Annotated in this window: 52 protein-coding genes and 3 tRNA genes (1 of these 55 running past the window's edge); 23 read left to right on the plus strand and 32 right to left on the minus strand. The window is 34.0% G+C overall.

All coding sequences use genetic code 11. From position 1 onward, the window contains the following. A partial coding sequence (locus IPZ78_RS10050) for a transposase (RefSeq protein ID WP_225553275.1) occupies positions 1-280 on the plus strand: 280 nt, incomplete at its 5' end. A 97-nt stretch (positions 281-377) separates the two neighbouring features. On the opposite strand, the gene IPZ78_RS10055 is transcribed toward IPZ78_RS10050, so the two are convergent. From IPZ78_RS10055 to ychF, 12 genes are all read right to left on the minus strand, one after another. Then, positions 378-1,970: a hypothetical protein gene (locus tag IPZ78_RS10055; protein WP_225553278.1), complete on the minus strand. Its 1,593-nt coding sequence runs from the start codon at positions 1,968-1,970 to the stop codon at positions 378-380. 527 nt (positions 1,971-2,497) lie between these two features. Further along, entirely contained in the window at positions 2,498-2,998 is a 501-nt protein-coding gene (locus IPZ78_RS10060) for a MepB family protein (RefSeq protein ID WP_225553280.1), read from the minus strand. 142 nt (positions 2,999-3,140) lie between these two features. Next, entirely contained in the window at positions 3,141-4,067 is a 927-nt protein-coding gene (locus IPZ78_RS10065) for a hypothetical protein (protein WP_225553283.1), read from the minus strand. A gap of 344 nt (positions 4,068-4,411) precedes the next feature. Beyond that, positions 4,412-5,155 carry a 3-deoxy-manno-octulosonate cytidylyltransferase gene (gene kdsB, locus IPZ78_RS10070; protein ID WP_225553285.1) on the minus strand — a complete coding sequence of 248 codons (744 nt, stop codon included), beginning with the start codon at positions 5,153-5,155 and terminating at the stop codon, positions 4,412-4,414. Between the two features lie 88 nt (positions 5,156-5,243). Continuing rightward, the gene (locus IPZ78_RS10075) at positions 5,244-7,433 is read right to left on the minus strand and encodes a glutamine synthetase III family protein (RefSeq protein ID WP_225553287.1); all 2,190 of its coding nucleotides are present in this window, start codon (positions 7,431-7,433) and stop codon (positions 5,244-5,246) included. A gap of 498 nt (positions 7,434-7,931) precedes the next feature. Continuing rightward, a complete protein-coding gene (locus IPZ78_RS10080) occupies positions 7,932-8,309 on the minus strand; it encodes a hypothetical protein (protein WP_225553289.1) in 378 nt (125 codons plus the stop codon). A 126-nt stretch (positions 8,310-8,435) separates the two neighbouring features. Next, entirely contained in the window at positions 8,436-9,497 is a 1,062-nt protein-coding gene (locus IPZ78_RS10085; protein WP_225553290.1) for a PA0069 family radical SAM protein, read from the minus strand. 38 nt (positions 9,498-9,535) lie between these two features. Then, positions 9,536-11,593 carry a polyphosphate kinase 1 gene (ppk1, locus tag IPZ78_RS10090; RefSeq protein WP_225553292.1) on the minus strand — a complete coding sequence of 686 codons (2,058 nt, stop codon included), beginning with the start codon at positions 11,591-11,593 and terminating at the stop codon, positions 9,536-9,538. 62 nt (positions 11,594-11,655) lie between these two features. After that, positions 11,656-12,033, minus strand: a complete 378-nt coding sequence (locus IPZ78_RS10095) for a hypothetical protein (protein ID WP_225553294.1) — start codon at positions 12,031-12,033, stop codon at positions 11,656-11,658. A gap of 8 nt (positions 12,034-12,041) precedes the next feature. Beyond that, entirely contained in the window at positions 12,042-12,620 is a 579-nt protein-coding gene (locus IPZ78_RS10100; protein ID WP_225553296.1) for a DJ-1/PfpI family protein, read from the minus strand. A gap of 42 nt (positions 12,621-12,662) precedes the next feature. Then, positions 12,663-13,238 carry an NADPH-dependent FMN reductase gene (locus IPZ78_RS10105; RefSeq protein WP_225553297.1) on the minus strand — a complete coding sequence of 192 codons (576 nt, stop codon included), beginning with the start codon at positions 13,236-13,238 and terminating at the stop codon, positions 12,663-12,665. 125 nt (positions 13,239-13,363) lie between these two features. Beyond that, on the minus strand, positions 13,364-14,464 hold the full coding sequence (gene ychF / locus IPZ78_RS10110) for a redox-regulated ATPase YchF (protein ID WP_225553299.1): 1,101 nt from the start codon (positions 14,462-14,464) through the stop codon (positions 13,364-13,366). 197 nt (positions 14,465-14,661) lie between these two features. Between ychF and IPZ78_RS10115 the strand changes: the two genes are divergently transcribed. From IPZ78_RS10115 to IPZ78_RS10125, 3 genes are all read left to right on the plus strand, one after another. Continuing rightward, positions 14,662-15,150 (plus strand): hypothetical protein, encoded by a 489-nt coding sequence (locus IPZ78_RS10115; RefSeq protein ID WP_225553300.1) that lies wholly within the window; start codon positions 14,662-14,664, stop codon positions 15,148-15,150. 179 nt (positions 15,151-15,329) lie between these two features. Beyond that, positions 15,330-16,277 (plus strand): polysaccharide deacetylase family protein, encoded by a 948-nt coding sequence (locus IPZ78_RS10120; RefSeq protein ID WP_225553302.1) that lies wholly within the window; start codon positions 15,330-15,332, stop codon positions 16,275-16,277. Positions 16,278-16,351: 74 nt separating this feature from the next. Next, a complete protein-coding gene (locus tag IPZ78_RS10125) occupies positions 16,352-16,840 on the plus strand; it encodes a hypothetical protein (RefSeq protein WP_225553304.1) in 489 nt (162 codons plus the stop codon). A gap of 221 nt (positions 16,841-17,061) precedes the next feature. Here IPZ78_RS10125 and IPZ78_RS10130 read toward each other — a convergent pair. From IPZ78_RS10130 to IPZ78_RS10140, 3 genes are all read right to left on the minus strand, one after another. Next, positions 17,062-17,143 (minus strand) — tRNA-Leu (locus tag IPZ78_RS10130). 358 nt (positions 17,144-17,501) lie between these two features. Further along, positions 17,502-17,586: transfer RNA gene (locus IPZ78_RS10135), tRNA-Leu, on the minus strand. 5 nt (positions 17,587-17,591) lie between these two features. Beyond that, positions 17,592-17,667, minus strand: a tRNA-Gly gene (locus IPZ78_RS10140). Between the two features lie 494 nt (positions 17,668-18,161). Between IPZ78_RS10140 and IPZ78_RS10145 the strand changes: the two genes are divergently transcribed. After that, entirely contained in the window at positions 18,162-19,193 is a 1,032-nt protein-coding gene (locus tag IPZ78_RS10145) for a porin (protein ID WP_225553306.1), read from the plus strand. A gap of 76 nt (positions 19,194-19,269) precedes the next feature. Here the strand turns inward: IPZ78_RS10145 and IPZ78_RS10150 are convergent, their stop codons facing one another. From IPZ78_RS10150 to IPZ78_RS10160, 3 genes are all read right to left on the minus strand, one after another. Further along, the gene (locus IPZ78_RS10150; RefSeq protein ID WP_225553308.1) at positions 19,270-19,686 is read right to left on the minus strand and encodes a tail fiber domain-containing protein; all 417 of its coding nucleotides are present in this window, start codon (positions 19,684-19,686) and stop codon (positions 19,270-19,272) included. Positions 19,687-19,749: 63 nt separating this feature from the next. Beyond that, positions 19,750-20,049 (minus strand): hypothetical protein, encoded by a 300-nt coding sequence (locus IPZ78_RS10155; RefSeq protein WP_225553310.1) that lies wholly within the window; start codon positions 20,047-20,049, stop codon positions 19,750-19,752. 112 nt (positions 20,050-20,161) lie between these two features. Continuing rightward, positions 20,162-20,638 carry a regulatory protein RecX gene (locus IPZ78_RS10160; protein WP_225553312.1) on the minus strand — a complete coding sequence of 159 codons (477 nt, stop codon included), beginning with the start codon at positions 20,636-20,638 and terminating at the stop codon, positions 20,162-20,164. Positions 20,639-20,656: 18 nt separating this feature from the next. Here IPZ78_RS10160 and IPZ78_RS10165 point away from each other — a divergent pair, with 18 nt between their 5' ends. From IPZ78_RS10165 to IPZ78_RS10190, 6 genes are all read left to right on the plus strand, one after another. Continuing rightward, on the plus strand, positions 20,657-23,140 hold the full coding sequence (locus tag IPZ78_RS10165) for a bifunctional UDP-N-acetylmuramoyl-tripeptide:D-alanyl-D-alanine ligase/alanine racemase (RefSeq protein WP_225553314.1): 2,484 nt from the start codon (positions 20,657-20,659) through the stop codon (positions 23,138-23,140). Positions 23,141-23,154: 14 nt separating this feature from the next. Continuing rightward, the gene (locus tag IPZ78_RS10170) at positions 23,155-23,751 is read left to right on the plus strand and encodes a DUF502 domain-containing protein (protein WP_225553315.1); all 597 of its coding nucleotides are present in this window, start codon (positions 23,155-23,157) and stop codon (positions 23,749-23,751) included. 1 nt (position 23,752) lies between these two features. Beyond that, the gene (locus tag IPZ78_RS10175; RefSeq protein ID WP_225553318.1) at positions 23,753-24,343 is read left to right on the plus strand and encodes a LytS family sensor histidine kinase; all 591 of its coding nucleotides are present in this window, start codon (positions 23,753-23,755) and stop codon (positions 24,341-24,343) included. Between the two features lie 103 nt (positions 24,344-24,446). Beyond that, a complete protein-coding gene (locus IPZ78_RS10180) occupies positions 24,447-24,713 on the plus strand; it encodes a hypothetical protein (protein ID WP_225553320.1) in 267 nt (88 codons plus the stop codon). Positions 24,714-24,887: 174 nt separating this feature from the next. Further along, positions 24,888-25,064: a hypothetical protein gene (locus IPZ78_RS10185; protein ID WP_225553322.1), complete on the plus strand. Its 177-nt coding sequence runs from the start codon at positions 24,888-24,890 to the stop codon at positions 25,062-25,064. Further along, entirely contained in the window at positions 25,027-26,895 is a 1,869-nt protein-coding gene (locus IPZ78_RS10190; RefSeq protein WP_225553324.1) for a fimbrillin family protein, read from the plus strand. Before IPZ78_RS10185 ends, IPZ78_RS10190 begins: the two co-directional genes overlap by 38 nt. Positions 26,896-26,951: 56 nt before the next feature. On the opposite strand, the gene IPZ78_RS10195 is transcribed toward IPZ78_RS10190, so the two are convergent. From IPZ78_RS10195 to IPZ78_RS10220, 6 genes are all read right to left on the minus strand, one after another. Then, positions 26,952-27,365 (minus strand): flotillin family protein, encoded by a 414-nt coding sequence (locus IPZ78_RS10195; RefSeq protein ID WP_225553325.1) that lies wholly within the window; start codon positions 27,363-27,365, stop codon positions 26,952-26,954. 9 nt (positions 27,366-27,374) lie between these two features. Further along, positions 27,375-27,836, minus strand: a complete 462-nt coding sequence (locus IPZ78_RS10200) for a GNAT family N-acetyltransferase (RefSeq protein WP_225553327.1) — start codon at positions 27,834-27,836, stop codon at positions 27,375-27,377. A gap of 125 nt (positions 27,837-27,961) precedes the next feature. Then, entirely contained in the window at positions 27,962-28,975 is a 1,014-nt protein-coding gene (locus tag IPZ78_RS10205; RefSeq protein ID WP_225553329.1) for a pirin family protein, read from the minus strand. Positions 28,976-29,501: 526 nt separating this feature from the next. Next, positions 29,502-30,929: an arylsulfatase gene (locus IPZ78_RS10210; RefSeq protein WP_225553332.1), complete on the minus strand. Its 1,428-nt coding sequence runs from the start codon at positions 30,927-30,929 to the stop codon at positions 29,502-29,504. 146 nt (positions 30,930-31,075) lie between these two features. After that, on the minus strand, positions 31,076-33,676 hold the full coding sequence (clpB, locus tag IPZ78_RS10215; protein WP_225553334.1) for an ATP-dependent chaperone ClpB: 2,601 nt from the start codon (positions 33,674-33,676) through the stop codon (positions 31,076-31,078). A gap of 206 nt (positions 33,677-33,882) precedes the next feature. Further along, positions 33,883-34,743: a sigma-70 family RNA polymerase sigma factor gene (locus IPZ78_RS10220; protein WP_079642450.1), complete on the minus strand. Its 861-nt coding sequence runs from the start codon at positions 34,741-34,743 to the stop codon at positions 33,883-33,885. A gap of 258 nt (positions 34,744-35,001) precedes the next feature. On the opposite strand from IPZ78_RS10220, the gene IPZ78_RS10225 reads away from it, so the two are divergent. Beyond that, positions 35,002-35,211, plus strand: a complete 210-nt coding sequence (locus IPZ78_RS10225; RefSeq protein WP_225553336.1) for a helix-turn-helix domain-containing protein — start codon at positions 35,002-35,004, stop codon at positions 35,209-35,211. A gap of 18 nt (positions 35,212-35,229) precedes the next feature. On the opposite strand, the gene fmt is transcribed toward IPZ78_RS10225, so the two are convergent. After that, positions 35,230-36,150 carry a methionyl-tRNA formyltransferase gene (fmt, locus tag IPZ78_RS10230; RefSeq protein ID WP_225553337.1) on the minus strand — a complete coding sequence of 307 codons (921 nt, stop codon included), beginning with the start codon at positions 36,148-36,150 and terminating at the stop codon, positions 35,230-35,232. Positions 36,151-36,322: 172 nt separating this feature from the next. Between fmt and IPZ78_RS10235 the strand changes: the two genes are divergently transcribed. From IPZ78_RS10235 to IPZ78_RS10250, 4 genes are all read left to right on the plus strand, one after another. After that, positions 36,323-37,465: an ABC transporter permease gene (locus tag IPZ78_RS10235; RefSeq protein WP_225553339.1), complete on the plus strand. Its 1,143-nt coding sequence runs from the start codon at positions 36,323-36,325 to the stop codon at positions 37,463-37,465. Between the two features lie 84 nt (positions 37,466-37,549). After that, entirely contained in the window at positions 37,550-39,679 is a 2,130-nt protein-coding gene (locus tag IPZ78_RS10240) for a cation:proton antiporter (protein WP_225553341.1), read from the plus strand. Positions 39,680-39,701: 22 nt separating this feature from the next. Beyond that, entirely contained in the window at positions 39,702-40,964 is a 1,263-nt protein-coding gene (gene icd, locus IPZ78_RS10245) for an NADP-dependent isocitrate dehydrogenase (RefSeq protein WP_225553343.1), read from the plus strand. After that, the gene (locus tag IPZ78_RS10250; RefSeq protein WP_225553346.1) at positions 40,964-41,221 is read left to right on the plus strand and encodes a hypothetical protein; all 258 of its coding nucleotides are present in this window, start codon (positions 40,964-40,966) and stop codon (positions 41,219-41,221) included. The genes icd and IPZ78_RS10250 overlap by 1 nt, the downstream gene beginning before the upstream one ends. 23 nt (positions 41,222-41,244) lie before the next feature. On the opposite strand, the gene IPZ78_RS10255 is transcribed toward IPZ78_RS10250, so the two are convergent. From IPZ78_RS10255 to serC, 5 genes are all read right to left on the minus strand, one after another. Then, positions 41,245-41,421: a hypothetical protein gene (locus IPZ78_RS10255; RefSeq protein WP_225553348.1), complete on the minus strand. Its 177-nt coding sequence runs from the start codon at positions 41,419-41,421 to the stop codon at positions 41,245-41,247. A 123-nt stretch (positions 41,422-41,544) separates the two neighbouring features. Next, positions 41,545-42,708: a diaminopimelate decarboxylase gene (gene lysA, locus IPZ78_RS10260; RefSeq protein ID WP_225553349.1), complete on the minus strand. Its 1,164-nt coding sequence runs from the start codon at positions 42,706-42,708 to the stop codon at positions 41,545-41,547. 18 nt (positions 42,709-42,726) lie between these two features. After that, positions 42,727-44,043 carry an aspartate kinase gene (locus IPZ78_RS10265; protein ID WP_225553351.1) on the minus strand — a complete coding sequence of 439 codons (1,317 nt, stop codon included), beginning with the start codon at positions 44,041-44,043 and terminating at the stop codon, positions 42,727-42,729. A gap of 118 nt (positions 44,044-44,161) precedes the next feature. Next, the gene (locus tag IPZ78_RS10270) at positions 44,162-45,109 is read right to left on the minus strand and encodes a D-2-hydroxyacid dehydrogenase (RefSeq protein WP_225553353.1); all 948 of its coding nucleotides are present in this window, start codon (positions 45,107-45,109) and stop codon (positions 44,162-44,164) included. Positions 45,110-45,124: 15 nt separating this feature from the next. Beyond that, positions 45,125-46,192: a 3-phosphoserine/phosphohydroxythreonine transaminase gene (serC, locus tag IPZ78_RS10275; protein WP_225553355.1), complete on the minus strand. Its 1,068-nt coding sequence runs from the start codon at positions 46,190-46,192 to the stop codon at positions 45,125-45,127. A gap of 337 nt (positions 46,193-46,529) precedes the next feature. On the opposite strand from serC, the gene gyrA reads away from it, so the two are divergent. The 3 genes from gyrA to IPZ78_RS10290 are packed head-to-tail and all read left to right on the plus strand — an operon-like array spanning position 46,530 to position 51,360. Continuing rightward, entirely contained in the window at positions 46,530-49,073 is a 2,544-nt protein-coding gene (gyrA, locus tag IPZ78_RS10280; protein ID WP_225553357.1) for a DNA gyrase subunit A, read from the plus strand. 8 nt (positions 49,074-49,081) lie between these two features. After that, entirely contained in the window at positions 49,082-50,179 is a 1,098-nt protein-coding gene (locus IPZ78_RS10285; protein ID WP_225553359.1) for a tetratricopeptide repeat protein, read from the plus strand. 11 nt (positions 50,180-50,190) lie between these two features. Continuing rightward, positions 50,191-51,360, plus strand: coding sequence for a tetratricopeptide repeat protein (locus tag IPZ78_RS10290; RefSeq protein WP_225553361.1), 1,170 nt, complete (start codon positions 50,191-50,193; stop codon positions 51,358-51,360). A gap of 75 nt (positions 51,361-51,435) precedes the next feature. Here the strand turns inward: IPZ78_RS10290 and IPZ78_RS10295 are convergent, their stop codons facing one another. Both IPZ78_RS10295 and IPZ78_RS10300 read right to left on the minus strand, forming a co-directional pair. Then, a complete protein-coding gene (locus IPZ78_RS10295; protein WP_225553363.1) occupies positions 51,436-51,948 on the minus strand; it encodes an OmpA family protein in 513 nt (170 codons plus the stop codon). 49 nt (positions 51,949-51,997) lie between these two features. Continuing rightward, complete coding sequence (locus tag IPZ78_RS10300; RefSeq protein ID WP_225553365.1) at positions 51,998-54,172, minus strand: glucoamylase family protein; 2,175 nt, start codon at positions 54,170-54,172, stop codon at positions 51,998-52,000. 134 nt (positions 54,173-54,306) lie between these two features. On the opposite strand from IPZ78_RS10300, the gene mnmE reads away from it, so the two are divergent. The 4 genes from mnmE to IPZ78_RS10320 form a co-directional block, all read left to right on the plus strand. Continuing rightward, positions 54,307-55,686 (plus strand): tRNA uridine-5-carboxymethylaminomethyl(34) synthesis GTPase MnmE, encoded by a 1,380-nt coding sequence (mnmE, locus tag IPZ78_RS10305; RefSeq protein ID WP_225553366.1) that lies wholly within the window; start codon positions 54,307-54,309, stop codon positions 55,684-55,686. Between the two features lie 260 nt (positions 55,687-55,946). Beyond that, on the plus strand, positions 55,947-56,312 hold the full coding sequence (locus tag IPZ78_RS10310; RefSeq protein WP_225553368.1) for a helix-turn-helix transcriptional regulator: 366 nt from the start codon (positions 55,947-55,949) through the stop codon (positions 56,310-56,312). Then, the gene (locus IPZ78_RS10315; RefSeq protein WP_225553370.1) at positions 56,309-57,424 is read left to right on the plus strand and encodes a tyrosine-type recombinase/integrase; all 1,116 of its coding nucleotides are present in this window, start codon (positions 56,309-56,311) and stop codon (positions 57,422-57,424) included. The genes IPZ78_RS10310 and IPZ78_RS10315 overlap by 4 nt, the downstream gene beginning before the upstream one ends. After that, on the plus strand, positions 57,421-57,671 hold the beginning of the coding sequence (locus IPZ78_RS10320; RefSeq protein ID WP_225553373.1) for a hypothetical protein. It continues 568 nt past the right edge of the window; 251 of the gene's 819 nt are visible here — the first part of the coding sequence; it begins with the start codon at positions 57,421-57,423; the stop codon falls past the right edge of the window. Before IPZ78_RS10315 ends, IPZ78_RS10320 begins: the two co-directional genes overlap by 4 nt.

A 57,671-nucleotide genomic window follows, 5' to 3' on the forward strand; every position in this document is an offset into this window, starting at 1 on the left:
CTTAGGTGACATCTTCAATAAATGTAAGGATAAAAAAGTTGCTTTTACAAAGTTAGGACTGTGGCACAATCAAGTAGAAAATGCGGGAATTGCTTCATTTGAGAGTGTAGCAAAATCAATTGCTGCTCACCATCCTCAAATTCTACATTACTTCGACAATAGAAGTACAAACGCGTCCGCAGAATCCTTCAATGCAAAACTTAAGGCATTCAGGAGTATGTTTCGAGGTGTAAGAGATACTACCTTTTTCCTATACAGAGTGATGAAATTGTATGCTTAAAAATGATTATCCCCCCAAGGATTCAGCTTGATCCTCTAGTATACCATTTCATTTTTAAAATCTCCTTGAATATATCTGATTAACTAGTGTATGGAAGCTATAGTTTTTCTGTTTTCTCTAATTTATAGGTGATTCCAAAGTCTAAGGCGATTGGTTTAAAATTTCCCTGCAAGCCTCGCATTTGCCCAATACCTGATTGTATACCCCAATTTCCACCTAAAGAGCGCTCCAGTCCAAGTTGATATTGATATACAAGCCCACTACCCAAATTTATACCGCCGCCGCCTGCAGCTCCAAATAATAAATGTGCTTTTACAGTCCAATCTTCATTAATTAACTGTTTATTGTACCCTACGCCTAGTAATCCCTCTGCATAAGCTCCATATGAACCTTGGTACGCCCAAAATGTAGCTCCAATAGCTTCCAATCCATTACGTATTCGTTTCGAAAATTTAAAGCCAAGAAGATTGAATGCTTCATCATATGGATAACCATTTTTGTCTAATCGATCTGTAGAAAAATATACGCGATTAAGTAATGTAATATCAAATATGTGACGTTGATAATCATTGTTAGATAGTGAATATAGACGTTGAGTCTTTTTGGGAATTAAAAATTGGAACGCTTTAGAAACCCCCAATTCTAAAAATGTGCCCGAAAAATCCCCATCTGGTGACCATGTGTGACCTAGAGCCAATTTTGCATTTATTGAATTTCCTAAATTTTTTCTTAATCCAATGTTAGCTTGCACAATGCTACCCCCTCCAGTCGCTACGTCACCACCACCACTCGGGCCAGCAACTATTTGTGCATCCCAAGTAGTAGAAGATTTAAATAATTTATCTTCATATCCCAACCCAACCAAGTAGCTCATATACCCATCGATACCTCCAGATACTGCACCATGTAGCTTTAATGTGGCGTACCAGTTTTTTGTGAAAAATTGATCTAGGCCAACACCTATTAACGTGATTTCACCTGTTTTCTTTATTGGACTATTGTTACTTAGAGTTGGGTTATCATTCAAATGCAAATAATTTTGCCCTCCAACAGTTACGCGAAATTGTCGTGTGTTTTGTACAGAATCTTTTGTAGAAGGCGTAATGCGAATGCTTTTTGGTTTAATTGATCTGTAAAATGGTGACGAAAAACTTATCCCAAATTGGTATTGATGTCCTCCTAACTCTCCCGTTGGGAAATCTAATCTTGAATAACCACCGAAAATACTCATAGCATTAATATTGTAATGCATTTGTATGTGACCACGCGTAATCAAACCACCTCCATCTGGTGCACCACCACCACCACCACCACCTAAATATAATCCTGCATCAATTGATAATGGAGATTTACCAATTTGTTGGTGCCATCCGAAACCTGTACCAAAGGTAATAAGACCTGGACGAATTCCTTGAACTGCGGAATAGGAGTTTAACGATATATAAAATTGGGGTAGGGATTTCAAAAGAAATAAATCAGCTCCAATACCTAGCATCCCTAAATCCGGTTCATCTTGCACCTTTAATTTTTCAAAACTGGTACGGTAACGCATCTTTAATTTTTCAAATTCAATATGAATAGAATCAGGACTGCTGTAGAATGGGCGTGTAGCAGCACCGCTTTGTAGACTTATTAATAATACAAATACAGACGCTAATAAGTGTTTAGCAAATAGATTAAATATATACATTATTGTTTAGGTAGTGCACTAAAGGCAATTGTTCTTCTTTTTAGTAGCAATGTCTACCAAATAATTTCAAAAATGAAATAATTATTTTTAATAAAATATTCTTTGATAACTCAAAAAGAACTATCATTATTTTTTAAATTGATTTGGCAATTCAAAAATAGGGTTTTTATTGAATTATAATAGGGTATTCTTGTATATAAAAGCTATTATTCTTTTTAATTTTTAACGATTTAAAAATTAGACATCCATATAATGGATAGGGGTTTCTACATCGTGAAATTGTTCTCTTGATAAATACAAAAACTATAATATTAGCTGTATAGTGAAATTCATTGTAATCAATAGTAGTTATTCTAGCTTGACTAGTTGCCCAGCGCTAAGAGTTACATAGTAATATTATACGTTTTTTATTAATGGGATTTTTGTCAATGAATTCAACTCATTCTGAAAAATAATCTTGCGATATTTTACGTGATGGTTTCATGAAATGATTAGTGAACAAAGCAGATGTTGCTTCTGTTACATCATTATTTTATGGCTAATATTTCTTTTATTAGTTCCGTATGTGTTGAAAGACCATTCGAATAATCAATGAAGAATCGTGTTTGCCATTTTTGAGTTTTTTGGGCCTGTTTGTTTCCAGTTTCTGTCCAACTCGGGTAAACTCTAAAACCTCGTTTTCCTTCTTTTACATCCGTAGAAAGAATTTGTCTTTTCGTTAATTCAAGTCTAGGGAATAGAAATAATCCTTGATTTTGATGATCTTCTGTTAAGACAACGTAGAAATCAAAATCATCAGAAGCTTTTAAAGGTTCTGTTATGTTTTCACTATTTCTTTTCCATAAAGTAACAAACTGACCAACTTTTTTTGGTGTAATTTTGGCTTTTCTGAATTTGAATTTCAAATGTGCAAGTTCAAAATTGTAACCGAAATATTCTTTTGATTCATGCTCTTCGATGATATTAGAAATCTGAGATTGTGTGGTCTCAAAAAGTAGCTTTTCTGTATTTACTAATTCAATAATCATTATTAAAATTCCCAATTTACATCAGCACAGACTATGCTGTAATTTACAAAAATAAGAAAAGTGGAAATATAAAAGGCTGTTGCTGATTAAAATGCAAAAGCTTCTTATTTGTCCCTAAAACCCGTGTTTTGCTAATACAATGTTATGCGATCGCTTTTCTGTTTTCAATAATTTGTTTCTTTAATTCGTTTTCAATGTTTGTCCAGATTGTTCGATGTGTTAAAATTAGTTTACTGTTATACTCTTTGTCCGCTATGTCAATTATATGCTTAAACCAATCGTAGTAACTCCATTCTCTTGGCTTTGGTGAATAAAGAAATAATTCTTTTTCGTCCCAATGCACTTCGGTTGCAGTTCTGTATATTAGAGTAAAACGTTCATTTTTTGGTCGAATAAAAAGTCGTTCGTGTCTATCAATTCCAATTTCAACAATTTCGTCTTGTCTTTTTCCAACTGATTTCGCTTTTAATAGGTCGAAGAAAATTCTACCTACATAAAGTTTTAATTTCGGGAATTTGCGTCTGTAATATTCATTCCAATAACTTATCATTCGGCTTTCTGTCTGCTGATAGTATTTTGAATTTTCGATCGCAAACCGTTTATAGTTTTCCAATTTATTGTCGTCAAGTTGTTTATCTAATACTTCTAATATTTCGATAACGTATTCCCCTAAAAGCTGAAATGTAAAAGGTGTAATCCAATATTCGCTGTTCTCAATTTTTTCCAAGCGACTTTGTCTTATATATCCGTTATGGTGTCGTAGAAAAATACAATTCAGAATTGATTTTTGTCGGTTATTAAGTGTTCGTTCCTTTTCGATTTCAGGTTCGTTAAAATAAATCCTGTATGGTATTGTCAAAAGTTCTCCGTCAAGATTGACTGTTTGAAAGTCAGGATGAATTAGGTTTTCTACCTTGTGAATTTGCCCGTCACATAATTTTACATCGTTCACGTCAAAGGGTAAAATATCCAAAACACTTTCAACATCTTTCTTCAAAGTCTGAGGAAAAGCGTTGAGAAGGATTTCTCTATATTTTGAATATTTATTTCCTTTAAACCAGTTTATCATTTTCGGTCGGTCGTTTTAAAGTGTCGCATAACGTACCGGCGGCTTGGCGCAGTTTCGATCGAGCTTGCTCGAGCTTGAAATTGCGCCAAACCGTCTGATGTGCGAAGGTACGCGAAGCGACCGAGTGCATCAGGCGGTGCAAGCCGCCGGTACGATGATACGAAAGGAGCGAAGCGTATTTCGTATCATCATTATTATATACGCAATATAGTATTATTTCTTAGAAGTGTAAAATAGCGCGTAACCACCTGTTGTGCAGTTGATTGGTTTTTAATTGGTTGTTGCGCATTTGTAATAATGTTACCATTTAAAGTTAAATCTTTATTACAAATGCGCAGTGCATTTTATAGGTTAAAATACTTATTTAAGACATGCTTTAAATCATCAGGAGTGTCTATCGCATCATTTGAATGTTCAGATATAGCTGTCTGGATTTTGTAGCCATTGTCTATCCAGCGCAATTGTTCAAGCGATTCCATCGTTTCTAGATCGGATAGGGGTAATGTGGTCAACTGATGTAATACATCAATGCGATAGCCGTAGATACCAATATGATTGTAGTATGGTCTATGTGACAGCCATTCGTTAATTTTCTTACCTCGTAAATATGGTACAGCCTGTCTAGAAAAATAGATAGCCTCACCTTTACGATTTAGGACAACTTTAGGCTTATTCTCATTTAGTAATTCATCTTCTGACTCTACACGACGAATCAAGGTAGCAATTTCTGTATTTGTGTTTTTGAAGCAGGAAACCAATAAATCTATCTGTTGCGGATCGATAAATGGCTCATCGCCTTGAATGTTAATCGCTACATCAAAACCGATCAAGTTTGCAGCTACCTCAGCACAGCGATCAGTACCTGATTGATGATCTTTGCTGGTCATCATGACATTGCCGGCGAAGCTTTTGACATGTTCATATATGCGTTGATCATCCGTAGCGACGATAACTTCGGATAGGGAAGAAGCGTGTTTGGCTTGGCTATAGACACGTTGAATCATACTTTGTCCAGCTATATCAACTAGAGGTTTGCCTGGAAAACGACTTGAGTCATATCGTGCAGGAATGATACCGATTATTTTCATATCCGAAAATAAGGTAATAATCTGTAAAAAAAAATAGCCAGCAAAAATGCTGGCTATTCCGATTTGATATATTAAGGTTGATTAGTTACTAGTGAATGAATAATAGCTCTCTTAATTTTGGTAAAGGCCATTTTGCATCGTCAACAATTTTTTCCAATTTATTCACGTGGTAACGGATTTCATCGAAATAAGGTTTTACAGCTTCGTCATAAGCAATTGATCTTTCGCGGATATCATCGATGTTATTTGCTTTTTTACGCTCTTGACGCATCGCTTCAGCTTTCTCTAAGATTGTATTTGTATGTTTAGAGATGCGTTCTACTAAGTTCAATTGTGAAGAATAAGCTTCTTTGCTTAATCCTAAATCTTGAAGACCTTTTACATTTTTGATCAACTCGTTTTGGTAAGTGAAACAAGCAGGCGCGATTTGGCTATTTACTACATCACCGATTACACGTGCCTCGATTTGTAATTTCTTGTAGAAGTTTTCTAACAAGATCTCGTGACGCGCTTCTGACTCACGTTTTGTGTAGATTCCTAATCTTTCGAATAATTCTAAAGACTCTTCTTTTACGTATACATCTAATGCTTTAGGCGTAGATTTGATGTTAGACAAACCTCTAGCTTCAGCTTCAGTAGCCCACTCGTCGCTGTAGCCATTTCCTTCAAAACGGATAGCTTTCGAATCTTTGATGTATTTGCGGATTACGTTTAAGATCGCAAGATCTTTTTTCGTTCCTTTTTTGATTTGTTTATCTACTTCAATTTTGAATTCGATCAATTGAGCCGCTACGATAGCGTTCAAAATCGTCATTGGCAATGCAGAATTCGCTGATGAACCTACTGCACGGAATTCGAACTTGTTACCAGTGAATGCAAAAGGTGAAGTACGGTTACGGTCTGTAGTATCCAATCTCAATTCAGGGATTTTAGGGATACCATGCCATAAGTTTGTTTCAGCTTTTACTTTTTTCGCTACGCGTGCTGATTCTACTTCTTCTAAGATTTCGTCTAATTGAGAACCTAAGAAGATGGATATAATAGCTGGAGGAGCCTCATTAGCACCTAGACGGTGATCATTGGAGTGACTCGCTATAGACGCACGTAATAAGTCTGCATACTCATAAACAGCTTTAATAGTGTTTACGAAGAATGTCAAGAACATCAAGTTGTTTTTAGGTGTTTTGCCTGGTGACAACAAGTTTACGCCTGTATTGGTGATTAATGACCAGTTGTTGTGTTTACCTGATCCATTAACACCTGAATATGGTTTCTCGTGTAATAATACTTTGAAGTTGTGACGGATAGCTACTTGCTCCATTACATTCATCAACAATTGGTTGTGATCGATTGCCAAGTTGATTTCTTCGTACATCGGTGCACACTCAAATTGAGAAGGAGCAACCTCATTGTGACGAGTTTTTAATGGAATACCTAATTTCAAAGATTCATTTTCTAAGTCTACCATGAATGCCAATACACGCTCAGGAATAGCTCCGAAGTAATGATCTTCTAATTGTTGACCTTTTGCAGACATGTGACCGAATAATGTACGACCTGTCAATTGTAAGTCAGGACGAGCATTGTATAAAGCTAAGTCTACTAAGAAATATTCTTGTTCGATACCTAAAGAAGCATTTACTTTAGATACTTGTTTGTCAAAATATTGTGCTACATCAGTTGCTGCTTTATCTATGGAAGCGATAGCTTTCAATAAAGGAGCTTTGTAGTCTAAGGATTCACCTGTGTAAGAAACGAATACTGTAGGGATACATAAGGTCTTGCCTGCAGGAGTTTCGTAAATAAATGCTGGAGATGAAGGATCCCAAGCAGTGTAACCACGTGCTTCGAATGTATTACGGATACCACCATTAGGGAATGATGAAGCATCTGGCTCTTGTTGTACTAATGCATCACCAGTGAATTTTTCGATAGCATCACCATTATCATCAGGTTCGAAGAATGCATCGTGTTTCTCCGCTGTAGTCCCTGTTAATGGCTGAAACCAGTGCGTATAGTGAGAAGCACCATTTTCGATAGACCAAGTCTTCATCGCTTGCGAAATCACATCAGCTAACTCGCGAGAAATTTGCGTTCCTTCTTCAATAGCTTTACTAAGTTCTTTGAAAGTAGATTTTGGTAAGTAAGCTTGCATTTTAGCAGGCGTGAACACATTCTTTCCATAAATGTTAATGGCTCTTTTTGTGCTTACTTTTTCTTCTGGTAACGCTGTTCTTGAGGCTGCAGCGTTTACGGATTCGAATCTGAAGTTTGACATCTTATGTTTGTTTGGTTGTATTTTTATTATCTGTATTGATTAATGATGACCAAAAATACATTATGATTTTAGAATTTTATAATTTTTTTGAAAATTTTTACAAAAAATGCTCAAAAATTGTCTTTTTGAAGATATATGTGCTGTGAAATTCATTTTTTTTAAGTGAAATTCATTTTTTTTGTTAAAAAATGTTCTAAAATTTGATTTTTGAATACTTACTTGCAAAAAATGTCTATTTATATTTTTTATTATGTCAACATATATATAGTAAAAAAATACGATCATTTAGGTTAGTGACTAATGAAATAAAGGTTAAGAAGTTTTTGCACCATATTAGGTGTGGGATGTTTATAGTATAGAATACTAAAAGTTTGTTTACTTATTATCTATAAGTGTGTATATGCATGTATAAAGATAAACCCCAAAAGTTAAATCTAACTTTTGGGGTTTATAGTAACATATTATTAAGCCCTTTTTAATATTATGTGTGATTTTAAGTTATCGTTTACAGTCTGCAAACCATGTCTTCCCATCTTTTGTATAACTGATATTCAAATTTGATGCCGAAATAGAAATATTTCCTAAAGCACCATCATTTAGAATAATAATGTTACCTTCTCCTTTCTTCATTTTGATTCCATTAAGAGAAGGAATAGCGTCAGAAAAGTTAAAATTATACGTGTCGCCTACTTTTGCTACCGTTACTGAGCCAGTTGTAGAAGATTTAACTTCATTAAGTCCTTCGTTGTAACGGACTGTGCCATTGTATTTACCAACAAATAAATCGTTATCCGTTGGATCATCATCTTTACTACAAGATGAGAATGCAAAGAAAGTAATAAATAGCAAGCTTAAAATTTTGATAGTGTTTTTCATAATGTCTAATTAGTGTGTAACAAAAATTTTATAAATCAATGATTTAAAAACAACCATTATGCCATTGCTATATAGACACCCTTATTTAACATTATTTTAACATATTATTGTTGAATCATAATAAATTTAAAAGAGTTTTAGTTGTACAGTATTGTTACTATGTCTTTCAATATCTGCAAATTCAAAGGCTTTCATGTTCAATTTATTTTTAACACAATGTAATTTAAAAATATCTCTAATAATTGAAGCTACTTTACCTGAGCCTTTCATACGTTCACTGAAGTTTGAGTTATTGACTTGTCCGTTGTGACAGCTAAGAATTGAATTCCAAATCTTAGCTGAGCGTTCAGGATAGGCCATTGTCAACCAATCCTTAAAAATCTCACCAATTTGACCATTTAGTCGAACAATTATATAGTTCGCCCATTGTGCACCTGCATCCGCTGCTGATTTTAAGACACTGGGGATTTCGGTATCTGTTAGGCCTGGAATAATGGGGGCTACATTGACACCCATAGGAATATTACAATACGCCAATTCTTCTATTACTCGCAGACGTTGCTTGGCAGTTACTGTTCTTGGTTCGATTTTTTGCCTTGTCTCTTCTGTTAGGGAGTTTATGGAGATAAATATTTTTACTAACCCCAATTTAGCCAAGTCAGCTAGTATATCTTTGTCTCTAAGAATAAGTGCATTTTTCGTGATAATACTGATCGGTTGTTTGTATTGTATAGCAATTTTTAAGATTTCCCGTGTCAGTTCCATTTTACGCTCGATTGGTTGATAACAATCTGTATTCCCAGAAAGATGAATGGGAGTAAAATTCCAGTTTTTTCGAGACACAAAATGTTCGAATAGCTCTATAGCATTAGATTTAACGATTATTTTGCGTTCAAAATCTAATCCAGAACCTAAAGCCCAATATTGATGAGAATTGCGGGCATAACAATATATGCAGCCATGTTCGCATCCTTGGTAAGGATTAGCTGAAAATTCCATGCCTACATCCGGACTCTCTACTTTGTGAACTAAGGATTTTGCTTCAGAAGGTATGAATATAGTTCTGTTTGACTCTTCATCATATGAGTCAATTCCTTCATGATGAAACTTTCCGTATACATCATGAACGAATTTGTTGTGCGGATTATATTGAGCACCTCTACCTTTTAGATATTCTTTACCTTCCATATGAAGATAAAAATACTAAAAATTTTAGTAAATAAATCTTATAAAGTTTTTAAATAATTATAAATTTCAATTTGAGAACGACATACATCTTTGTCATTTGTGATATATTCATTACTCAATAGATTATTTAATCGACGAGCTTTTACATTATCCTTCAGTTGGATGTTTAAAATATCAAGAAGTTGAGCTTTGATTTTTTTGTCGTTTATTCTGATTGCAGCCTCAATTCTATAGTCTAAATTCCTTGTCATCCAATCGGCAGATGAAATGTACATGGCTTCTTGACCAGCTTGATAGAAATATAAGACACGAGCATGTTCTAAGTACTCATCAACTATACTAATAGCTTCAATAGGACATTTGAAGGTGTTTTGATTTACTGCACAATAAATTCCGCGGATAATTAATTGAACTTGTACACCAGCGTCTGCAGCTTCATATAATTTCTTTATGAGTAATTTGTCACTCAATGAATTTATTTTGATAATGATATGTGCTTTTCTACCCTCTAGAGCTTCTTGAATTTCTTTGTCAATATGAGCCGACAATTGATCCCGCATATCAGTAGGAGAGAAGAGTAGTCCTTTTCCCGAAACTAAATGTTCTGTTATGTCCAATTTTGGTTTCCTTAGTACTTGGAAGACTTTGTTTATATCTGCCATGACCGCTCTATTGCTTGTTAGTAAGCAATAGTCTCCATATAGTTTTGCTGTTTTTTCGTTGATATTGCCTGTGCTCACAAAACCATATTGTATGGTTTTGTTGTTTACACGTTTTTTAATAATACCCAATTTGGCATGAACTTTTTTGTTTGGAATTCCTACTAGTACTTTGATACCTTCAGTTTCAAATCGTTCTTTCCAATATAAATTATGCTGCTCGTCAAAACGAGCACGCAATTCTAGCATAACAGTTACCTGCTTTCCATTGCGGTGCGCATTAACTAGGGCATTTCCTATTTTGGATTTTGAAGCAAGTCTATAAGCCGTAATTTGTATAGATGTTACATCAGGGTCTATAGCCGCTTCACGTAGCAAGTCTATGATATGGTCAAAGCTATGGTACGGAAATGCTAAAAGAATATCTTTTTGTTTGATGACATCGGCTATACGATTAGTATTTGCTAATGCTGGATGTAAAAATGATGTTCGTTCAATAGGTGTATTATGTTTTTTGAAGACATTGGGAAAATTCATAAAATCTTTGAAATTATGAATCTTCTGACCAGGAATGATGCTGTCTTTTTTCGAAATTCCAATTTTCTTAATAAGGAACTCTACTAAATTTTGACTCATATTTTCATCAAAAACAAAGCGTGTAGGCTTTCCTTTTCTACGATTCTTGACCGCTTTGGCAATTTTTTCTGCGATGTCTGTGTTAATGTCGTTGTCTAAGTCAAACTCCGCATCACGTGTGATTTTAAAAGCATGTGCTTTAAAGTCGTCAAATCCAAAGAACGAAAATATATACGGTAAATTGAACTTAATAATATCCTCTAAGAGGATTACATGCACTTCATTTTTGGGAGATGGCAATATGGTAAACCGAGAGACAAATTCTGTAGGAATTTCAATGATAGCAAACTTGGTTTCATAATTCCAGTCCTTCATTTTCATCGCTACGCCTAGATACAATGATTTGTCTCGTATGTATGGCATAGGTTTGTTTTCATCCAGAAGTATTGGAATTAAGTCGGATTCCACCTCATTAATGTAGAAGTCTTTTACAAATTTTTGTTGTTCATCCGAAAGATTGTCAGTTGTTTTGATGTATACATGCTCTTTGGACATTTCTTTTTGGATATTCATCCATACTTTATCAAACTTCTTCTGTTGTTTGTTAAGTTTGGAGTTCAATTCATCCAATATAAGTTGTGGTTTTTCAAAGAAAATACTCTTAGCCTCCTTTTCATCGACCAATAGTGCACGCTTTAATCCAGCAACACGAACACGGAAAAATTCGTCAAGATTGTTAGAAAAAATACCTAAAAATTTAATTCTAGAAATTAGGGGGACAGTTTGGTCTGCGGCCTCTTGTAGTACTCGACCATTGAAACTCAACCAACTAATATCTCTAGGTATATATTTTCTTCCCATACTAAATTATATCAATTCAAATGTATTCTTTGCGTGTTGTTTTACTGTTAATTTCGTGTTAACTAATCGTTAGAGCCTCTTCTTTTTATAATATTTATTGCTTCATATTTTGAAGTATCGTAGTGTGGAGGTTCCAATGTTAGGGTAGTGGGATATGGTTTATTCTTATCAAAAAAGAAAACTCGTGTTACGCTATTAAAATCGTTTGTCGGAAATAATTCAGCACAAGCTTCGTATTTTGCGTTGGACAAATCACCCACAGTAACTGCATAAATTCGTTCAACTCCGCCTTTGTTTTGTTCGTTGCGCACAAAGGCAACCTCTTCAAACTCTCCTGGAATATCACCAATGCTTGGTTGGCTATAGCTATCCCAAATCATGTATCCCAATATTAAAATAAGAGGTATAGCAACGAGCCATACCTTTTTAGATTTCTTCATGTTATGTATTATAAACTAATCTGAATGTTTAATAATTTATAGAATTCTTTTAATATTTCTTGATGACCAGGCCATGCAGGAGAGGTCACTAAATTTCCATCTACTACAGCTTGGTCAGCAGGAATGTTTTTCCAAGTTCCACCTGCTAATTCAATGTCTGGTCCAACAGCCACATAAGCGGTCAATGTTCTTCCTCGCAATACTTTTGCAGAAGTCAATACTTGAATGCCATGACAAATGGCAGCAACAGGTTTATTTGCTTCAAAGAAATGTTGGACGATTTCAATCACACGTTTATTTAAACGAATATATTCAGCTGAACGTCCTCCAGCGATGTATAAGCCATCGTAATCCGCTGGATTGACAGCTTCAAAATCTTTATTGATACCGAAATTATGTCCTCTTAGTTCTTTATAGGTTTGGTCACCCGTAAAATCATGTACCGCAGTAGGTACCACATCACCCTTCTTGCGGTCTGGAGCAATAGCATCTACCTCGATTCCTATAGCACCCATCGCTTGAAATGGAACCATGGCTTCATAATCTTCTACATAATCACCAACAAGTAATAATATTTTCTTTGCCATTTTTTATCGATTTAAAAGTTATAGTAATACAACAATATTCGTTTAACTATTGTTTTGGCCATCTCCCTCAAACTTTTCTTTCAGCGTGCGTTTTGTTTTGCGCACCTTAGCTTCCAATTGACTACGTAGTAACATGTCTGTTATTCCTTTGCCTTCTTCAAAATTTTTATTGAATTCAGGAAGTGAAAATGTATCTAATACGTCTGCACCATCAAAAGGTAAGCGAGCTGTTGCAATACTCAAGACCGATTGACCCCCACGCGCTCCTGGACTAGTAGCTAATAGGAATACAGGTTTACCGTTGAAAATCTTGCGCCCCTTAATGCGCGACACCCAATCTATGATGTTTTTGTAGCAAGCGTTATAATTTCCATTATTCTCTGCATAGGAGATAAGTATAAAATCTGCCCAATCAATTTTAGCAGCGAAATCTAATGCTTGTTGCGGAATGCCAATCTCTGCTTCTAAATCAACAGAAAAAACAGGCATAACAAAATCATTCAAATCTAAGATTTCTTTTATATCGTCTGCTTCTTTGTAATATTTAGAAACACTTGTAACTAATTTTTTATTGATGGATTTGGAGCTATTGCTGGCTCCGAATGCTAATATTTTCATAAGTCTAAATTACTTAATGTGATTTTATAATCTGTAATACTCAAGTCAGAATTGTTGGTATGAAGTTAATAAAAAAGGGTTGATAAACATATCAACCCTTTCTATAATTTCTTGTTATTTATCTATTACACATTGAATCTGAAGTGCATGATATCACCATCTTCTACAATGTATGTTTTACCTTCTACACTTAATTTTCCAGCTTCTTTTACCGCACTTTCAGAACCGTATTGAATGAAGTCCGCATATTTAATTACTTCTGCACGGATAAAACCTTTTTCAAAGTCAGTGTGAATCACACCTGCAGCTTGCGGAGCTGTGAATCCCAATTCAATAGTCCAAGCACGTACCTCTTGTACACCAGCAGTGAAATATGTCGCTAAGTCTAATAACGAGTAAGCAGCACGAATCAATTTGTAAACACCTGATTCTTCTAAACCCAAATCGTCTAAGAACATTTGACGCTCTTCGTAGCTTTCTAATTGTGCTATTTCAGACTCAATTTGTGCAGAGATAATTAGTACCTGTGCTTTCTCATCCTTTACAGCTTCTTTTACGCGATCAACGTAAGAATTACCTGTGTTTACAGATGCTTCATCCACATTACAAACGTATAAAACTGGTTTTATAGTTAATAAAGTAAGGTCAGCGATATATTCAAAATCTTCTTCTGAGATAGCTGCTGTACGAGCCGATTTACCAGCTTCTAAATGTTCTTTAACAACAGAAAGGATTTCGAACGTTTTCTTTGCGTCTTTATCACCCCCCGTTTTTGCCATTTTCTCTACCTTTTGAATACGTTTTACTACGGTATCCAAATCCTTCAATTGAAGCTCCGTATCGATGATTTCTTTATCACGAATAGGGTCAACAGAACCATCTACGTGAATGACATTTCCATCATCAAAACAACGCAATACGTGAATGATAGCATTTGTTGTACGGATATTGCCTAAGAATTGGTTACCAAGACCTTCACCTTTAGATGCTCCTTTTACTAAACCAGCGATATCTACAATTTCGATCGTGTTAGGAACGATACGTTGTGGATTTACAAGTTCAGCTAATTTATTAAGACGTTCATCAGGTACAGTGATGACACCTACGTTTGGTTCTATTGTACAGAATGGAAAGTTTGCTGCCTGTGCCTTTGCATTAGACAAACAGTTAAATAATGTCGATTTACCTACGTTTGGTAGGCCTACGATACCACATTGTAAAGCCATAAATTCTTTATGCTGTAAGATTTTAAAATTTGTGCAAAGATAACAAAATACTGTGATACTCCTTTATTTACTTTTAATTGCTTGTGGATGTGAATTTTGACTCTTCTTTACATTTTTTAACACTTTTCCGATTAATCTTTTCGTAATACTATGTAGTCATAATATTCAAAATAAACATAATTTAAAAGGAGGTTACTATGAAAAAGCTACTTTACATTACATTATTAATTGGGGGATTATTTATTGCAAAATCTTCAAGTGCACAAGTCAGTGTAAATATAAATATAGGGGCACAACCACTATGGGGACCTGTTGGCTACGATTATGTTCGTTTCTATTATATTCCGGCAATAGATGCTTATTATAACGTCGGATCACGTAGGTATACCTATTTTCAGGGCAATAGATGGGTTACAAAATCAAAGCTTCCTGGTCGCTATCGTAATTTTGACTTATATCGTACACATAAAGTAGTTATCAATGATCATAATCCTTGGAATCATCATAGACGTCACAGAAGTGAGTATGGAAGATACTCATCATATCATAATCAACCCGTATTAAGGGATGTTCGTCACCATAGATATGAAGTAAATAGACGTTCGTCAAAGGATATGAAACATCATGGTAAATCACATAAAGAAAGTAGAAAGAATAGAAATCATAGACATGACAATCGTCGATAAATACTGAATATTTAATAAAACAAATTCTTTGAAGAATAAGTTTGAGTCGGTTTTTAGTACACTAAAAACCGACTTTTTTATTTGTAGCTTTTTCATTACTTATGACATATAAATAGTATTTATAAATTGTGCTTGTCAAGTTTTTTCTTTTATTTTTGTAAAAATTAATACATTCTATAATGTTGAAAATAAATGAGGGTTTGTTGACTTTGTGTGCAATTACTCTCGCGTCTCTAAGTTTTTTTTCTTGTCAAAATATTTCTAATTCCGCATTCGGATCGCAGAAAATAGATTCTATAGTAGAGAATTTGGAAGTTATCATTTTTGACAAGCCGACTCTTCATGCTAAATGGGATTCTCTTCGTAAAAATCAGTTGAAGTTTACAGTAGATAGTTTGAATCCTGTAGATAAAAAAACACAAAAGAGGAGACTTAAGGATTCTTTAAGAAGAGAATTTGATAAACACCCCAAACATATTTATTTAACGTTTGACGATGGCCCTTTAGTTGGAAGTAGGGCTATTGACTCGCTGGCGAGGGCTAAGAAAATTAAAGTAAATGCTTTTGTGGTAGGAAGACATTCTGCAATGGGCAAGTATAGGCTTCGTGATTTGAATTTATATATCGAAAATCCTTTAGTAGCAGTGTATAACCACAGCTACACACACGGTTATAACAGGTTGCAAACTTTCTATAGTAATAGTCAAAAGGCATTTCAGGATTTTAAAAAAAATGAAGAGCTTATAAAATTTGATAGTAAAGTTGCACGTCTACCAGGTAGAAATATTTGGGTATATGATAATGAGCGCAAAATAGATATTCAAAATGCTGCTCCTACGGCTGATTCATTATTTAAAGATGGTTATAAAATATTTGGTTGGGATGTAGAATGGCGGTTAAATAGTGTATCTGGTACAACAAATGTACCTGTTGAATCAATATTCAATAAAATCGTAAATTTCATGGATAACAAATCCTCAAAGGAACCTAATAATGTAGTTTTCTTGATGCATGATGACATGTTTCAAACGAGATCAGGTCAAAAACTGTTAAATGATTTGGTAGATAAATTGATTGCAAAAGGGTACAAGTTTGAGTTTATGGAAGATTATCCAGTAAAATATTAAAAGTTCAATCTTTAATAATAAGGCATATCTTCTGATATGCCTTATTTGTTTAAATTACTTTGTAACTTTGTAGCATGGCTAAGATGTTTAATAATATAGAGGAACTGTTGGAAGATATGGTTCAATGCTTTAGCGAGCATACTATGTTTGATATGTTGGAAGAACGTGATGTTATTTCAGTTTTACCTTTAGAAAACCCAGAGTTGGGCAAAGTTTTTTTAGCTAAAACGAATCAAGTGCTGGCAGATCATTTTGAGATATATGACGAGGATTGTTACGATACAAATAGTTTGTCAGATAAGGAAGAAAATCCTATTCTTTTTTGGAAGGATTACTTGAATTGTTTTTTTGATCTGGAGTTGGTGGATGATGATGCGATCAATTCAAAATATAATGGGACAGCTTTTGGTATTTACCAAATTGTAGGAATTGCATTTCGTGATGAGGTAAACAAAAGAATCAAACGTCGTCGTTTGAATGGAATTCGTTTAGAATATAAAGTAAATGAAACGCCAATGGATAGAAACAAGCATTGGTTACGTACATATGATAAAGAGTTTTAAGGTTCTATTGATTTTACGACAGTAGATATCAATAGAATCCGAATCCTCGCTAGATTTACTGGCGAGGCTTTTTTTGTTGGAGTAATTTATTTGAGTACACTTTTCAAAGCGTTAAATATTAGCTTAGTGTCAGTAATTATCGATGTTTAAGAAATACCTGGGGTTTTAGGTGTTAATTCTGAAACTAAAAAGCCCTTCTCAATTTGAGAAGGGCTTTTTAGTACCCAGCGCCGGAGTCGAACCGGCACATCCGAAGATATTGGTGTTTGAGACCAACGCGTCTACCAATTCCGCCAGCTGGGCAAGCTGCGTCGTTTTCAACGTTGCAAATATAGATTTTTAATAAATAAATGCAAAATAAATATGCACAAAGATAAATTAGCGCATGTTATTAATTAATAGTGCTAATAAGTTATTGTCTGTTATGCGTTTTGTAAAATGTATCTCTCTATCTCTGTATAAATCATAGCATAATTTGTGCTAACAGCTGTCGTATAAGAGTTGAAGTATGATGTTATATTCGGTGTTAAATAATTTTCTCGAATAAAAGCAGATAGTTTCTTGTCTGGTGGAGCTACTTCAATAGCTCTTTAGGTAGGTGTTCAGTTTAAAATCCTATAAAAAAAGAAAACCCTTGATAAATTTTATCAAGGGTTAAACGTACCTAGGGCGGGAATCGAACCCGCACTCCTTTAACAGGAACAGGATTTTAAGTCCTGCGTGTCTACCAGTTCCACCACCTAGGCAACTCTGGAGCGAAAAACGAGATTCGAACTCGCGACCCCAACCTTGGCAAGGTTGTGCTCTACCAGCTGAGCTATTTTCGCTTTTTTAAGTCTTTCAAAAGTTGTCTGGACATCGCGTCCTTCCGATTTGATGATGCAAATATAGAGCTATATTCCATTTCTGCAAAATGTTTTTGAAAATAAAGTGGCTTTTTCCTGTGTTGTACTGGCATTTGTTTGATTATCAGGTAGAATAATTTAATGCATTTAGCTGTTTTAATTGTTTTATATGATTTTGATTAAATACTTCTCAAGTGTGTTGGGTTAATTGTCTTTAATTTGTCTTGTTTTGTATTTAATTTTCTTTTTTTTTATTATAAATAAAAATTTTAATTACTTTTTTTATTAATTTTTTGTTTTAAACTTGTTTTTGTTTAAAATAATTTCATTATTTGTTTAATATTTATACAATATTTAAACAAATACATGTTTTTTTTGTTAAAAATTATAAAAAAATATCATGTTTTGTTTTAGTTTTCATTAATTTGTTTCGATTATTTATAGTTAACCCAATAAAACAAACTAAACTTAAAATTATGAAAAAAATAACTTTACTTTTTTCCCTATTTTTATCGATTTATGTATCTTATTCTCAAGAAAGTGTTGGTGGTATTGAAATTTCTGGTTCGGCTGATGCATATTGGAAGTATGATTTTGCAAATGGTGAGAATATCCAGACTTATTTTGCTAATGATCATAATTCAATCTCCTTGGGCATGCTTAATTTAGCGATCAAGAAGTCTACAGGGAAAGCATCCTTCGTCGGGGAGGTTTCATTTGGTCCCCGAGGTCAATATTTAACTATTCCAAATGGTGATGGTACAGATGATAACTCATTTCATATACAGAATTTATATGTAGATTATGCTTTTTCAGACAAATTTTCAATGACTGCTGGTTATATGGGGACTTTTATTGGGTTGGAGGTGATATCCCCAGCTTCAAATTTCCACTATAGCACATCATATCTTTTTGGAGCCGGTCCGTTTCAAAATGCAGGAATCAAGGGGACATATGCATTTTCAGATAAGGTTTCTTTAATGGCAGGATTATTTAACGATTGGAACACCTATAAAGATTTGAATGGTGTATCACATTTTGGGGCGCAATTAAATCTTGCTCCAATAGAGGGGCTAAGTATTTATGCGAATTTCCTAACTGGTACTTCAGCGGGTGGTAAAGATGAGTATTCGTCAGGTACGATTTATGATTTAGTAGCAAGTTATGAGGTGTCAGAGAAATTCTCAGTAGGGCTTAACGCTGCTGATTATACGTTCAAATCAGAAGGAGGTTTTCAGGGTGTGGCTTTATATCCTAAATACAATATAACTGATTATGCTCAAATTGGTGCAAGAGGTGAATTTTATAAAACCAAAGATGTGGGGAGCGATGAAGGAGAAGAAATAACTTCATTCACATTGACAGGTAAGTTGTCTCATGGAGGATTGTCATTCATTCCCGAAGTTCGGTTTGATTCTAATGATTCAATGCCATTCTTGAAAAGTGATTTTACGACTTCTACTAAATCAGCTTCGCAATTTTCATTAGCAGTGGTGTATGCTTTTTAGTCTGTAAAAGTATATTAATAAATCTATAATAATTAATTAAAAAAGGGATTTTGATTTTCAAAATCCCTTTTTTGTTTTATTTTTTTGAATTTTTTAATTCATTAAGTTCTTTACGCAAAGCTTCAAGTTCCGCTTGTTGTTCTTTAATTGCAGCTACTAATACAGGAATAAGATTTTCATTATTCACTTCGTCATATTTTACTGTTTTCGTGGCATTTTTTCCTGATTTGTAAATTTTAGATTGTGTCTTCACGACTTCTGGAGCTGCATTTTCTGCAGTGAATCCATATTGTTTGGACTTAGGTAATTCAAATGCTTTAAACTTATCAGTGTTGTAATTGAAAGTAATTGGCTCTAGATTATTTATTACAGCAAAAGGTTGAGAAATTGTTTCAACATTTACTTTCAGTTCTTTTTCAGTTAATTGTTGTGCATTGACAGTATGCACGATTCCCATGATAGCGCCTAAAATGACGATTGATCTTAATGTCATAGTAAAATGATTATATAATTAAATATTTTTATTGTTATTGTATTAAAGAATTGTATTGTTCGATTAGATTAATACATTTGGAGGGGGGTAGTGTAATTGAAAATGTATAAATGGTAATTTATGTTTTTTTTCAATGAAATTTAATTCAATACTATTAGATACGAAAAGATATGAAAATACGGATTGAATAAATACTTCAATCTCATAAAGCTTCTCAATTTCTTTAGTTTCGTTTTCGGTAGAGAATTGTTCTACAAATTCAGTATTGTGTGAGGTAATATGAATCAAAGGAGCGCTTGTCTTAAATGCCAAACAACTCAATAAAATTACTGAAAGTATATATTGAATTAATTTTATTCGCATATAATCTGTATATAACCCTTTGATTTAATGTTTGATATTATTTGTAAAAATACGAAAATATACTTTTTTATAAATATTAATTCTGTTACATTTTTGTCATAAATTGCGCCTCTTAATCTTTCAAATGTATAAATATAAGATCGTTCTCAAATCCCTTTGATTGAAGGTAACGAACTAATTTTGCTTTTGCTGTGTAGGACAATTTATGGGGTTGATTAAAGGTTTTTTTATTGATTAGAATTTTTATCTTTTCAATATATTCTTCATCATTGATTTCTCTAAGAGCGATTTTGATTAGAGGTTGTGATACTTTTTTTAACTTGAGGTGTTGAATGATTTTGATTTTTCCCCAATCTTTCATTCTAAACTTTCCACCTACATAAGCTTTAGCGAATCGTTCTTCATTAAGAAAATTTTCTGAAATAAGATTTGCTATAATATTTTCTACATCGGTCTCGTACAAACCCCATTCATATAATTTATCACGAACTTCCTGTTGACACCTCTCTTGGTAAGCGCAAAAACTTTCAATTTTTAACTTAGCTTGATTTGGTGTGTAATTTTTTTTGTTTCTTTCGTAACCATCCATTCTACAAATCTTGAAAAAATGACAGACTTATTAAAAAATAATGGTGAAATTTGTATGAATAACAAGGATATGTACATAATCAATGATATTGTAAAGGTTTTTGAACCTATTAAAACCGTACTTACACAGCCTAATTTGACATTTAGTCGATTGTCATACGATACACGTAAAATGCATACGGGGGCTGATAGTTTGTTTTTTGCTCTGCAAGGTCAACAAGATGGACATAGATTTGTTTATGAAGCTTATCAAAAAGGTGTTCGTAACTTTATAGTATCCGATTTAGCTTTAAATGTTGAGAATTTTCAGGATGCAAATTTTATCTGGGTCAAAAATACACTACGCGCTTTGCAAAGTCTGGTGTCATTACATCGAAATTCTATTCAAATTCCAGTTATTGGTATAACAGGTAGTAATGGGAAAACTATTGTAAAGGAGTGGTTGTCACAACTTTTAAAAGGACTTAAAAAAGTGTATCAAAGTCCAAAAAGCTACAATTCTCAGTTAGGTGTGGCATTATCTCTATGGGACTTAACTAATGATTATGATGTTGCTTTGATAGAGGCGGGTATCAGTACTGTGGACGAAATGCATTATTTAGAAGAAATGATTCGTCCAAGTTTGGGGATATTTACCTCATTAGGACCAGCACATCGTGAAGGCTTTGTCTCTAAAGAGGTCAAGCTTGCAGAAAAATGGAATTTATTCATTAGGTCCAAAAAGATATTTGTTCCATCAGCACAAGTTCTCAATGAATATCTTTCTAATGAACGTATCGTGAGTTGGGGAGTATCTAATACGGATATTCTTCGTGTACTAGCTATTCATTCTTATGAATTATATACGCAGGTGCACTTGTCGTATAGAAACTATGATTTTGAATTAAGTATCCCCTTTATCGACAAGGCTTCCATTGATAATGCATTGACTTGTGTGTTAGTTTTATTAGAAATAGGGGTGTCTATTGATATAATTCGTGATCGAATAGCATTATTAAAACCTTTGGATATGCGCTTGCAATTGAAAATGGGTAAAAATAATAGCAGCATAATCGATGATTCTTATTCAAATGATTTAGCTTCGTTAAATATAGCCTTGGACTTTTTGAATCAACAAAATCAATATGATAAGAAAAAACTTATTCTTAGTGATTTTGAAGGAGAAGAATTAACTGCTAAATTTCTGAATAAGCTACATCAGGTTTTGTCGACGGTACAGCTAGACGAAATTATCTTAGTGGGGGGAAGATTTAAGTCTATGGTGTTTGACTTTTCTAGAAATATTCATGTTTATGAATCTACCGAAGATTTATTGTCTAACTTGTCACAGTTGAATTTTAAGGATTCTGTTGTTTTAATTAAGGGGGCTCGTAAATATAAACTTGAAACCATAAGTAGATTGTTAACTGAAAAATCTCACGAAACTATATTGCAAATTAATTTGAAATCATTGGAACATAATTTGAAACAATATCGTTCTAAGATTGATTCTTCTGTCAAAATGATGGCTATGGTTAAGGCTTTTTCTTATGGTAGTGGTTCCTATGAAGTCGCTAATATCTTGCAGTTTAATAATGTAGATTATCTGACAGTTGCTTTTGTCGATGAAGGGAGTGAGTTGAGAAGATCAGGAATTAAATTGCCAATTATGGTGTTAAGCCCACATGAAAGTGCAATTGATGATATTCTTGAATACAACCTTGAACCAGAGATATATTCAGTTAGAATACTTAAAGTTTTTGTTCAATATTTGAAAAATAAAAATATTAATGATTACCCAGTTCATATTAAATTGGATACAGGGATGCATAGGTTGGGCTTCATGGATAATGAAATAGATGAACTATTACTTATTTTAAAAAATCAAAAGGAAGTTAGAATAAAATCGGTGTTTTCTCATTTAGTAGGGGCTGGTGTCGAGTCATTGAAAGATTTTACTGCTAAGCAGTTTTTACAGTTTAACTCAAATGCAGATAAAATAAACACGGCTCTTGGGTATTCATTTTTAAAGCATATTTGTAATACTTCTGGAATTGTCCACCATCCTGAAGGACATATGGATATGGTGAGGCTGGGGATAGGTTTATATGGTTTCGATATGAATCCTAAAGAATTAACTTTGGAACAAGTGGGTGTGTTAAAAACTACTATTACCCAGATTAAGCATATTCCGAAAGATGAAACGATTGGCTATGATCGCAAGGGGCTGCTGACACGAGATTCTATTATTGCTACTGTCAAAATTGGATATGCAGATGGGTATAGCAGACGATTTGGTAATGGTGTGGGCGAGATGGAGATAAATGGTCAATTGGTACAAACAGTAGGGAATATTTGTATGGATATGTGTATGTTGGATATAACCGATATTGAAGCAAAGGAAGGAGATGAAGTAATTGTGTTTCCTGATATGGCATTAGCGGCTCAAAATATAGGAACTATACCTTACGAATTACTTACAGGTATATCATCTCGTGTAAAGCGTGTTTATTATTATGAATAAATCTAAATTATTATATGTTTAAGAAGTTTTTTCAAAAGATTTTATATTATTTAATTAAGGGAGTCTTGGTGGTGGTGCCTGTTGCAGGTGCAGTATTTTTGATTATTTGGATTTTTGCTTCTATAGACAATGCGTTAAATATTTCCCAACACTTTTTAGAAGATGAATCTGGTCATCCATTATATATTCCTGGTGGGGGTTTATTGATGGTTTTATGTATTCTAATTTTAGTTGGTTTTATTTTTACCACATTTGTCACCGCACCGATTAGACATTGGTTGAGTCGGACCATTAATAAAATACCTTTATTTAATACGTTGTATTCATCAATCAGGGATTTTACGGAGGCTTTTGTTGGTGATGCGAAAAAATTCAACGAACCAGTTCTAGTTAAGGTCAACGATATGGGGCTAAAGAAGATTGGTTTTTTGACGCAGAGAGATTTAAACAAGATCGGTCTTGATGGTGAAGTTATAGTGTACTTTCCTTTCTCTTATTCATTTGCTGGTCAAATAGTTGTTGTGGAATCCCAATATGTAACAAAATTAAATATGTCTGCGACTGATGCTATGAAATTAGTTGTCTCTGGTGGGGTATCAGGTTTAGAATAATATGGCAAATTTTCTTAACAATATATTTGGAAAAGCACCTATTGTAGATACTGATAAGTTAAATTTGCAAGCTCAATTGAGTGTTCAATCATGCATGCTGGATTTAAACTTGATTCGTATAGCTGTAGAACAAAAAAAAATTGTTTTACTTCAAGATTTTTTTTCATTAACTACCCGAGTTGATATAAATAAGCAATATTCATTAAACAAAGAACTTGATTTGCTGAATAGTTATATTTCGAGTTATAAATCAGCTAGCCAAAGTGAGTTTTTTATAAAGGTATCAAATACAGTAGAAAAGGAATCACTAATACAGGTTTTTCCGTTTATTTTGCTGCCGTTAATTCAAAATGCTATTATTAATGGGTATAATTCTATGGAGAATTATCCTATACGTATTAACATAATGGCTAGTACGAATAGTTTAAAATTGGAAGTTAGTAATCGTGTAAATCATTATATCCAAAGTCAAGAATCTACCACTGTAATTGAGAATCTGAAAGCAAGGCTTACACTATTATATCCAGAAAGACATCAATTACTAATCAATAGTAATAGTAATATTTTCAAAACTACATTGTTATTAGGATAGGCCATATTTTTGTGTATTTCTTTTGTTGTATTCTTTATTTTAATTTTTCAATTATTTATATTTACTATTACAATAGTTAAAGACGGATTTAAATATAAATAATATGACAGGAACATTAATAGAGAAAGAAGATATTGTAAATCATAAAATATTAGCGGCTGAGGTAAATAGATCCGAAGAGTTGAGGGGTAAATTGGCAGATGCTCAAAGATTGGGAAATGAGTTTAAGTCAAAAGCTGCAATTGTATTTAATACAATTGATGGTCCTTTACGTGTAGAAACAACTGTATGGTCCGTTACGGATAAATATGTACAAATCAAGTCCGGTGTTTTAATACCACTAGCTGCTATATTAGAAGTTTGTTTTTAATTTTCTTAACAAAATATTATTAGTTTTTAAAAACCTCTCTTGTTTAAGAGAGGTTTTTTTTTGTTTTCGTAAAATATTGAATTAATTCTTCTTTATTGTTTTATGTTTTTAACTTTGGTGAATTACATCTAACTATTGAATTGTAGTTTCCTTTTGAGCTACTAAATATTTCTTATGAAAAACAAAAACGTGAAGTATATTACTCCAAAGATTTCTTTGGAATTAATTATGGTTGAAGATCCCGTATGTAATGGGTCTATCGTTGTAAATCCTGTAAATTCATATCCTCATGTAAATGATTGGGAAGATGGCTATGGTGAAACTGTTAATGGAGGACGATATGACTTATAAAAACAACTTTCTAATCATATTGAACCAAAAATCTGTAATTTTCCTATACGTACTATGTCTATTTTCTTTTTTTAGTTGCTCTAAGGATATATCAGAAACTACTAGCGGTTCGCAGGAGATAGGAATTGGTCTTACCGTAAATGTTGGAGGAATTAGGGAAGAATTTCAAACGATAGCTTCTACAGTTACAAACCATAATGTTAAAGAAAATCTGGCGTCTGATATACTATACTATGATGACTTTGATGCTCTAGCATCTGTAGAAGATTATTCACATAGATATCTATCTAATTCAGCTAAAATCACATCAAGAGGAAAGGATAGGATTGCCGCAAATTCTCCTGTTCAACAAGGAGTTCAGTATTATTTAGTTTTATTTGAAGATAATAATGGATCTCGAGGCGCTTATATGCGATCGGACTTATTGACAGCAGGTCAGGCATTTACAATAAAAGTAGAAGAGGGTAAAAAATATCACTGGATAGCGTATTCATATAACTCGATTGAAAATGATTTACCTCAAATTAATTTTATGAGTGAATCAACGGTGTCTATGGGAGTCAATAAAGATTTTTTGTATGCCAGTGGAATTTCAGGTGTTGTAAGTTCAACTAATCCTACATTCTTATCCATTGTTTTTGACCACATGCTTTCAAGAGTAGGAGTTGAGGTTAATACTAGAGGTATGTTTGCGGATATCAATGAATTGAATATTGAATTAGTAAATACTAATTTGAAGGTTGCTAATTTCAATCTATTAAACCAAGAAATTACTGCAAGTACAGTCGAATACGGCGAAAATTTACAATTAAGTGCTATGGGAGGTGTTCCGAGCAGCCCAAGAGCAGATACTAAGGTAGCTTTTGTATATATTCCACCATATAGTGGTAGCTTGAATAATTTTCAAGTTCGATTAAGAAAATTAACAATCAATCTTGATGCACAAGCACAGGCACTTGGTCATAGTACTCGAACATTTGAGTATACTTCGACAAATGGCCCGGTTTTTACTTCAAATTTGGGTAACTTACTAAAGGGAAAGGCTAAAGTCGTAAAAATAGATTTATTAGAATCACCTTTGACAATATCTTCTAGGGGATATTATTACTTAATAGTTTTACCAGTTGGATATTTTGATCATAATGTGAAGTGGGCAAGATCAAATTTATATCATAATCGTTTAGACAATTCATATAGATTTCAGCATATCAATATTCCTTCTTTTAATAGAGAATCTTATTTTTCGTGGGGAAGTGCTAATCCATTAGCCTACGGCACTAATAGTGATCCTTGTTCTTTAGTTTATCCAGCAGGTGTTTGGAAAATGCCATCAGCGACTGATTTCTATGCAACAATAGGTGGTACAGTTACTGATATAAATTTGTTGAATTTGATAAAAGTAAATTTGAATCTATTAGGTATTAATTTAGCTGGTATTTATTTCCCAACTCCATCATCAAGAAATAGGACTGCAACTTACACAGAATATACGCCAGATTCAGGACAAAGTACATTTTACAATGCCACAACAGATGTAGGTATTAATAATAAGATAAGATTTAATTATAATGGATTTTACGCTAATATTGGCTTGGTAGAAAATCTTATAAATTTAAATCTAGGAGAAGCTGGAAATATATCTAGAATATGGACTAGCACAGCAAATGTTAGTTTATTAGGGCTTGCTGGAGTAGGAGCAGTAAGTTATTCGGGTACAGCACTAACAGATTATCTAGACGCATCCTTACTAAATTTGTTAAATATTAATGCTTTAGGGATTGATGTCGCAAAAACAGATCTTAATAATATAAGATGTGTTAGATCAAATTAATAGTGTATCTTCTGTAGAATAAAATAAAAGCTCTCAAAATTTTGAGAGCTTTTATTTTATTCTACAGGCTGTACATTTTTTTTAGTATGATTCATATCCAAAACAGGTACTAATCCTTCGGATGGCATATAGATAATTTGTGGTAAATCACCTTTGTCGGCGAGCTTTTCTAAAGTACGAATGAATAAATATTGATTGTATGTGCTGTTTAAAGTACCATTCTCTAATTTCATAGCTTCTGCCATACCTTTAGCGCGTTCTACTTCGGCTTGAGCATTGAGTTTTTCAGCCTCTAAGCGAGTTCTAGCTTCTTCAATTAAGATTTTACGATTCTGCTCAGCTTTAGCCATTTCAGCTTTACCTGCCATTTCTTGTTGCCAAACATTGTACAGCGGTAAGCCAAACATTAATATAATTATAATAATGACTACAGATGCTAGGATAATTCCAATAGGTTTAGAGTTTTTCATTTACTAATTTTAAATTACTTTCTTACTATAAATCATTTTATACATGTCAAACCCTTCGGCCCAATAATTTTTATGCGTTTCCAGCAACTTAAAGCCATTTTTTTCATAAAATGAATGTGCATGCTGAGAAGTTCGTACAATGATAGACTTTATATTCTTGCGATGGGTTATTATTTCTAAGCGATGATTAAGGAGCAATGTGCCGATACCTTGTTTATGAAAGCCGACATCTACAATATCCCAACTGATCTTAGCTAACTGTTTTTCTTTATCATAGTTGATTCCTGCACCTGCTATGATATTATCTTCTAATACAGCGACAAAATAATCTTGAAGTTCATGATCTAAATAATATTTATAATCTTCAATTTCTGTTTCAGCAAAAAATTGAGGCGTGTTATTTTTTAATATTTGCAACAATTGGGTATAATCCTCTGGTTTATATTTTCTTATTACGATTGCACTATTCATATTTCCAGTATACTTTGTCAGAAGATACTAATTTTATTCTAAAAAATAAAATATTAGAAGTTGTGTAATAATATTATCGTGTAAAAATAAAGAGCGTCCAATTCATTCTTGGACGCTCTTTGAAATTATTTAGTTGGTGTGTCTGTGTCTTTACCAAAATTGTAACTCGCAAATCGTCCAACATCTTTGGGGTGTACCACATCAATTTCTTCATGCCCCCAAGGCCACCCACCAAATTGAGTTTTGCGATAATCTGCAAAAGCTTGATCTAGTTCTTCTTTTGTATTCATGACAAAAGGTCCGTAAGCTTCAACTGGCTCATTAATAGGTTCGCCTTCCAATATTAACAATTTAGCACGTTCGGAATTATTTTTTATTATAATCTCTTCTCCACCAGCTAAATCAGCGATGAAATTTTGTTGCATACTATATGTATCAATATTTACAACACCACTTCCATCATAAAAGAATAAAAATCTATTCATTGTATCTGAAACAGCCTCTAACTTATAAGTTGCATTAGGAGCTAAGTCAATTAATGCTACACCTACATGATGTTTTGGATCTTTGGCCCATGAGTGGGGTAGTGCGTCGATCGACTTTACACCATTATATTCACCCAATATTACTTTCACTCTGACATCATCACCTACTTTTGCAATTGGAATATTTTCGTGCCAAAGCATTTTGTATTCAGGCTCAGTCATTTTACTTACTGCCGGAAGATTTAACCATATTTGAAACAAGCGCATTGGATTATCTTTGTCTTCATTTATTAATGGAAACATTTCACCATGCAACACACCAGAGCCAGCACTCATCAACTGCACATCACCTTCACCATAACGACCCTTTGAACCTTTGGAATCAAAGTGGTCTGCAAAACCTTCCTCAGCTATCGTGATAATCTCAAAACCACGATGGGGGTGAAATGGAAAACCGGGGATTTCTTTGCCATGATACATACGCCAATCAGCGTTTCGGTCAAAATCATTTCCCAAATTTTTTCCTTCCAAAGATGCTTTAGGTCCAAATTTACCATTACCAGCAGGATACTTGTCATAATGGTAAGCACCTAAAATAAATGGATCTCCTATAGGCATTGGACCTACTACTTTTTGAATATTTTTAACTTTCATTTTATTACCTTTCTTTACAATATACTTATCAAACGTTATGCCGTAATATGCCAATATGTGACGGAGTAACCTTGAGGTAAGTGCCTTTATTTCTTTTGTATAATTTCAATAATTGCTCATAATTTGATATTAACATTGAAATTTAATTCTAAATATTTTGTTCATCTTAATAAATAAATGATTGAAAGGTTTAACTGCACAATTTGAGAGGAGTAAGGTAATACAACTTTTTTATGAAAAATCTTTTAATAGCTCTCTATTTGAGATTTGGACGGGTAAATTTTATAGTTAGAATATTGAAATCATGATTAATAATAAGGCTTATTTATTTTGTCATTAGTATTATTATCTAAAACTAATTTGAGACAATTTTTAAAAGTACTACTAGTTTGTATCTAATAGTACTTTTAAGAGCGAGGCTTATTATACAAAATCTAATAATTGACGAGACTATAGTGTTTTTTGAAAACACACTAACGAAAGAATTATAACATTTAGGTTATTAGTCAAGCTTAAAATTAAGAATTTAGTTATCCGAAAATTGAATGAATGGATATATTTCGTTTTCGATATGTGCTTTGTTAATCAATTTCGAAAGTTGTTTTACTTTCTTTGGATTCGAACGAGCTACATTGTTTTTCTCGAAAGGATCTTTTTCAATATTATACAATTCGTAATATGACTCGTTGGGAATTTTCACTTTTTGTTTGATCAATTTCCAACCTTTAGATAATACAGCTTGTCTTCCTCCATCTTCATGAAATTCCCAATACAGATATTTATGCTTGTTTTGTTTTCCTTGGTTTAATAGTGTTGGAAGAAAAGAAATACCATCATTTTGGATTGATGGAGATGTTTTTCCTAATTCCACTAGTGTATTATATACATCCCAAAATGCTCCTATATGAATTGTTTGTTGATTTGGTGAAATTTTATTTTTCCAATTTACAATAAGTGGTGTACGTATACCTCCTTCGTAAAGTGAACGTTTTGCTCCTTTATATCCTGCTGTACTGTTAAAGAAGTCAGGATCTGCACCACCTTCACGATGTGCTCCATTGTCACTCGTAAATAAAATAATAGTATTCTCTCGCAGACCTAATTCATCTAATTTTGCGACAATCTGCCCAACATAGGCGTCCATGCGAGTCACCATTGCAGCAAAAGTTGCGCGTGGCTTTTCTACAGATGCATATCCTGCAATAGTCGCATTTTTTCCATAGTCTTCTCCTTTGTGTGGATTTTCTACAAAAGCATTTTCGTACATTTTAAAATATTCGTCATCAGGGCCTGCTAACTCTGCATGCGGTAATACAGTTGGAACAAAAAGGAAGAACGGTTTGTCTTTATTCTCTTCTATGAATTGTAGTGTGTGTCCTTGGATTAATGTAGGAGCATAGAGCTCTTTATTTGATAAATCATTTCCTTTAAGTTCCACACGGTCGCTATTATGCCATAAATGTGTTGGGTAATAACGGTGTGATTGGCGCTGGCAATTATAACCAAAGAAGGTGTCAAAACCTTTTAGGTTAGGATCTCCGCTAGTACCGACCATTCCTAGTCCCCATTTTCCAAATGCACCAGTCGTATAACCTGCCTTTTGCAAGTCCATCGCAAATGTTTGAATAGAATCTGCTAATGGCTCTTGTCCTTCAGGCTCAATTTCTTTATTTCCTCTTACATAGGCGTGTCCTGTATGCATACCTGTCATAAGGGATGCGCGGGAGGGGGCACAAACAGATGTGCCGGCGTAGAATTGTGTAAAAGTAATGCCTTGATCAGCTAATTTATCCAAGTTTGGGGTCTTGATTTTTTCTTGACCATAGACACCTAAATCTCCAATTCCTAAATCATCTGCTAAGATGAATACAATGTTTGGTTTTTTGGATTGCGCGTTTGATGACAAGGCTAGTAAAAATAGGATGAAGGTTATTATGTGAGTTGTTTTATTCATGTTTATTCTAGGAAGCTAGTATATTAAGTTATCTCGACGCTAAAATATTATTTATTTATGAATACGTCTCCAAGAGATATAAAAAAAGTAAAAAGGTTCTTTCCATTAGTGAAAAGAACCCTTTGCAAAAGGAGAATTATCAAAGACTATTGCTTATTCTTATTTAAGAAAACAAAATTTCCATCAAAAACATCTAATTTAATAATCGAATCTGAAGTCACTTTGCCAGACAAAATTTCTTTAGACAGTTCGTTCAAAATTCGCTTTTGAATCACACGTTTCAATGGACGTGCACCATAAATAGGGTCATATCCCAATTGAGCTAACCAATCCAACGCTTCATCAGTCGCCGATAAGAAGATATTTTGCTCTGCCAATTGTTTGGTAACATGATTAAATTGCATTCTCACTATACTACCAATTTCATTCCTACTTAACGGTGTGAACATGATGATCTCATCTATGCGGTTCAAAAACTCTGGTCGAATTGATTTTTGCAATAATTCAAAAACCTCATCTTTCGTTTTTGCAACGACTTCATCTCTGTTTACATCATTCAATTGAGAGAAATTCTCTTGTATGATATGAGATCCAGTATTCGATGTCATAATGATAATCGTATTTTTGAAATTCACCACACGACCTTTGTTGTCTGTCAAATGACCATCATCCAGCACTTGTAATAAGATGTTGAACACATCAGGATGTGCTTTTTCAATCTCATCCAACAAGACCACAGAATATGGACGACGACGCACTGCTTCCGTTAATTGACCACCTTCTTCATAACCCACGTATCCTGGAGGCGCACCAATCAACCGCGATACAGCATGGCGTTCTTGGTATTCGGACATATCAATACGTACTAGCGCTTGCTCATCATCAAACAAAAATTCCGCTAAAGCTTTTGCCAACTCCGTTTTACCAACCCCAGTAGTTCCTAAGAAGATAAACGAACCAATAGGGCGTTTGGCATCACTAAGACCAGCGCGTGAGCGACGAATAGCATCCGAAATGGCTTCTATAGCTTCTTCTTGACCAGCCACGCGTTTATGTAGTTCCCCTTCTAAATTCAACAGTTTTTCACGTTCTGACTGTATCATTTTGTTAACTGGAATCCCCGTCCAACGTGACACTACATCTGCAATGTCTTCAGAAGTAACTTCTTCTTTCAACATCCGTGAACTTGCTTGCTTTTCGTTTAACTCTGCTTTAAGTTTTTCAACAGTGTCTTGTGCTTCTTTTATTTTGCCGTAACGCAATTCAGCTACCCGGCCATAGTCACCCTGACGTTCGGCTTGATCAGCTTCCAATTTGTAATCTTCTATATTTTGAACTTCTTGGTTGACACGATCCACTAAAGTTTTCTCGGATTGCCAAGCTGCCTTTAATGAATCTCTTTCCGATGAAAGATTCGCTATAGTTTCCGATAATTCAGCTACTTTTTTCTCATCTTTCTCTCGTTTTATGGCTTCCCGTTCAATTTCCAGTTGCATGATGCGGCGCTCCAATTCGTCTACAGCTTCAGGAACTGAGTCCATTTCTAAACGTAATTTTGAAGCAGCCTCATCCACTAAATCAATCGCTTTGTCTGGTAAGAAACGATCTGTAATATAGCGTTGCGAAAGTTCAACAGCTGCGATAATTGATTCATCAAGTATGCGCACTTTGTGGTGTGTTTCATAACGTTCTTTCAAGCCACGAAGAATAGAAATTGCATCTTGCGTATCCGGCTCTTCGACCATAACTTTTTGAAAACGACGTTCTAAAGCTTTATCCTTTTCAAAATATTTTTGATACTCATTCAACGTGGTCGCACCAATTGCGCGTAATTCACCACGCGCTAATGCTGGTTTCAAAATATTTGCGGCATCCATTGCTCCTTCGCCACCACCAGCACCTACTAATGTGTGGATCTCATCAATGAACAAGATAATCTCACCATCAGATTCTGAAACCTCTTTTACAACAGCTTTAAGACGTTCTTCAAATTCTCCCTTATATTTTGCTCCGGCAATCAATGCTCCCATATCCAGCGAGAAAACAGTTTTTGTTTTCAAATTTTCTGGTGCATCACCTTTGATTATACGATGTGCTATACCTTCTGCGATCGCTGTTTTACCAACACCGGGCTCACCGACTAAGATTGGGTTATTTTTTGTACGACGCGAAAGAATTTGCATCACACGACGAATTTCTTCATCACGTCCTATTACAGGATCAAGTTTGCCTGATTCTGCAAATTCATTTAAATTGCGGGCATATTTACCTAATGCATTATATGTTGCTTCCGCATTTGGATCTGTCACTCTATTATTTCCTCTCAATTCTTTAATTGCTAATTTTAAATCTTTTTCATTAACTCCTTGACCTTTCAATAAACTTCCAACCTTATCTGAAGAGGAGAGAAGTCCTAATAAAAGATGTTCTATGGACACATACTCATCATTAAATTCTTTCAAATAGCTTTGTGCCTTTTGAAGTACAGTAGCTGAGGTATTACTTAAGTATACATTCGTATCAGATACTTTTGGTAAAGCGTCAATTATTTTATCTGTCTCCGTACCAATGTAATTGCTGTTTACATTTAGTTTTTTTAGTAAATGTGCAATTACGTTTTCATCTACGGTCAACAATGCTTTGAGTATATGTGCTGGTTCAATAGCTTGCTGTTGATTGCCAACCGCAATTTCTGAAGCTTTTTGAATAGCCTCCTGTGCTTTGATTGTATAATTGTTAAAATTCATTTTTATTCTCCTTTCGGTTTACATAATTATTTTAACAAATGGAATGCCTGTGGGTTTTATAAAGTTTAAATCGGAAATTTTGTCTGTTTTAAGTGGTTTTGAGCGTCAAAATTTCATGTTTTGATTAAGCTGACTGAATTTTTGACCAAAAATAAAGCGCAAGATATTATCTTGCGCTTTCCAAATTTTTGAATATGAGCTAAAAGTTAGCCTAAATAAGATTTTAAAATTTTGCTACGAGATGTGTGACGAAGACGTTGCAAAGCTTTGTCTTTAATTTGACGTACACGTTCTCTCGTTAGGTTAAATTTCTCACCGATCTCTTCAAGTGACAGGGGGTGATTTGATCCTAAACCAAAGAATAAAACGATAATCTCTCTTTCTCTTTCTGTAAGTGTAGATAGTGAACGTTTGATCTCTTCAGATAATGACTCGTCAATCAATGAACTATCTGTATCAGGATCAGAATTTTCTAATACGTCTAATAACGTATTTTCTTCACCTTGTACAAATGGTGCATCCATTGATACATGTCTACCTGAATTACTCAACGTATCTGAAACCTTGTCTACTGTAGTTTCTAAGATGTCCGCTAATTCTTCTGGAGAAGGCTCTCTTTCGTACTCTTGTTCTAATTTTGAAAACGCTTTGCTGATCTTACTTAATGAACCTACTTGGTTAAGAGGTAGACGTACGATACGTGATTGTTCAGCGATAGCTTGCAAAATAGATTGACGAATCCACCACACCGCATAAGAGATAAATTTAAAACCTTTGGTTTCGTCAAAACGTTTAGCTGCTTTTATTAGGCCTAAGTTACCTTCATTGATCAAGTCTCCTAAAGTAAGACCTTGATTTTGATATTGTTTAGCAACAGAAACTACGAAACGTAAGTTGGTTTTTGTTAATTTCTCTAATGCCACTTGATCCCCCTCGCGAATACGTTGTGCTAAGATTACCTCTTCTTCAGCAGTAATCAAGTCAACTTTTCCAATTTCATGTAAATACTTGTCAAGAGATTGTGATTCACGATTCGTGATCGATTGTGTAATTTTGAGCTGTCTCATTAATTTTTATACCTTTTTTCTGGATGTTGCAAAAATACTAATATTTTACGTGAATATATGTAATAAATTTGTAATTTATCACTTCATTATGAGGGAGTTATAATGTGTATCGAAATTTATTATTAACTTCAAAAATCATTCCAAAAAATCTTAATTAATGTTAATTAAGTAGTTATATTACAATAAATAATTTTTGTTCCTCTATATTAAAACCTTTTCACAATAAAAATGTTTTCACATTATAAAATTATAATTACAATGAAAAAGTTAATTATTCGACTGGATCAAGTTATGGCTAAAAAACGAATGTCCCTTAATGAATTAAGCGGACATGTTGGAATAACTTTATCAAACTTATCCATTTTAAAAAACAACAAGGCTAAAGCTATACGTTTAAGTACATTGGCAGCTATATGCAAAGCACTAGACTGCCAACCAGGTGATGTTATCGTGTATGAGGAAGAATAAATTTATTTTATAATTTATTTATTTCTCAAAACGATAGCCTTTTAAAAAATCATTAATTTCCATTCTTTTCTTCCCTTCAATTTGAATGATTTTCAAATTGAGGTAGCCATCTATTGTTGCATATTTCAAAAAAGATTTTCCATCACTTAAGATTGAACCGGCTTCGCTTGAGTGATTGGTTAATTCTTTTTCAGCCTCAAAAATCTTGAGTACTTTATTGTTTAAATATGTAAAAGCTGTAGGATAGGGACTTAAACCGCGTGTTAGATTATAAATGCTTTCAGTCGTATTTTTCCAATTTATAAGACAGTCTTCTTTAAAAATTTTAGGCGCATGTTTTAAATTTTCAATGCTCAAATTTTCTTGAGGAACAGGTTTAATACTATTATTTCGAAGACCATCGATAGTTCTTACTAACGTTTCTGCTCCAGCAAGCATCAGTTTGTCATGAAGTATTCCTGCATTGTCGGTTTCATTAATATCAACTTTCGTCGCTAATAAGATATTGCCGGTATCGATTTCATGTTGTAAAAGGAATGTCGTAACGCCAGATTCCTTCTCTCCATTTATCACTGCATGATTAATAGGGGCAGCCCCTCTATATTGTGGCAATAAAGAGGCATGTACATTAATCGTCCCCATAGGAGGCATGTTCCAAACAAGTTCTGGTAACATACGAAATGCAACGACAACTTGTAAATCAGCTTGATAAGATTTTAAATCTTCTATAAAACTAGGATCTCTTAATTTCTCCGGTTGTAAAACAGGTAAGCCATTAGCTTCGGCAAAAACCTTTACCGCAGATTGATTTAATTTTTGTCCTCTTCCAGCTGGTTTATCTGGAGCAGTAATCACAGCAACAACATTTTCTCCAGCATCTAACAAAGCTTTTAATGAAGCCACTGCAAAATCTGGGGTTCCCATAAACACGATACGCATATATAATCTTATTACTTTTATTTTAAAACGGTATAACTTGAATTTGTCAAGTGCCAAAAATTATTAACTTTGCGAAGTTACAAAATAATATTGCAGGTTGAATTTTCCTTTATTTTTAGCCAATAGAATAAATTTAAAAGGTCAACGGACTTTTTCTAAACTTATAGTCCGTGTGACTATAGGAGCATTGTCTATTGCTATTATTGCAATACTTCTTTCTGTAGCTATACTAAGAGGCTTTAAAGAAGAGATAACAACGAAACAACGTGGTTTTTTTGGTGACCTTGTCGTTACAAAGCAAACTTTAGCTGATTATGCATTGATGCCAGTATTGCTAAGCGACTCTCAGAGGACGGAGATATTAAGTATTCCGACTGTTGAATCTATTAATGGTTTCGCAACTCAGGTAGGGATAATCAATGTTAATTCGGAAGTAGAGGGGGTGATGCTGAAGGGGATAGAGCCAACTTACGATCAGCGTTTTTTAAAAAGTAGTTTAGTTGATGGAAATATTCTAAACCTAGAGGAAGATAGCAATGAGCAGCAATTGCTCATTTCATATTATCTTGCGAATCGATTAAGCTTGAAAGTGGGTGATGACTTAATAATGTCATTCGTAAAGGACAATCGTACACGCAAAAGAAAGTTTCTGATCACAGGTATTTATAGAACAAATTCAGATGATTGGGATAAAAATTATGTGGTTGGATCCATTGAAGTGATTCGTAAGATGAATAATCTATTGGTTAATGAGACAGGTGCTTATGAAATACGAATCAATGATTTTTCAAAGTTGAATGAAGTGACAGAAGCAGTTAATGAGGTATTGCCCGTAGAATTGAAAGCTACAAATGTAGTTGAATTTTGGGCCGATGTATTCAATTGGCTGGAAATGTTGGATATGAATGATGATATTATTTTCGTATTGATGGTTATTGTAGCAGTGATAAATATGGTCTCATCGTTACTCATCACTATTCTAGAACGTACAAATATGATAGGTATATTGAAGGCTTTAGGGATGAATAATACAGCGTTGCGTAAAGTGTTTATGATGAATTCTTTATATATCATCGGATACGGTCTGTTGATCGGTAACTTAGTCGCATTTTCTGCCTATTTTTTCCAGAGAGCTACACACTTTTTTAAATTAGATCCTAGTATATATTATTTGGAGTTTGTGCCAATGCACATTGATGTGCTTACAGTAGTTGTATTAAATATATCTGTTATAATTTTAGTGTTTTTGACTACTATAATACCTTCAATGCTTATAACTCGGATATCACCAATTAAGGCTATTCAATTTAAGTAATTGGTTCCGAATTCCTAATTGCCGTGTTTTTTTTGTATTTTAACTGCGATTAAAATTAATCCACTAATATAATTGCAGAATACAATGAATAATAAAGTGATCGATCATTTGATCCATGCTTTTGAAGCGCCTCTTACTAATCCTGTCTTAATTTTTTCACTTGTTTTACTAATTATTTTATTATCCCCTATATTACTACGTGCTATCCGAGTACCAGGTATAATAGGATTGATATTAGCAGGGGTAGTTGTCGGGCCGCATGGGTTGAACTGGTTGGAGAAAAGTTCTGCTGTGAATTTGTTTTCAACTATAGGTTTACTTTATATTATGTTTATAGCTGGTCTTGAGTTGGATATGAACGAGTTTAAAAAGACCAAACACAAGAGTGCTTTGTTTGGCTTTTTTACATTTATTATTCCAATTGCTATTGGTTTTCCTGTTTGTTTTTACGGTTTAGGTTATGATTTGCTACCTAGTGTACTAATTGCTAGTATGTTTGCTACACATACATTGGTGTCTTATCCAATAGTAAGTCGTTATGGCATTTCTAAACATGAAGCTGTAGCTATTACTATCGGGGGTACGATCTTGACGGACACAGCGGTATTGATAATTCTTGCAGTTATTACTGGTGCAGCACAAGGGGATATTAATCAGGAGTTTTGGGTGACTTTGGGTGTTTCTTTTGCGGTTTTCCTACTTATTATGTTTGGTATAATACCTCGCATTGCCAAGTGGTTTTTTCAAAGAGTAGAGTCAGAGAAGACAGGGCATTATATCTTCGTGCTAACAGTGGTCTTCTTTTCCGCTTTTATGGCTGAAATAGCTGGTTTAGAACCGATAATTGGGGCTTTCGTTGCAGGTTTAGCATTAAACAAGCTTATTCCGCATTCTTCGGCTTTGATGAACCGTATAGAGTTCATTGGAAATGCTATATTCATTCCTTTCTTTCTTATTTCAGTAGGAATGATCGTTGATGTTAGTGTATTAATGAAAGGTCCTACAGCGCTAATTGTAGCTGCTACATTGACTGTTGTTGCTGTGTTGGGTAAGTTTTTAGCTGCAACTGCTACACAGTTAACCTTTAAATATTCCAAAAATGAAAGAAATCTCATTTTTGGATTAAGTAATGCACATGCTGCGGCCACTTTGGCCGTTATCATGGTTGGTTATAATAATAATATAATTGATGAAAATGTGTTAAATGGTACAATAGTCTTGATATTGGTTACTTGCATTATTGCGACTATGATGACAGAAAGTGCTTCTAAAAAGGTCGTGCGTGAGGGACATCAAGATGATGAGCATATAGAGCATGTAGAAGAGTCAGAAGAACAGATCATGATTCCTATTGCCAATATGAGCAATATGGAACCCATTTTGGATTTTGCAACGCTTATAAAATCAAAAAAGTCTCCATTCCCAATTAATATTGTCAGCGTCGTACCGGATGATGAACAGGCTGAAAGGAATATTATCGAAGCAAAAAGAAATCTAGAGAATACAGCTAAATACGCTTCTGGTTCTGAAACTGAAGTAGAACTATTGACTACTGTCGATATGAATATTCCGTCAGGTATAGCGCGTATGTCAAAATCAGTACTGGCAGATATTATTATAATGGGATGGCCTAGTGTGGTTTCTTTTGTTGACAAAATAGTAGGAGAAAAAGCAGAAAGTATTTTGAATAAGACCGATGCAACTTTGTTGATGTGTCGAATAGAAAAACCAATGATTACACATCGCTCAATTACTGTATTTGTACCTCCCTTAGCTGAATCTGAAGTTGGTTTTGGATATTGGTTGGAAAAAATATTAAAATTGGCTCAAGAATTGTCATTACCTATAAGTTTTGTATGTGATGCAAGAACCGAAGAGAATATTGATGAAGCAAAAAATAAATTAAAATCAAGTGTTAGAGCGACTTATGGTAATTACGAAGATTGGGATAATATCTATGGACTTGCCACTTTTAGCAATTCAGACTCGCTATTAGTTTTTGTTTCTTCAAGAAGTGGAGAAGTTTCTTATCGAGATTCATTAGATGGTCTAGCAAAGCGAGTAGGGAAATATTATAAGAATCAAAACTTAATTTTAATTTTCCCAAGTCGTCAAGAAAATCAACATATTGATGAGTACGAATCTGTTGAAGCTTCACCAATCTTTAGGAAAATATCACGCGAAATAGGTAATATATTTAATAAAGAAAAATAGCAAGCACTAAAACTATTTAATTATGGGCGAAAAAATAACTATGGGAACAAATGGTATATTATCTGTTCCTAATCAACCAATTATTCCTTTTATTATAGGCGATGGCATTGGCTCAGATATTTGGAATGCTTCTGTTAGGGTTTTTGACGCGGCAGTTCAAAAGGCATACGGAGGTAAGCGTTCTATAACATGGAAAGAGGTTTTGGCTGGAGAAAAGGCTTTTAATGAAACAGGAAATTGGCTGCCGAATGAAACGTTGGATACTTTCAAAGAATATTTAATTGGAATTAAAGGACCACTTACTACACCAATAGGTGGGGGAATTCGATCTTTAAATGTTGCTTTACGCAAGGAATTAAATTTGTATGTGTGCTTGAGACCGACTAAATGGTATGAAGGTGTACCATCACCAATAAAGCGTCCTGAGGATGTAGATATGGTTATTTTTCGTGAAAATACCGAAGATATTTATGCAGGCATTGAATTTTCTGCTGATTCTGAGGACTCAAAAAAACTTCAAAAATACTTGTTAGAAGAATTAGGTGTTGATTATTCTTTTAATCAAAATTCAGGAATAGGGATAAAAATTGTGTCTGAGGAAGGCTCAAAACGTTTGGTTCGTTCAGCGATAGAGTATGCTATTGAACATAAGAAATCTTCGGTGACCATAGTGCATAAAGGTAATATTATGAAGTACACCGAAGGAGCATTCAAACAGTGGGGATTTGAAGTTGCCGAAAAGGAATTTGGTCAATTCACTTATACATGGGGACAATGGGAGCGTACAAAGGAGGAGAAGGGGCAGGATACTGCTAATGCAGAGCAAAAGGCCGCAGAAGCTTCCGGAAAAATAGTTATAAAGGATATTATCGCAGATAATTTTCTGCAACAAATACTGTTAGCACCGAAAGATTATTCAGTCGTAGCTACATTAAACCTGAATGGAGACTATATATCAGACGCGTTGGCTGCTATGGTAGGGGGGATAGGGATTGCTCCAGGTGCAAATATTAATTACAAAACTGGACATGCTATTTTCGAAGCAACGCACGGGACAGCGCCACGTTTTGCAAATACTGATACGATGAATCCTTCTTCGGTAATTTTAAGTGGTGTGATGATGTTGGAGTACATGGGGTGGAACGAAGCTGCGGATAGTATTGTAAATGCCTTATCTCAGGCTATAAAGGATAAAACAGTTACGGTAGATTTTTACAATTTAATGGAAGGTGCTATTCTATTAAGAACTAGTGAATTTGCAGATAAAATAATTGAAAAAATATAATGTTATACGAAGAATTGCCATCTTTTATTCGTCAATCAACGATTTTTACTGATACTGATAAGTATAAATTATCTAAAATACATGAGCTACCCACGGAGTTGGAAGTTGATAATTTTAGATTACAGCCGGCCATTCAAGAATTGACGAATACTTTTATAGGTGATGACTCTACAAGAGATATTCATCTTCAAGAAAAGGCAAAGGAATATTTAAGTCAAGATGATATTTTGTCAGCTTGGAAAGTGATTTTACTATAGAATAGTAAAATCACTTTTTATATTTAATTAAACATATTTTCTGAATCCCTGAAAAAGAAGTAATATACGATAGCCAATAAAATAAGTGTTACAAGTATTACTAAGATTATGGTTTTACCAGCGGGCTTATCATCAACTTCTTCCTTAACTACTTCGGGTACTTTTCCTTCCCATTCTTCTTTTTTGTGTTCTTCTTGCATATCGCCGATGTATTAGTGCTATGAATAGAACAATCAAGAACCTTTTAAGTTTTGGTGATTTTTTAAACAATAATGCTCAGTCTTTTAGAAGCTGAGCATTATTGTTTAAATTGATAAATATATTTATTTCTCTTTGAAATAATGTCTTATCTCATTCCTTAGGTTGTAATTTGAAGCCATTACTTCTCCATAAGCACCAGCGGTACGAATAGCAATTAAATCACCTCGTTCACATATTGGTAATTCAACCTCTTTGCCGAAACAATCTGAGCTCTCGCAAATAGGTCCTACAACATCATAATTCATAAACTTACTGTCAGCTTCAATCTCACCAATTTTTTCGATTTTATGGTATGCTTGATACAATGCCGGGCGCATCAATTCGGTCATACCTGCATCTAGAATAAGGAAATTTTTCTTTACACCGCTTTTGGTATACAAGACTTTACTCACTAGAGTCCCGCATTGTGCTACTAGAGCACGACCCAATTCAAAGTGAACTTCGTGCTGAGCTGTGCGTTCTAAAAATTTATCAAATACGTCAAAATAAGCTTCAAAATCAGGGATAGGATTCGCATCTGGATTTTTGTAGTCTACACCCAATCCTCCGCCGACATTAATTACTTTTATATAAGTACCACGCTCTTCAAAGAAATTTTTCCATTCATTAACCTTTACACACAACGATTTGAATACATTCATATCTGTAATTTGTGAACCCACATGAAAGTGTAATCCAATAAGGTTAATGTGCGCGCAACTTTTAATAACAGAAGCAGCCTTCTCTAATTCGGAATTAGGGACGCCAAATTTGTTTTCGTCTAAGCCCGTAGTAATATAATGGTGGGTATGTGCATCTACATTAGGGTTGATACGCAATGAAACATTAGCTTTCTCGCCAATTTGCTCTGCTAACTCATTGATTACTTCTAATTCTTGAATAGATTCAACATTGAATGCAAATATTTTGTGCTTTAAAGCTGCAATGATCTCTTTATCAGATTTACCTACACCAGCAAATGTAATTTTTTCTGCAGGGAAACCAATCTCCATTGATTTTTCCACCTCACCACCACTTACACAATCAGCCCCATAGCCTTTAGATTGTATGAGCGATAGTATCTTATCATTAAAATTTGCTTTAAGGGCGTAATGAATATGGAAATTTCTTTTGTCAGCAGCTTTCTTTGCAGCGTCTAATGTACGTGTTAATAGTTCTAAATCGTAAAAATAGAATGGAGTCTCTTGCTGTGTTAAACTTTGTTTTATTTCTTTGTTTTGAAACATGGTAGAATTTATCAGCTATTAAAATAATCTATTGTGCAATGAACGTAAGGCTTCAGTTTTGTGTTTTGAATCTAATAATATAGACACATTGTAATCTGAACCGCCATATGAAATCATACGAACAGGTAAATGCTTAACTGCATCCAATACGCGTGCAGCATATCCATGTGTGTTTGCCCCAAAGTCACCTACTACACAAATAATAGTTTGACCTTCATCAACACCAACCTTACCAAATAACTCGACTTCTTTGATGATCTCTAACAAGTTACTCGTGTCATCAATTGATAACGATACTGCAACCTCCGAAGTTGTAATCATATCAATCGGAGTTTTATAGCGTTCGAAGATTTCAAATACTTTGCGTAAGAAGCCGTAAGCCAGCAACATACGTGAGGAATGGATATGAATAGCAGTGATGCCATCTTTAGCTGCAATAGCACGGATAGATCCTTTTTCAGCTCCATTTTTTGAGATCAAAGTACCCTGTGCAGTTGGATCCATTGTGTTTAACAAACGTACAGGTACATTATATTTTTGTGCAGGAAAAACAGATTGAGGATGTAATATTTTAGCGCCGAAATAAGCTAATTCTGCCGCTTCGTCAAAGCTTAAATTTGCAATAGGTTTGGTGCCTGAAACTATACGAGGGTCGTTATTGTGCATACCGTCTATATCAGTCCAGATTTGAACCTCATCAGCTTTAATAGCAGCACCAATCAATGAGGCTGTGTAATCTGAACCACCACGGCGTAAATTGTCAATTTCACCGAAAGAATTTCTGCAAATAAAACCTTGCGTAATGAATAATTTGTTGTCAGAATTTTGTTCTAAAAATGGGGATAATTTCTCCGTAATGTAGTCAACAATAGGTTCATTGTCTTCATCGATTTTCATGAAATCTAATGCTGGTAATAAAACTGAAGGAATATTGATTTCAGTTAAACGCAAGTGCCATAATGTAGTCGACAATAATTCTCCTTGAGCCAGGATAATCTTCTCTTCTGTTGGTGTAAAGACATCGTGGTTACCAAAGTCTCCAATAAGATTGAAATGGTAGTCAATTAATTCTTGACCTTGTTTTAAACCTTTCTCTGAAGTAAAAAGCTCTTTAATAAGACCTTCGTATTTATCTTTATGTGCTTTGATTAAATCTAAAGCTTTTGATTTATCTCTATCTGAAAATGCTTGTGCTATTTCTACTAAAGCATTCGTTGTGCCAGAAACTGCTGACAATACAACGATTTGACGTTCATTAGGGTTTACAATATCTAGTAAGCCTTTGATGCGTGCAGCACTTCCCACTGAAGTACCACCAAATTTTAAAACTTTCATGTTATAATTAGTAAAATATTTTAGTCTATGTTGTAAATAATTGCCAAATATACATATACAAAAATGCGGCACAAAATGCTAATAAGCTCTTGTGCCGCATAAATTTTATGCGGAAGAATTACTTCTTCAGATTTTCAATCAATAATTGAGCTAATTCCTCTCCAATACGCTCTTGAGCTTCATTTGTTGCTGCACCAATATGTGGTGTCAATGAAATTTTAGGGTGTGTTAAAATATCTGTTCTAGGATTAGGCTCGTCATCAAAAACATCTAAACCTGCAAATGCTACTTTGCCTGAGTTTAATGCGTTAATTAGTTCTAATTCATCAATTACACCGCCACGAGAAGCGTTCACAAGGCCTACACCATCTTTCAATAATGCAAACTCATCTTTGCCAATAGCTGGCTTATCTAAGAATGGAACGTGAAGAGAAATGAAATCAGATGAAGCGAATAAGTCATTTAATTCCACCTGCTGTACTGGTACATCAACAGAAATAGAGCCAGATAATTCAATAGTTAATGCTTTAGGGCCTTCGAATAAATCGTAGTATACAACATCCATTCCCATTCCTAGGGCGATTTTTGCAGTTTCACGACCGATACGGCCAAAGCCTACAACACCTAGCGTTTTCCCTTTAAGCTCAACACCTCCAGCGTACAATTTTTTCAGACCTCCAAAATTTGAATTTCCATCAACTGGCATTTTGCGGTTAGAATCATGTAAGAAACGAACACCTGTTAATAGGTGAGCAAAAACTAATTCTGCTACGGAGTGAGAAGACGCTGCTGGAGTATTAACTACAGCAATACCTTTACTGCGTGCATACTCTACATCTATATTATCCATACCTACACCACCACGGCCGATAGCTTTGATATTTGGACATTGATCGATTAATTCTTGACGAACTTTAGTAGCGCTACGTACAGTGATAGCATCGTAATTATTTAATTTTGAAGCTAATTCAGCTTGAGGGATGTGATTTGTGTCCACCTCAAATCCAGCATCTTCTAATATTTTTTTACCGATAGGATCAATCCCATCATTGGCTAATATTTTCATTTTTCTGTTAGTTTATTATTTATGACTTTCTTCAAATTCACGCATCGCATCCACTAAAGCATTGATAGAAGTAATGCCTAATGCATTGTATACAGAGGCCCTGAAACCACCCACTGAACGGTGACCTTTAATACCGATTAAGTTGCGCTCTTTAGCCAAAGTTAAAAATTCAGCTTCCAGTTCAGGAGTGTCCATTACAAAAGTAATATTCATTCTTGAGCGATCTTCTACAGCGGCTGTACCTTTGAAAAAAGTATTTCTTTCGATTTCATCATATAGTGTACGTGCTTTGATGATGTTTTCTTGCTCAATAGCTTTAATGCCACCCTTTGCTTTCAACCAACGTAAATTTAACATTGAAACAAAGATCGAGTATACAGGAGGGGTGTTGTACATCGAGCCAGCTTTGATATGTTCTTGATAATTGAAAATAGTAGGGATTGAACGTCCTGATTTTCCTAATAAGTCATTTTTTACAATCACTAAAGTTACACCTGCAGGTCCCATGTTTTTTTGAGCCCCAGCATAGATCAAATCAAACTCAGCAACATTAATTTCTCTACTTAATATATCAGAGGACATATCTACGATAGTAGGTACTGTTGTTTGAGGTTTTTCAAAAATTTCTGTGCCGTAGATTGTGTTATTTGATGTATAGTGAAAATATGTAGCATCTAGAGGGATATCAAAGCCTTTAGGCACATATGTGTAATTGCTTTCTTTTGATGAGGCAACAATATCAATTTGGCCAAAGTTTTTGGCTTCCTTCGCCGCTTTACTAGCCCATACACCAGTGTCCAAATATGCAGCTTTACCACCTTCAGGTAGTAAATTCATTGGGATCATAGCAAATTGTTGACTTGCTCCACCTTGCAAAAATAGCACGGAGTAATTTTCTGGAACATTTAATAACTCACGAACTAAACTTTCAGTTTCTGCGACTACCTCTTCAAATTCTTTTGAACGATGAGAGATTTCTAATATCGATAAACCTGTATTATTGAAGTCAAGAACTGCTTTTGCAGCCTCTTGAAATACCTCTTGAGGTAAAATACACGGCCCTGCTCCAAAATTATGTTTCATTACTGTTTGTGTTTGTTTTATTTTTTAGTGCAAATATAATAGCTTTTTTGATTATTTCTCAAAATAAAATGCTATTCTTTGTCAAAAATTCATCAAATATTAGCTTTTTGTAAAATTAAATCATTTGTCTTGTCTAGTAATTGTATACTTAGGAGCGTTTTAAGTGATTATGTAACATGGAATTACAACGTTAAAATTAGGTCTGAAATTGATGTGTTTCTATTAAGTTTTTATTGTCTCAAAAGTCCGTTATGTTGATAAAAAATCGTACCTTCGCAAGGTATCGTATTAGATTAATTCGTATCAAAAAATAGTTTTACAGATTCCTATTCAAAATATGGCTGAAGAAACAGAAAATGACAATAATTTAGTTCCTGCTAACGACAGGATTGTTAAAGTTAATATTGAAGACCAAATGAAATCTGCCTACATCGATTACTCGATGTCGGTAATTGTATCACGTGCTTTGCCTGATGCAAGAGATGGCTTGAAGCCTGTACACAGACGTGTGCTTTATGGTATGGATGGTCTAGGAGTAAGTTCTGGGAAGCCTTACAAAAAGTCAGCACGTATTGTAGGTGAGGTGTTAGGTAAATATCACCCACACGGTGACTCTTCGGTGTACGACACGATGGTACGTATGGCGCAGCATTGGTCTATGCGTTATCCGATGGTAGATGGTCAAGGTAACTACGGCTCATTAGATGGAGATCCTCCTGCAGCGATGCGTTATACTGAGGCTCGTCTTCGTAAGATAGCAGAAGAAATGTTGGCAGATCTTAAAAAGGATACTGTTGATTTTCAATTAAACTTTGATGACTCGGAACAAGAGCCCACAGTATTGCCTACGCGTATTCCTAATTTGTTAGTGAACGGAGCTTCAGGTATTGCTGTAGGTATGGCGACAAATATGGCTCCGCATAATCTGACTGAAGTTATTGATGGTACAATAGCCTATATTGATAATAGAGATATAGAGATTTCGGAATTGATGCAACACATCAAAGCACCAGATTTCCCTACAGGAGGATTAATCTATGGGCATCACGGTGTTCGTGAAGCTTTTGAAACTGGTCGTGGACGTATTGTGATGCGTGCAAAAGCAGAAATCGAAACGACAAAGGCAGGCCGTGAAATTATTGTGGTAACCGAAATTCCTTATTTGGTTAATAAGGCAGATATGATTAAGCGTACTGCAGAATTAGTCAACGAGAAAAAATTAGAAGGAATATCTGAAATTCGTGATGAGTCTGCTAAAGATGTACGTATTATTTATGAAGTAAAACGTGATGCAAACGCGAATGTTGTCCTAAATAACTTATTTAAACATACATCACTTCAGTCTTCATTTTCAGTAAACAACATTGCCTTAGTAAAAGGAAGGCCAATGATGATGAATTTGAAAGATATGATTGAAGTGTTCGTTGAGCATAGACATGATGTCGTAGTAAGACGAACAAAGTTTGAATTGGCAGAAGCAGAAAAGCGTGCCCATATCTTGGAAGGCTACTTAATTGCTTTAGATCATTTAGATGAAGTAATCAAATTGATTCGTAGCTCAGATACACCCGATGAAGCACGTCTTGGGTTGATGGAAAAATTCAGTTTATCCGACATTCAAGCTCGCGCAATCCTAGATATGACTTTACGTCGTTTGACAGGACTAGAGCGTGATAAAATCAAGGAAGAATATGCTGAATTGATGAAAACGATTGATTATTTGAAGCAAATTTTAGCTGATGAAGGATTACGTTATCAAATCATCAAGGATGAACTTATCGAAGTAAAAGAGAAATTTGGTGATGAGCGTCGTTCATTAGTTGTGCATTCTGCTGAAGATATGACAATGGAAGACTTTATCGATGATGAAGAAGTTGTTATCACTATTTCTCATAATAGCTATGTAAAACGTACGCCACTTACTGAATACAAACGTCAGGGACGTGGTGGTAAAGGTTCTATTGGATCAAATACAAGAGAAGAAGACTTTACGGAACATATTATTACAGCAACGGCACATAATTATATGTTGTTGTTTACCGAATCTGGACGTTGTTTCTGGTTACGTGCATTCGAAATTCCAGAGGGAAGTCGTACTTCAAGAGGACGTGCACTCCAAAATATTATCAATGTACCGAAAGAAGAAAAAATAAAGGCTTTCATTTTGGTGAAAAACTTGAAAGACCAAGAGTACTTGGAAAACAATTTCATCATCATGTGTACTAAGAAAGGTACCATTAAGAAAACTTCTTTAGAAGCTTATTCACGCCCTCGTGCTAATGGTATTAATGCTATTAATATCAATGAAGGTGATCAGCTAATTGAAGCTTGTTTGACGAGCGGAAATAGTGAAATCGTAATGGCATTACGTTCGGGTAGGGCTATACGTTTTAATGAATCTACGGTTCGTCCTATGGGAAGAACAGCTACTGGAGTGCGTGGTGTTACATTAGCGCACGAAAAAGATGAAGTAGTTGGCATGATTAGTGTTGATAGTTCTGAAGTATCTGTATTGGTTGTTTCAGAAAAAGGTTACGGTAAACGTACCGATATTGACGATTACCGCATTACAAATCGTGGTGGTAAGGGTGTCAAAACAATTAGTGTAACAGAGAAAACAGGTGAATTAGTCGCAATTAAGGGAGTGACAGATAATGATGATTTAATGATTATCAATAAGTCCGGTATTGTGATTAGAATAGGTGTTGATGCATTACGTGTAATGGGACGTGCTACGCAAGGTGTTCGTTTGATTACGCTAAAAGAAAATGATGAAATTGCATCTATTACTAAAGTAGCTCGTGAAGAGGAAGAAGAGATAGAAGAAGGTACAGAAGATTCAACTGCAGATCAAGATAATAATACTGATTCAGAGGAATAATAAACAATATGAGAGCATTAACAGCTTCATTATTATTTGTATGCTTAAGCACAACTGTTGTAGCCCAGTCTAATTACAAGGAAAGCTCCAACAGTTTTGCTCGGTATACTGTAAAAGGCGAGATCAAAGAATTGGAAAATGCAAAGAAATTCATTGATGCAGCTTATAAAACAAAACGAGATTCATCTTCTACTAAGAATAATCTGTTGCGTGCTATGGTTTATAGTTCGCTAGCCTATGCAGATTCTACACGTAAAATTAAAGCTGACAAAGATCATATTGATATAACGAACGATGCGCTGTCACGTGTCAATCCAAAAGACTTATCACGTTCAGAAAACGAAGTAAATTATATCAATCAGAATTTGATAGCTGCTTACATCTTTAAGGCCAACAAGCAAATTGAAAAGAAAGAATTCGAAAATGCTTACAATAGTTTTCTTGAGGTAGAAAGATTAGGGTCACAATCAGAAGATGTATTGCGTAATTTAGCTTTTTTATCAGCTGAAGCAGGTAAAATCACAGAAGCAATAAATTTTTATAAAAAGTTAGTGTCTAGTGATAAATCTCAACCAATTACTTATATTTCATTAGCTAAATTGTATAGGAAAAATAAGGATAATCAATCTTACTTGAATACATTACAAGAGGCGCGTGAATTGTTTCCTTCAGATAAGACGATTTTATTTCTTTTGATCGAATCTTTCTCCGAAAATAAAACTTATCAAGCGATTACACCCATTATAGAAGAAGCGTTAAAATATGAACCAAATAACTTGGAATTATTTTATTTAGCAGGCTTTGCAAGTGAAAACGTAGGAAATATCGTAGATGCTAAAAAATATTACGGAAAAGTTTTAGATTTGGATGATAATAATTACGATGCTAATTTGGCATTAGGATTAATACATCTGAATGAGTTTCTAGCTGATAGCAATAATTTAGAAGCTCAATATCTAGCTCATGATTATTTATTAAAGGCAAATGGTATTAAACCTTATGCTGTCAATGCCTTAAAAGGTTTAGCTTTATTTTACGAGAAGGCAGAAGACCAAGAACAACTGGACCGAGTTAATACACTATTAAATCAAATATCAGATAATTAAATAATAAACATATGAACATCAAAAAAGGAATTATTTTTACAGCCATATTCGTTTCAGCAGGTTCATTATTTGCTCAAACGGGTAATATCAAAAAGGCACAAACGAACTACCAAAAGTATTATGAAGTTAAGCAAGCTGGAACACCACAACTAGGTGCATCATATATCAGTGCGGCTAAAGAAGCAATAGATGCTGCCGTAGTTCATGAGAAAACAAAAGAATCAGCTGAGGCATGGGCAATCTACTCTTTGGTATATGGTAATTTAGGGGCTGACAATAACGACGCTGATCTATTAGCTAAAGCTAAAGATGCGATTGCGACAGCAAGAGGCTTAGATAAAGAGAAGAAAAACGAAGAAAATCTTAAAAATAGTGAACATAATTTATACGCTTATAATTTCAATAAGGGTGTAGGTGCTTGGGAGAAACAAGATTTCACTACTGCTTATAATTCATTCAATGATGCATTAAACTTTATGCCAGGTGATACTACATTGACTTATTATGCAGGTATTGCAGCCGTTCAAAATAAGGATTATGAAAAGGGATTAGCAAAGTATATATCATTAATTGATAGAAAAGATTATTCTGAGCATAAGAAAATTGTTAAAGATATCCCTAATTTGTATTTGTCATTAAATGATACTACTAACGCTATTAAATATGCTGGTATGGCCGCAAAAATGTATCCAGACGATAACGAGATTGCGAATCAAAATATCAACTATAATATTGCGTTAGGTAATACTAATGGGATTTTAGATGAATTGAAATCTCAAATCGAGAAAGAACCAACAAATAAAACGTTATATTTTTATTTAGGAATTGCTGAAGCTTCATTAAATAATAATCAAAAGGCATTTGAGGCTTATAAAAAAGCTTTGGAGATAGATCCTAATTATTTAGACGCTAATATTAATGCTGGTGTTACATTGATTAATACAATTAAAGATGAGTTACAAGTGTTAAATTCTAATAAGACTTTGTCAAATAGTCAATATAATACTAAAATAGGCGAGCTTAAGGAAAAGGTTAAGCCAGCTGAGCAATTCTTTTTAAAAGTTGTTGAAGCTGAACCTAAAAATGAAAGTGGTCTTAAAGGCTTAAAAAGTGTTTATGATTTCTTGCAGTTAGAAGATAAATCAAAAGAAGTACAAGCAAAATTGGATGCTTTAAATTAAAATATCATCTCGTAAAAAAAAGGTGGCTCAAGTATAACTCGAGCCGCCTTTTTTTATGAGATGATTCTGTTTTATTTATTTCAAAATAACGATTTCTACACGTCTATTCTTTTGACGTCCCTCTGCAGTTTTATTGTCAGCAATTGGTTTGTTAGGACCTAGACCATTAGTCGAAATGCGTGAACTAGGAAAACCACCATCTTCTAAAAATTTCTGTACAGAAGCAGCTCTTTTTTCAGATAACCATATATTGTATTTTTCTTCCCCCGTAGCATCAGTATGCCCATCAATACGGATTTTTTTACCTTTCTGTTCTTTTAATAACTTTATCACTTTGTTTAATTCAACTTTAGCTTTTTCAGTTAAATAGGATGAATTACTTGGAAATAATACGTCAGATGACAATGAAAACTTAATTCCTTCATCAGTACGGGTAGCGTCATTAAATTCATGTTTAACATTCTTCAATCCATCGTCTGTTCCATCTTTACTCACTACAGCACCAGGAAGAATAGTCAATTGTTGTTGTTTACATGCGTTGAACGAAAATATACTGGCTAATAGTGGGAGTATTAGTAATTTTTTCATATAATGTTTTAATTTTAATGCGTTTCTAATATAACTTATTTTTGGAATATTATTGCTTCTTATTTCTGAAAAGGCTTTCTCTTGTCTGCTTTAATTCAGGTATTCTTTCATATAAGTCCCAAATTAAACCAGTTCTGGAATTTTCAATCATAATAGCAATACTTGATTGATTGTCAGATGTATATTCGTCGGATACATCTTCGTCTCTAAGGTCAATCCATGAGCGAAATCCTAACTCTGACAATAACACATCGCCATATTGTTTATAAAAATCTATGATGGATTTGGTACCTATTGTCTTGTCTAAAAAAATGGATGAAGACGCTATAGCTGGATTTATTCGGTAATGATCGCTATTATCAAATTGTTTGTAGTACCCCCAAATATCACTATTATTTACGCCGACGCCGATCTCGTTATCCCTTCGCTTTGTGTATTGTAAATAATTGCTTAATACATTATTCCAGTTCGATAGTGAATCATTAATTGCGCTAGGACGTATGGTTAGAAAGGGTTTATAAAGACCCAAAAGACTCGTGCTTAACTTGCCAAATGGTAAGTTAACACCATATGCTATTTTGTTTTGGAACACAGATACTTTTATAGTAGAGTCAATTATATTGGAATTGGCCTCTACATCAAGATTTTCTTCAATGCGCTCATCATAATAGTATGGGTTTAGAGATTGAGTTGTATCTATCTTGATATTTTCTAGTTTATGGTATATAGCATCAAAATAAGTGTCCAAAGGAATCGCGTATTTAGTCTTTCCTGTAGCCATTAAATAAGTGTTAATTGATTTATTAAATCCAATTAAAGAATTACTTTTATTTTCATTTTTCTCAACCAGAGCAAGTTTTGATGTTAATAGATTACTATCGTTCAACAATGATTTCCAATTCACTTGCTGATAAAGTTGGGTGATTCGATTACGTAAATCATTTTCTAATTCACTTTTATCATTGAAATATTCACGTGCAATTAACAACGCTTCAATTATTTCGGCAGAAGCTTTAACATCATAAATCGATAAATCATTTCTGTATTCAGGAACACCTTTACGTGCGTCATAATACGCAGGAAATATGCCGTTTTTATGTTGAGATTTTAATAAGAAAAATGTAATTTTTGAAATTCTATTTAAGGCACTTTGTCGTGATATAAATTCATTTTTCACACCAACAATTAGTGATAAAATAGCTCCCGCAGTTTCTTCGGTAGAAACAATAACTTTGTTTTTAGACCTAAATGGCATATACATACCACTATTGATGTCGAAATTTTCGATGAAATAGTTCACATTAGCTAATTGTACTAATTTCAATATTTCTTCATCATTCATAGGTGTTGTTTGAACTTCCTTGATATCGGATGATGGTGACTCCTGATAGTTATAATCCATCCAAGAAATTTTATAATAGTATTTTACTCCAATACGAGGTACAATATCCAAGCAAGATTGCATTGGAACTGTTTTAATACTAATGGGGTAGAATTCCTTTCCATCGATCGATCGATAAATTTTTATGTATCGAATACTAGGCGATAGAGGCAATTGCCATTTAAGATGAACAGCTTTATCATATGCCTTTACTTCACTTAGAATTGCTGCAGAACGTAAGGGAATTTCAGGATATTTATTTGGTAAAAACTCTATTTGATCTAAAAATACTTGTTGTAATTTTTCTGAATGACCATTTTGAGAAAATCCAATACCCAATACACTAGCTTGACTACTGGTTAAATTAAATTTTTTGATTGGGATCTTTATTTGTAGCCATTTATTATATTCTAATTTTGTAATGTAATCAGCAAGGCGAAGTGTGTCTGAATAGGCGTTCTGTTGTCTAACAAAAATTTTAGGCAGATTGTTTGCCGTAGTCTGTGTAGAAGGAATGAATAATCTTAAGCTTAAAAAATCAGTGTCTTCTACAGTGTAATTAAACTTCTGACGACTGTAATTGATGGTAGTTGTCCAATGTCCATCTATAGATGATAAGTATTTTAGTGATAAGGAATTTCCTGGTGTAAAAAATAATGTGTCCGAAACTAAGAGGTGTTTATTGATATTTTCTACCCAGCTATTACCCGAATAGATAACATTACTTTTTGCATAGGATCCCTTTACAATGCTATTATCAAAGACTACTTCCGGGTATGTGTCGGCAAATATTTTGTTTGGTACAAGTACAGCAATTAATATTATAATTCTTAAATAGTACATATTGAGTTGGATAATACTTAATTACAAAAATAGTTAAATCAAATGTATTTGATTGTAAATACCTTGTTAAGTTTAATTCTTGTATTGAAAAACGATAATTCATTTTCTTGTTGGATGTTAGTACCTTTGTCCTTATGTCTACAAGTACATCCAATACACAAGATACTATTGTAGCTTTAGCTACTTCACCCGGCTCGCAGGGAGCCATTGCTGTGATCCGTGTTTCAGGAAATGATGCGATTACTTTAGTGAATTCTGTCTTCAAAGGTAAAGATTTGACCAAGCAGACCTCACATACTATACATTTTGGAACAATCAGAGAGAGGGATGAGATTATTGATGAGGTTTTAGTTTCTCTATTTGTTGGGCCAAACTCTTATACTAAAGAAAATTCTGTTGAGATTTCTACGCACAATTCCAAATACATCATCGAGCGTGTTATCAATTTGTTGATACGCTATGGTGGTCGTGCTGCTCGGCCAGGAGAATTCACCTTACGTGCTTTCTTGAATGGCGGACTGGATCTGTCACAGGCTGAAGCTGTAGCGGATTTGATAGCTTCTAACTCGGCAGCATCACATCAAATTGCTATGCAGCAGATGCGCGGAGGTTTTTCCAATCAACTAAAAAAACTGCGTGAGGATTTAGTTCACTTTGCTTCGTTGATTGAGTTGGAGCTTGATTTTTCGGAAGAGGATGTGGAATTTGCAAATCGCGATCAATTGAAGGAGCTCATTCAGAAGATATATTCGGTCATTAATAAATTGATTTCATCTTTTGAACAAGGCAATGTACTGAAAAATGGCGTGCCTATAGTTATAGCTGGTAAACCTAATGTAGGTAAATCAACTCTATTGAATGCATTATTGAATGAAGAGCGTGCCATCGTATCAGATATAGCAGGTACAACGCGAGATACCATTGAGGATGAAATAAATATAAAAGGAATTACTTTTCGTTTTATAGATACAGCTGGTATTCGTGAGACAGTTGATATTATTGAAGCGAAAGGAGTGGAGCGTACTCGTGAAAAAATGAAACAAGCGAGATTGATTATATACTTGTTTGATCCTACTCAAGATACGATTGAAGACGTACAAATGCAAATTGAAGAAGTCAAAGGGCTAAATATTCCATTTGTAACCATCATTAATAAATCTGATTTAATTACCGATGCTCAGAGATCAGAGTTCACTATATTGAATCCGTTATATATATCTGCTAGGGAACAAATCGGTATCGAAGAATTGAAAGAAGAGCTTTTGAATCAAGTAAACTTAGCAAATCTTAATACAGACGATGTTATGGTAACGAATATACGTCACGTTGAAGCATTACAACACACACAAACATCACTTGAAAAAGTATTGTTCGGTATTGATAATCCTGTCACATCGGATTTCTTAGCTATGGATATCCGTCAAGCACTTTATCATTTAGGTGAAATTACAGGTAGTGTAACTACTGACGATTTGTTGGATAATATATTTTCTAAGTTTTGTATCGGCAAATAAATCGTAATTAACGGTAATAACTGATAATTACTAATAATATATAAACCCCTTAAAACTAGTGTTTTAAGGGGTTTTTCGTTTATTTTTAGTTATATTTGGATTGTGTTCTTTGTTATGGATTTGTACGGATTTTGTACGTCGAAATTGAAAAATACAAAATCCGTACAAATTTAAAATGGCGTGGTGGAATTATGAAACATCAGGTAACATCAGGAAACATCGAGAGGTGATTTCATGAAACAATATAAACTTAAATAAATATGTCAAGTAATATTAAAATTAGTCGTATCTGCGATTTTTGCGGCAATGCTTTCTTAGCGAAAACAACAGTAACTAGGTTTTGCAGTAAGAATTGTAATAGTAGATTTTATAAAAAGAAAATTAGAGATAAAAAATTACTGAAGTCTCTTGAAGAAACACATGAAAAATTAAAATCACCTAAATCAATGGATTTGGGATCAAATAAGCCTATACTCAATATAGTTGAAACTTGTCAACTTATAGGAGTTAGCAGAACCACATTATGGAGATTAATTAATAAAGACCGTATAAAAACCACTTTGATCGGTAGACGTGTAGTTATAGCAAGATCAGATATCTATGAATTTATAAAGTTGAAACCATGATAAACTTTAAATTAAGAGAAAGTCAATTGAAGGATGGTCGTGTTAGTCTGTTTTTAGACTATTACCCACCAATTATTAACCCGAAAACTGGAAAATCTACTCGAAGAGAGTTTTTAAAATTGTATTACAATAAGAAAACTAAAGATCCATTTGAAAAGCAAAAAAATGAAATTATAAAAGCTGCTGCAGAGAAATTAAGATTAGAAAGATATAATAGATTACTTACAGGTTCATTTGAAGAGGGCTCCTTCTTTGCTCAAGAAGAAAGCTTCTTGGATTTCTTTAAAATGGAATCTAAAAAACGTGCTACCTCAGATGGCAATTATAACACATGGAAAAGTTCTTATTCATATTTTTCTAGATTCACCAATAACCGTTGTAAGTTTAAAGATATAACAGAAAAATTGTGTAGAGATTTCAAAACGTATTTAGAGAAAACAACTACACTTAAAAGTGAAATGAATAAGTTAAGTGCTAATTCTAAGCACATGTATTACAATAAATTTAAAGCAGCTATAAATGAGGCCTATTTGCAAGGTCTAATTTCTAAAAAATTTACTTTAAGGATTCAATCTCCTAAGGCCGAAAATCCATTCCGTGAGTTTTTAGAAGAGGATGAGATTAAAAGATTAATGGAAACTCCATGTGAAGTTGATACGATAAAAAGAGCGGCTCTTTTTTGTATTGTAACGGGTTTAAGGGTGAGTGACGTTTTTCCTTTAAAATGGAGTTCATACTCTTATGACTCAATAAATAAACATACTTTAAGATTGAAAAGTGCAAAAATGGGTGAGTTTATTTATCATCCGATTTCCGAGCAAGCTTTTAAACTTATGGGTAAAATAGGAGGTAAAAATGATCAAGTTTTTAGGGGGTTAAAATATTCAGCTAATAACAATAAATTATTAGAAAGATGGCTCCATTTAGCTGGGATAAAAAAGAAAATAACTTGGCATAATTTCAGACATACTTACGCTGTCATTGTTATTGAAAAACATGGTATTTACGCAGGAAAGGAAATGTTACATCATAAAAATCTTAAAACAACTGAGATTTATAGCCATATGAAAATTGGTCAACGGGTAAAAATTGCAAATAGCATTATCATATGAGGTTAAATAAATTCTATTGTGATGCAGGTCGCGATTTTATAAACGTATCGATAGACCTTTGGGATGATTTTAAGAAATTTTATAATAGATATATTCCTAATGAAGAATACGAGATAGTGTATAAGCATGTAGATAATCTAAAATTTCAAATAGTGGGACCAAACGTTATTAATGACTTCTTACAAGGCCAATTGGAGATAATACGTATTCTGGTATCTAAAGAGGAGGGGTTTGACGTTCATGAAAA

The sequence above is a fragment of the Sphingobacterium bovistauri genome, from assembly GCF_020295405.1.
Classification (GTDB): domain Bacteria; phylum Bacteroidota; class Bacteroidia; order Sphingobacteriales; family Sphingobacteriaceae; genus Sphingobacterium; species Sphingobacterium bovistauri.

Bases quoted from the DNA above. Each gene is read 5' to 3' on its own strand.
- IPZ78_RS10300 (WP_225553365.1), bottom strand. From the start codon at position 54,172: ATGTACTATTTAAGAATTATAATATTAATTGCTGTACTTGTACCAAAC.
- IPZ78_RS10150 (WP_225553308.1), bottom strand. From the start codon at position 19,686: ATGACATTAAGATCAATCGTCATTTTAGGCGCTATCATGGGAATCGTG.
- icd (WP_225553343.1), top strand. From the start codon at position 39,702: ATGGGCGAAAAAATAACTATGGGAACAAATGGTATATTATCTGTTCCT.
- IPZ78_RS10155 (WP_225553310.1), bottom strand. From the start codon at position 20,049: ATGCGAATAAAATTAATTCAATATATACTTTCAGTAATTTTATTGAGT.
- mnmE (WP_225553366.1), top strand. From the start codon at position 54,307: ATGTCTACAAGTACATCCAATACACAAGATACTATTGTAGCTTTAGCT.
- IPZ78_RS10240 (WP_225553341.1), top strand. From the start codon at position 37,550: ATGAATAATAAAGTGATCGATCATTTGATCCATGCTTTTGAAGCGCCT.
- ychF (WP_225553299.1), bottom strand. From the start codon at position 14,464: ATGGCTTTACAATGTGGTATCGTAGGCCTACCAAACGTAGGTAAATCG.
- IPZ78_RS10145 (WP_225553306.1), top strand. From the start codon at position 18,162: ATGAAAAAAATAACTTTACTTTTTTCCCTATTTTTATCGATTTATGTA.
- IPZ78_RS10310 (WP_225553368.1), top strand. From the start codon at position 55,947: ATGTCAAGTAATATTAAAATTAGTCGTATCTGCGATTTTTGCGGCAAT.
- gyrA (WP_225553357.1), top strand. From the start codon at position 46,530: ATGGCTGAAGAAACAGAAAATGACAATAATTTAGTTCCTGCTAACGAC.
- IPZ78_RS10255 (WP_225553348.1), bottom strand. From the start codon at position 41,421: ATGCAAGAAGAACACAAAAAAGAAGAATGGGAAGGAAAAGTACCCGAA.
- IPZ78_RS10170 (WP_225553315.1), top strand. From the start codon at position 23,155: ATGTTTAAGAAGTTTTTTCAAAAGATTTTATATTATTTAATTAAGGGA.
- IPZ78_RS10225 (WP_225553336.1), top strand. From the start codon at position 35,002: ATGAAAAAGTTAATTATTCGACTGGATCAAGTTATGGCTAAAAAACGA.
- IPZ78_RS10290 (WP_225553361.1), top strand. From the start codon at position 50,191: ATGAACATCAAAAAAGGAATTATTTTTACAGCCATATTCGTTTCAGCA.
- IPZ78_RS10205 (WP_225553329.1), bottom strand. From the start codon at position 28,975: ATGAAAGTTAAAAATATTCAAAAAGTAGTAGGTCCAATGCCTATAGGA.
- IPZ78_RS10195 (WP_225553325.1), bottom strand. From the start codon at position 27,365: ATGAAAAACTCTAAACCTATTGGAATTATCCTAGCATCTGTAGTCATT.
- clpB (WP_225553334.1), bottom strand. From the start codon at position 33,676: ATGAATTTTAACAATTATACAATCAAAGCACAGGAGGCTATTCAAAAA.
- IPZ78_RS10200 (WP_225553327.1), bottom strand. From the start codon at position 27,836: ATGAATAGTGCAATCGTAATAAGAAAATATAAACCAGAGGATTATACC.
- serC (WP_225553355.1), bottom strand. From the start codon at position 46,192: ATGAAACATAATTTTGGAGCAGGGCCGTGTATTTTACCTCAAGAGGTA.
- IPZ78_RS10160 (WP_225553312.1), bottom strand. From the start codon at position 20,638: ATGGATGGTTACGAAAGAAACAAAAAAAATTACACACCAAATCAAGCT.
- IPZ78_RS10060 (WP_225553280.1), bottom strand. From the start codon at position 2,998: ATGATTATTGAATTAGTAAATACAGAAAAGCTACTTTTTGAGACCACA.
- IPZ78_RS10055 (WP_225553278.1), bottom strand. From the start codon at position 1,970: ATGTATATATTTAATCTATTTGCTAAACACTTATTAGCGTCTGTATTT.
- IPZ78_RS10125 (WP_225553304.1), top strand. From the start codon at position 16,352: ATGGCTAAGATGTTTAATAATATAGAGGAACTGTTGGAAGATATGGTT.
- IPZ78_RS10190 (WP_225553324.1), top strand. From the start codon at position 25,027: ATGGTGAAACTGTTAATGGAGGACGATATGACTTATAAAAACAACTTT.
- IPZ78_RS10065 (WP_225553283.1), bottom strand. From the start codon at position 4,067: ATGATAAACTGGTTTAAAGGAAATAAATATTCAAAATATAGAGAAATC.
- kdsB (WP_225553285.1), bottom strand. From the start codon at position 5,155: ATGAAAATAATCGGTATCATTCCTGCACGATATGACTCAAGTCGTTTT.
- IPZ78_RS10210 (WP_225553332.1), bottom strand. From the start codon at position 30,929: ATGAATAAAACAACTCACATAATAACCTTCATCCTATTTTTACTAGCC.
- IPZ78_RS10075 (WP_225553287.1), bottom strand. From the start codon at position 7,433: ATGTCAAACTTCAGATTCGAATCCGTAAACGCTGCAGCCTCAAGAACA.
- IPZ78_RS10165 (WP_225553314.1), top strand. From the start codon at position 20,657: ATGACAGACTTATTAAAAAATAATGGTGAAATTTGTATGAATAACAAG.
- IPZ78_RS10175 (WP_225553318.1), top strand. From the start codon at position 23,753: ATGGCAAATTTTCTTAACAATATATTTGGAAAAGCACCTATTGTAGAT.
- IPZ78_RS10085 (WP_225553290.1), bottom strand. From the start codon at position 9,497: ATGGAAGGTAAAGAATATCTAAAAGGTAGAGGTGCTCAATATAATCCG.
- IPZ78_RS10105 (WP_225553297.1), bottom strand. From the start codon at position 13,238: ATGAAAATATTAGCATTCGGAGCCAGCAATAGCTCCAAATCCATCAAT.
- IPZ78_RS10285 (WP_225553359.1), top strand. From the start codon at position 49,082: ATGAGAGCATTAACAGCTTCATTATTATTTGTATGCTTAAGCACAACT.
- lysA (WP_225553349.1), bottom strand. From the start codon at position 42,708: ATGTTTCAAAACAAAGAAATAAAACAAAGTTTAACACAGCAAGAGACT.
- IPZ78_RS10250 (WP_225553346.1), top strand. From the start codon at position 40,964: ATGTTATACGAAGAATTGCCATCTTTTATTCGTCAATCAACGATTTTT.
- IPZ78_RS10315 (WP_225553370.1), top strand. From the start codon at position 56,309: ATGATAAACTTTAAATTAAGAGAAAGTCAATTGAAGGATGGTCGTGTT.
- IPZ78_RS10220 (WP_079642450.1), bottom strand. From the start codon at position 34,743: ATGAGACAGCTCAAAATTACACAATCGATCACGAATCGTGAATCACAA.
- IPZ78_RS10180 (WP_225553320.1), top strand. From the start codon at position 24,447: ATGACAGGAACATTAATAGAGAAAGAAGATATTGTAAATCATAAAATA.
- IPZ78_RS10095 (WP_225553294.1), bottom strand. From the start codon at position 12,033: ATGAAGAAATCTAAAAAGGTATGGCTCGTTGCTATACCTCTTATTTTA.
- ppk1 (WP_225553292.1), bottom strand. From the start codon at position 11,593: ATGGGAAGAAAATATATACCTAGAGATATTAGTTGGTTGAGTTTCAAT.
- IPZ78_RS10185 (WP_225553322.1), top strand. From the start codon at position 24,888: ATGAAAAACAAAAACGTGAAGTATATTACTCCAAAGATTTCTTTGGAA.
- IPZ78_RS10265 (WP_225553351.1), bottom strand. From the start codon at position 44,043: ATGAAAGTTTTAAAATTTGGTGGTACTTCAGTGGGAAGTGCTGCACGC.
- IPZ78_RS10115 (WP_225553300.1), top strand. From the start codon at position 14,662: ATGAAAAAGCTACTTTACATTACATTATTAATTGGGGGATTATTTATT.
- IPZ78_RS10100 (WP_225553296.1), bottom strand. From the start codon at position 12,620: ATGGCAAAGAAAATATTATTACTTGTTGGTGATTATGTAGAAGATTAT.
- IPZ78_RS10295 (WP_225553363.1), bottom strand. From the start codon at position 51,948: ATGAAAAAATTACTAATACTCCCACTATTAGCCAGTATATTTTCGTTC.
- fmt (WP_225553337.1), bottom strand. From the start codon at position 36,150: ATGCGTATCGTGTTTATGGGAACCCCAGATTTTGCAGTGGCTTCATTA.
- IPZ78_RS10080 (WP_225553289.1), bottom strand. From the start codon at position 8,309: ATGAAAAACACTATCAAAATTTTAAGCTTGCTATTTATTACTTTCTTT.
- IPZ78_RS10270 (WP_225553353.1), bottom strand. From the start codon at position 45,109: ATGAAAATATTAGCCAATGATGGGATTGATCCTATCGGTAAAAAAATA.
- IPZ78_RS10120 (WP_225553302.1), top strand. From the start codon at position 15,330: ATGTTGAAAATAAATGAGGGTTTGTTGACTTTGTGTGCAATTACTCTC.